The following is a 57,671-nucleotide window of genomic DNA, read 5'->3' on the forward strand; positions in this document are numbered from 1 at the left end:
TTTAACTTCATCGACTTTGGCATGTATTATTCCTGATGATATAAATACAGCATCTTCTTTCATACAACTATGAACATCTTTTGCTAATATTTTTATAATATCAGCTATAATATTAGCAACTACAACATCTGCTTTGTCACTTACTACATCTATCAAGTTTCCATGAAGAACTTGTACAGAATCTTGTACATGATTGTGAGCAACATTTTCTGCAGCTACTTTTACAGCTACTTCATCTAAGTCAACAGCTATAACATCTTTAGCTCCTAATTTTGCTGCTGCTATTGCAAGTATACCACTTCCACACCCTATATCGAATACCTTAGAATCTTCAGTTACATATTTTTCTAACTCTCTCATACACATTGTAGTAGTTTCATGAGTTCCAGTTCCAAATGCCATTCCTGGGTCTAGTTCTATTACTAAATCACCATATTGAACTTCATAATCTTCCCAAGTAGGTTTTACAACTAATTTTTCACCTATTTTAGTAGGCTTATAGTATTTTTTCCACTCATTAGCCCAGTCTTCCTCATTAACTTGTCCTAAAGATACACTACCCTCACCTATATCTATACCAAATCCAGTTAAAGCTGAAACTTTTTGCTTTATAGTTTCGACTAATTCCATTACATTTCTTTCTTCTGATATGTATGTTTTTATTAAAACACCTTCACTATTTCTCTTGTTAAAAACTTCTTCTTCAACATAATCCCAATCCAACTCATTTTTCTTTTGGAAGAAAAAGTCCTTAGGATCTTCAATCATAACTCCGCCCGTTCTAAGGTCATCTAGTATATTAGTTATAGCTTCAACAGCTTCCGTAGTAGTTTTTATAGTTACTTCAATCCATTTCATATGTACGTCCATCCTTTACTATTAATTTTCCTCTTTTTCCGTAAATTTTATTATATCATAATTATTATTATCTTTTATAACATTCTTTTATACTATTTCACATATTCTTTATTAATTTTTATATTTACAATATATTTTTATATCTAATAAATAAAAAATCTGTATCAAATCGATTTGATTAACTAAAAGCAGATGCATAAATATAAAATAACTTAAATCTGCAGTATACCTTAACTGCATAGAAGTTATTTTATATTTATATATTGCTCCCAGTTAAACAAATCACCTTTTGATACAGATTATTATTTTTTCTTAAACATATCTTCTATTTTTTGTCCGAATGTCCTCTTCTTTTCATGAACTTCATCTCCAGACTCTTTAGCTAACTCTCTTAATAATTCTTTTTGTCTATCAGTTAAATGTTTAGGTGTTTCAACTACTACCTTAACATATTGATCTCCTCTTGAATTACCTCTAAGTTTTTGTATACCTTTTTCTCTTAATCTGAATACTGTACCAGTTTGAGTTCCAGCTGGTACATTATAACTTACTTTACCATCTAAAGTAGGCACCTCTATTTCTCCACCTAAAGCAACCTGACTAAATGATACTGGCATTTCTAAGTATACATCATATCCTTCTCTTGTGAATAATGAATGCTTCTTAATATTTACAACTATATAAAGATCTCCTCTTGGACCACCTTTAGATCCAACTTCACCTTGACCAGAAAGCTTAATCATTTGACCATCATCTATACCTGCAGGTATATCTACTTCGATAGTTTTAACTTTTCTAGTACTTCCAGTTCCATGACATTTATTACATGGTGATTCTATTATTTCTCCTTCTCCATGGCATTCGCCACATGTTCTAGAACTTGCTATATTACCAAAAGGAGTTCTTTGAACAGTTCTAACTTCTCCGCTACCATTACATGTTGGACAAGTTTTCTTAGATGTACCTGGTTTTGCACCAGTTCCATGACATTCATTACACTCTTCACTTCTATTTATTTTTATTGAAACTTTCTTACCAAAAGCAGCTTCTTCAAAATCTATAGTTACATTTTGTCTTATATCAGCTCCACGCTCAGGACCTCTTCTTCTTTGACGGCTTGAGCCTCCAAATCCACCTCCGAACATATCTCCAAATATATCTCCGAATATGTCTTCGAATCCTCCAGCTCCACCTGAGAAGCCTCCGAATCCTTGACCACCAAATCCACCTTGTCCATTTACGCCTTCATGACCAAATTGATCATAAGTTCTTCTTTTATTTTCATCTGATAGAACTTCGTAAGCCTCATTTATCTCTTTGAACTTTTCTTCTGCTTCTTTATTATCAGGGTTTCTATCTGGATGGTATTTCATCGCTAATTTTCTATAAGCTTTTTTTATCTCTTTCTCATCCGCACTCTTACTTACACCCAGTACCTCATAGTAGTCTCTTTTAGTACTCAAGTTTGTCACCACCTTTATCTTACAAAATAATAGCTTGTAGAATATTAAAACTACAAGCTATTATTCTTTATATTTAACAGATTTAACATTCTATTTTATTATATAAAATTTCTCTGTTTTTGTAACCTATTTTTCGTCATTTACTTCTGTAAAGTCAGCATCTACAACATTATCATCTTGTGGTCCTTCTTGAGCTCCACCTTGAGCTTGTTGTTCTTGAGCTGCAGCTTGATACATCTGTTCAGATATTTTTTGGAATCTGTTCATTACTTCATCCATAGCTTTTCTTATTTCTTCAGCCGTAGCATCTTCTCTATCTTTTACAGATTTTAAATCAGCTATTGCAGCTTCAACGTTAGCTTTATCATCTGCACTTATTTTATCAGCAACTTCACCTAAAGTTTTTTCAGTTTGATATATAGTTGACTCAGCTTGATTTAATGCTTCTATTTTATCTTTCTTTTGCTTATCAGCTTCAGCATTCATTTCAGCTTCTTTTACTTTTCTTTCTATTTCTTCTTCACTTAAGTTAGTTCCTGAAGTTATAGTAACTTTTTGTTCTTTTCCAGTTCCTAAATCTTTAGCAGTAACGTGAACTATACCATTAGCATCTATATCGAAAGTAACTTCTATTTGAGGTATTCCTCTTTGAGCTGGTGGTATATCAGTTAATTGGAATCTACCTAAAGTAGTATTGTCGTAAGCCATACTTCTTTCACCTTGAAGAACATGTATATCAACAGCAGTTTGGTTATCTTGAGCAGTTGAGAATACTTGAGACTTCTTAGTTGGTATAGTTGTATTTCTTTCTATTATTTTAGTAAATACATTACCTAAAGTTTCTATACCTAATGATAATGGAGTTACGTCTAATAATAATAAATCGTTAACTTCACCAGTTAAAACACCTGCTTGTATAGCCGCTCCAGCAGCAACACATTCATCTGGATTTATACCTTTGTGAGGTTCTTTTCCTATGAACTTTTTAACAGCTTCTTGAACCGCTGGTATTCTTGTAGATCCACCTACTAATAATACATCATCTATATCAGATGTAGATAATCCTGCATCTTGTAAAGCTCTCTTAGTTGGTTCCATAGTTTTTTCAACTAAATGAGCAGTTAATTCATCAAATTTAGCTCTAGTTAAATCTATATTTAAGTGTTTTGGTCCTTCAGCAGTAGCTGTTATAAATGGTAAGTTTATATTCGAGCTCATTGTTGAAGATAATTCTTTTTTAGCTTTTTCAGCAGCTTCTTTTAATCTTTGAAGAGCCATTTTATCATTTCTTAAATCTACACCTTCAGCTTTTTTGAACTCATCAGCTAAATAATCTATTATAACTTGGTCAAAGTCATCTCCACCTAATCTGTTGTTACCAGCAGTAGCTAAAACTTCGAAAGTACCATCCCCTATTTCAAGTATAGATACGTCGAAAGTACCTCCACCTAAGTCGAATACTAATATTTTCTTTTCTTGATCTAATTTATCCATTCCATAAGCAAGAGCTGCAGCAGTTGGCTCATTTATTATTCTCTTAACATCAAGACCTGCTATTCTACCGGCATCTTTTGTTGCTTGTCTTTGAGCATCTGTAAAGTAAGCTGGAACTGTTATAACAGCTTCAGTTACAGATTGACCTAAATAACTCTCAGCGTCTGCTTTTAATTTTTGTAATATTATAGCTGATATTTCTTGTGGAGTGTATCCTTTACCATCTATATCAACTTTGTAATCTGTTCCCATATGAGTTTTTATTGATATTACAGTTTTATCTGCATTTGTAACTGCTTGTCTTTTAGCAGGTTCACCTACTATTCTTTCTCCATCCTTAGTGAAAGCTACTACTGATGGAGTAGTTCTCATACCTTCTGTATTTGCTATTATTTGTGGTTCTCCACCTTCTAAAACAGCAACACAAGAGTTAGTTGTTCCTAAATCTATTCCTATTACTTTTCCCATGATTCATATCCTCCTTGAGTAATTTATTATCATTTTATTATTTTAAATTTCATTTTTAGTTAATTTATTATTAGCAAGAAACTTTAACCATTGTTGGTCTTATTACTTTAGTTCCTAGCTTATATCCTTTTTGAAGTACCATTATTACTTTGTTAGCTTCAACGCCATCTACACTTTCTTGCATAACTGCTAAATGTAAGTTCGGATCAAAGTCAGCATTTTCAGCTTCGATTTCTTCTACGCCAAACTTGCTTAAAGTATCTTTAAGCTGTTTTTGAACAAGATTTATACCTTCGTATAGTTTATCTTCTTTGTTATCACAAGCCTCCACTGCTCTTTCCATACTATCAATAACTGGTATTAACTCAGTTATTATCTTCTCATTCGCAAATACTCCAATTGTTTCTTTTTCTTGATTAGTTCTTCTTATATAATTTGAGTATTCTGCTTGTAGTCTTTGATACTTATCTCTTTCTTGTGCTAATTCTTCTTTCATTTTTTCTTCCTCTAACCTCGAGTTTATGTCTATAACATTGTCATCTTGGTTAGTTTCAGTTGATTCTTCAAAATTAACTTCTTGAGATTCTATCTCTTCGTTAACTGAAGTATCTTTTTCATCTTGATGAATATTTTTTTCCAAGATACTGCACCCCTCAATTTTATTTTTTATTATTAATCAGTAAGTTTATATAACTTATTATAGAATATATTCTAGAATAGTCCATTCTAGTAGGTCCTATAAAGCTTATACGTCCTACTGAGTTTTCATCTACTTTGTATGTTGCTGTAACTACACTATACTCTTGAGCAGCTTTTACATCATTATCACTACCAATAATTATATTAGCATTATCCTTTAATATACCCTTTGACTTAGTCATCTTAGTTATATTTTCTTTTTCTTCTATCATATTAAAGAATGATCTAGCTTTTAATACATCATTAAATTCTGGATAACTAAATATATTGGTTGCTCCGCTTAAAGACATTGATAACTCTTCATTTGATAAGTTTGAATTTAGAGCATTTACAAGTTGATCTATTAAATTAGAATATTCTCCTATTTCATGCTTTATAAAAGCCACAAACTTATTATCTAAATGAGTTATAGTTTTACCACCAAGCTTTTTAGTTAGATTGTCAGATATAATATTTAGTTTAGCTTGTTCTAAATAAATCTTAGTAGGGATAGTTTCTTTTTTAATATCACCTTTATCAGTAACTACTATTAGCAAGATATTACTTTCATTCATACTTACTAGTTGAATATGCTTTATAGTACTGTAGTTCACTAAGTTTTTAGCGACTCCTACAGTTGTATAATTAGTCAGTTCTGATAATAACTTCGAAGTTTCATGAATAAGACTTTGAATATGATTAATGTTATTTTGAACACATTTTTCAATCATAATCTTATCTGACTCATTCAATTCACTGGTTGCCATAAGTGCATCTACATACAACTTATAACCTTTTTCTGTTGGTACCCTACCAGCAGATGTGTGAGGTTGAATTAAATATCCTAGTTCTTCTAGGTCAGCCATTTCATTTCTTATAGTCGCTGCACTTACACCTAAGTTATATTTCTTCGATATAGTTCTAGACCCTACAGCTTCTGCTGTATCTATGTAGTCTTTAATTACAGCTTTAAGGATATTGAGTTTCCTTTCATTTAATTCCATCTTGCACCTCCCTGCTGTTAGCACTCATTTTATACGAGTGCTAAAAAGATTATATTTATTTTATATCACTATAATTTTATTTTGTCAACACTTTTGCTATTAATTCATAAATTCTATAAAAACTGTATTTGATATTTCCCTTCCTTTTTGTGTTAATGCTATATTTTCTTCACTTATTCGAATTAAATGTTTATCACTTAAATCTTTTATTTGCTTATGATACCTTTCTAGAAAATCTATATTAAATTGTTTTTTAAAATCATCAAAATTTATTCCTTCATTCATTCTAAGTCCCATAAATATCTTTTCTTCTATTTTATCTTCAATATTAAGAATTTCTTTGTTATCTATTGGTCTTTCATTTTTCATAAGCAATTTATGATATTCATTTAAATCACATAAGTTTCCATATCGAGTATTCTTTATATAACCAGATGCCCCTGGTCCAATACCAATATAATGTCCACATTTCCAATAAAGTTTATTATGCTCACATTCAAAACCATCTTTTGAATAATTAGAAATTTCATATTGGTTATATCCTTTAGACTTTAAATACTTTATTGTATACTCATACATATCAATATCTGTATCTTCATCCATAAGCCTAAACTCTTTTCTTTCATACATATTATAAAGTTCTGTATCTTCTTCTAATATTAAAGAATACGCTGATATATGTGTTGGATTTAAATCCGTTATTTTTTCTAAACTTTCTTTCCAATCATCAAAACTTTGATTCGGAAGGCAATACATCAAATCAATATTAATATTATCAAACCCAACATTTAAAGCTTCTTTATAATTTTTCTCAAACTCTTCATAAGTATGTATTCTACCTATATATTCTAAGTGATTATTTTGGGTAGCTTGAAGCCCCATACTTAATCTATTAATACCTACATCCTTCATATCTTGTAATTTTTCTAATGTCAGTGTTCCGGGATTGCATTCAATAGTAATTTCCGCACCTTTTTTTATATTAAAATTATCATTTATACACTTAAATATGTACTTAATCTCATCTCCACTTAATATACTTGGAGTTCCTCCCCCTAAGAATATACTTGTTATTTCTTCATTATTACCAATTTCACTTTTATATAATTCCATTTCTTTTTTTAAGTCTTCTAAGTATGTTTTTTTTGAAATTATATCTAATTTGAAGGAGTTAAAATCACAATAATTACATTTTTTCACGCAAAAAGGAACGTGTATATATAACCCAAACATTAGCTCACCTACTTTCATATTTATTTTTATTGTTTTTAATCTTTTTATAAAATTCACTTTACTCTATAATTTACCATATTTTTTACAATTTTATTTCCCTCAATTAAAAAAAAGACTAAATTATAAGTATAAAAGTATTATATACAAAACTTATAACTTAGCCTTTTATTTATTTTACCCAAATAAATTAACTTTAATAGTAATTTAATTGTCATTCTTCTTAGACATGTAATTATATACAGGTAATCCTATTAGAGTTATTATTATACCTCCTAAGGCTATTACAGTAGCAGTTAACAATTGATTAACTATAACAAATAAGCCTCCAATTATAGCTACCAACGGAATAATAGGATATAATGGTACCTTGTATGGTCTATCTAAATTCGGATTATCTTTTCTAAGCTTCATTACACCTATAAATGTAAGTACATAGAATACCCATACCATAAATACAGTTAAGTCAGTTAACAAGTTAAATTGTCCAGATAATGCATATATGCATGCAAGTATGGCTACTAACCATGTTGCATTTGTAGGTGAGCCTCCTGCATTAACTTTTGATAAGGCATCACTACCAGGAATAATCTTTTGTTTAGCTAATGTGTAAGGAATTCTTGGTCCTGTTAAAAGATACCCATTTAAAGTTCCAAATACTGATATTAGTATACCGATAGTTATTATTTTACCTCCAACATCTCCAAACAATCTAGTAGCAACTAATGTTGCTGGAGACGTCACTAAAGCTAACTCTGAAGCACTTGCTACTCTTAAATAAGCTAAATTTATAATTATATATACTGCCATTACAGCTGATAACCCACCAACTATTGCCGTTGGCAAATCCTTACCCGGATTTTTCATTTCACCTGCTATTGCTCCAACATTTATCCATCCGTCATATGCAAATAATGTTGCAATTAATACATGACCTAATGCTGTACTTGCACTAACTCCTTGTCCCACAATCGGTGTAAATGTGCTCCCTCCACTTTTGCCTTTTATAAATCCAAATATTATTATTAAAATTAATGGTACCAATTTACCTATAGTAGCTATATTTTGTATCGCACCTCCAAAAGAAGAACCGATATTATTTAGTAAGGCTAGTAGTATTATTACACCTAATGCTATTGGAAGTACTATCGTCATATTAGTGGCTGTATAGCCAAAAAGCTCCGCACATTGCTGAGCAAAAATTACAGCTAATGCAGCTGTAGTACCTGGAAAAAATAATACAGTTTGCATCCAACCTGTTAAAAACCCTAGTTTCTTTCCATATATCTCCTCTATATATACCATCATACCACCAGTTCTAGGTATAGCTGCTGACACTTCTGCTGCTGTAAGTCCAGCCATAATAGTTATAAATCCACCTAAAATCCAAGCTATTATTCCTAATCCTGGAGCACCATTTGTTATTGTGTAGATAGCTTGTGGTTTAAAGAAAACTCCAGAACCAATTACTAAACCTATAACTGTAGAAAGAGCAGTTCCCAAACCTAGAGTTTTTTTAAGTTCATTACTCATAAGTTGCCTCCTTACTAAAATTAATAAAAATTATATATTTTTACATCTTTAGTATTACCAGATTTATCTTAATTATTAGACTTGACAGTTTAAACCTGTATAACTAAAAAAGATGTATAGAATTCAAAAGAATTCCATACATCTTTTTATTTATAATTAATCATCTAACTTTAACACAGACATAAATGCTTTTTGTGGAACTTCTACAGAGCCTATTTGTCTCATACGTTTCTTACCTTCTTTTTGTTTTTCAAGAAGTTTCTTCTTACGAGAAATATCTCCTCCATAACATTTAGCAAGAACGTCTTTTCTAAGAGCACTTATAGTTTCTCTAGCAACTACTTTATTTCCAACTGCAGCTTGTATTGGAACAGCAAATTGGTGCCTTGGTATTTCATTTTTTAACTTTTCACACATAGCTTTCCCTCTAGGATAAGCTCTACTTTCGTGAACAATAAAGCTAAGTGCATCTACCTGTTCTTTATTTATTAATATATCAAGTTTAACAAGATTAGAAGGTACATATCCTTTTATTTCATAGTCTAATGAACCATATCCTCTTGTTCTTGATTTTAGTGCATCAAAGAAATCATAAATTACTTCATTTAATGGAAGGTCATAGTGAAGCATAACTCTTTTTTCATCTATATACTCCATATTTAACATGTTTCCACGTCTTTCTTGACATAATTCCATGACAACACCTACATAGTCTTTAGGCACAATTATATCACCTTTAGCTATAGGCTCTTCTATCATTTTTATTTCTGATACTTCAGGTAAATTTGCAGGATTTTGAACCATTACAATCTCACCATCAGTTTTAGTAACTCTGTATATAACAGAAGGTGCCGTTGTAACTAAGTTAAGGTCAAACTCTCTTTCTAATCTCTCTTGAATTATTTCTAAATGAAGTAAACCTAAGAATCCACATCTAAAACCAAATCCTAAAGCAGCAGATGTCTCAGATTCAAACTCAAGAGCCGCATCATTTACTTGCATTTTTTCAAGAGCATCTCTTACATTTTCATATTTTTCACCTTCACCTGGATATATACCACAGTAAACCATAGGAGTAGCTTTTTTATACCCTGGTAATGGTTCTTCAGTAGGATTATTTGCATCAGTTATAGTATCACCTACGTGACAACTTCTTATATCTTTTATACTTGCAGCAATGTATCCAACATCTCCAGCAGCTAGTTCATCAAGTTCTCTCTGACCAGGAGCCATAACACCAACCTCTGTTACTTCAAAAGTTTTGTTAGTGTTCATCATTTTTATTGTCATACCCTTTTTTACAGTACCTTCATAAACTCTAACATAGGCTACAACACCTTTATATGCATCATAGTATGAATCGAATATTAATGCTTTTAAAGGTGCTTCTTTATCACCTTTAGGAGCCGGTATATTTTTAACTATAGCTTCTAATACATCTTCTATATTTAAACCACTTTTTGCAGAAATCAATGGTGCTTCACTGGCATCAAGACCAATTATATCCTCTATTTCTGCTTTTATTTCATCTGGTCTAGCACTTGGTAAGTCGATTTTATTTATTACAGGTAATATCTCTAAATCTTGATCTAATGCTAAATAAACATTAGCCAAAGTCTGAGCTTCAACACCTTGTGCTGCATCTACTACTAATAGTGCACCTTCACAAGCAGCTAAACTTCTTGACACCTCATAGTTAAAGTCTACGTGTCCTGGAGTATCTATAAGATTTAAGAAATACTCATTTCCATCCTTAGCTTTATAAACTAACCTTATATTTTGCAGCTTTATAGTGATTCCTCTTTCTCTTTCAAGATCCATATTATCTAATAACTGATCCTTCATTTCTCTATCACTAACAAGACCTGTTTTTTGTATTAATCTATCAGCTAAGGTAGACTTACCGTGATCTATATGCGCTATTATACTAAAATTTCTAGTTCTACTTTGTTTGTTGTCCACCTTTATTCCTCCTTATTATTAATATCATAGCTTTTATTTTATAATATATCCGCATTTATGTAAATAAAAGTTATCTTAATATAAAGTAAAATTTTATAATAAAATAAGACTTAGTATAATACTAAGTCTTATTTTATTACTTATTTATATTTTTATAATATATACTTAGCGAAGACTTTCGATTTTACCTTGTATGTACGGTTGTAATTCTTTTAATGATTTTGTAGTCTTTTCTATATAAGTTTCATTTCCTAACATAATATTCGCATTAGTATCAATAATTATCAGGCATATACTGACAGTTACAGACATTATTAGTATAAATATTATCCTATAAATAGATCTTCTTTTTCTTTTTTTATTTTTTCTTTCTATATGTTTTTCTAAACGACTCATTCTAAACTCCTAAATAGTTATATCTATTTAAAATATGAATCTAATATATCTGCTATATATTTCGTACTAGCACTAGCCTCTTCTATACTTACTGCGTTACTTCCAACTTCAATTAATATACCATTTTTAGCTACATATTGATTATATCTACCGTAACTTTTTTTAACTACAGGTTTAGCTATTCCAGGGTATTTTTCATTAGCTAAATTTGTAAGGTCTGTTGCTATTTTCATAACTTCATCTACATTTTGATTTTTCATTCCTACTACGAAACAAATTTGAGCTACCTTTTCTCCATTTATAGTTGTTGTATAATTTTTATTTGTTTCTTTTGTTACATTTGCTGATGCGTCTCTATGTAAATCTATAGCTATATCTACACTATTATAAGCAGATAGCATTGATTTTACCGTTTTTAAACTGTTAGAGTATGAGTTATTATATGATGGATTATCATGTATAGTAGTATTATGTACTACACCCCATCCTTTATTAGTTAATTGAGTTGTAAGTAAATTACCTATTTTTATTACTGAATTTTCCGGATCATTTGAGTGGTAATTCCCAGAAGGTGAATTAGAGTATGTTTCACAACTATGAGTATGATATATCAACATTCTTGGAGTTGCACTTGTTACTCTAACATTATCTTTATATTCAGCTAAAAGCGATGTCTCACTTTCATTTTTCTCTTTACTTTTACTACTATTATCATCTGAATTTAAAGTAGGTATATTTTCTTCACCTATGTGTACCTTTATATAATCATCATTATTATCATTGTTATCATTTTTTTCATCATCATTATTCTTTGTACTAGCTGACTCTTTCTCTTCATTTGTATTAGTTTCTGGATAAGAAGAATTTATTAGATATCTAAAAAAGTCTTCTTTATCCATAGCAAATGATGTTGTTGTAGGCAATATACAAATTAACACACAGGCTAATAATTTTGCCTTAATGCGTTTTTTTTCCATTGTTTTTCCTCCTTATTTTGTTATCCTTCCTGGATGCAATGCTCTATTTAACCCTTCGCTTATTATTATTGATAAGTTTTCTATGGTTTCATCTATGTCTTTAGGTGTAACGATTAAATTTTTATCATATGGATCTAGAGAATCTTTTATTAATTGATACTTCTCTCCTTCTTTCAGTTTTTTTAACATATTATAGAAGGTCTCTGATTCCTTGGATTCACTCATTAAGTTATCAATAGCCATATCTAAAACATCACTAGTTAAAGTTGCTGCATCTACAACAGTAGGAACTCCTATTGCTATAACATCTACTCCTAAATATTCCTTATTTAAGGCTTTCCTTTTGTTTCCAACTCCACCACCTGGAGATATACCAGCTGTTGAAATTTGTATAGTTGCATTTACTCTTTCCATCTTCCTTGATGCTAGAGCATCTATAGCAACTACTCTATCTGGTTTAATTATATCTACAATTGCTTTAACAGTTTCACTTGTCTCTATTCCTGTAATACCCATAACACCTGGGCTAAGTGCAGCTACTTCTGTAAAATCATCATCATAATCTTTGTTGTAATTTTTAAATATATGTCTAGTTACTAAAGTTTTAGATATGCTTTTTGGGCCTAATGCATCAGAAGTTATATTCCAGTTTCCCAACCCAATAATTAAAGTTTTTTTAGTTTTATCAGTTCCAAAAACTTCTACCAACTCATCTTTTAAGTATTTTATCATTTCTTCTCTTGATTCATCATCATCAAATTTCATCAAGTTGCTTTCTAATGTTATATAGGTTCCTATTCCTTTATTCATTATCATCGAACCTTGCTCATCCATAACTTCTACTTTCGTTACAATACAATTATCTAATTCCTTATTTTCAACCTTTACTCCAGGTAATTCACTAGTATTTTGCTCCTCTGCATACATCTCTTTAGCTTCTAATGCTAAGTCTGTTCTTATATTAATCATCTTAACCTCCAGTATTAATTGAATGATATTTATAAGTGTTAACAAATTTTAGTATTCTATAACAAAAATTATAATTTTGTAAATATTGAATAATTAAATTATATATTGTAAATTATTTTTATATAGGTTATAATCTTAAAAGTCAAAAATAACAGATATTATTAAAATAAGATTATGAATAAATTATCCTTGATTTTCAGATTTATTTCTGTTAATATATAATATGTTGACGACGAATATAATAAAAATGTACGAGGGGGTGAACTCACATGGCAAACATAAAATCAGCTAAGAAAAGAATAAAAGTTATCGAGAAGAAAACTGCTTTAAACAGAGCTAGAAAATCTCAATTAAAAACTGCTATAAGAAGATTCGAAGAAGCTGTTGTAGCTGGAAACAAAGAAGAAGCTACTCAAAGATTCCAATATGCTCAAAAGAGAATATCTCAAGTTGCATCTAAAGGAACTATACACAAGAATGCTGCAGCTAGAAAAATAGCTAAATTAGCTCAAAAATTAAACGGAATGAACGCTTAATTCTCTGTTTATAATCTTAATAGATGTAACCCTTGATTTTTTATCAAGGGTTTTTACATTTTTTATTCGCTTAACTAATAAAATTCTTTTTTACATAAAAATACCTTAGATTATAACTTTAATCTAAGGTATTTTTATTAACTAACTTCCTTTGACAATATTTACTAACTAAAATTTCTACGGCTAACGTATCTTTAATTAATCCATTTTTTATCTTATAATCACTTTCTAAAATATAATTCAACATATCTATTATAATCTCATCCGAGAAGTTAGATGCTTGTTTTAAGGCCTTCCCCACTACAAAAGAATGTAATTTTAACTTTTCTGCAATAACTTTACTTGTATATCCTTCTAACTGAAATTGTCTAACTTGCATAACAACTTTAAATTGTTTTGCAATCATAGAAAATATACCAAGTACTGATTCACCTTCTTGGATCATATCATTTAATATCCTAATTGCATTTGAAGAATTTTTCTCACCTATATAATCGATTAGTTTGAATATATCATTTTCTACTTTTTTTTGTGATAATTTATCTATTACCTCATTATTCACTTGATTTCCTTTGCCCACAAATGAACTTATTTTATTTATTTCATTATCTAAATCTGATAAAGTTTTTTCACTACTTTTATCCCTATATCCTTCAGAATCTATAAAATACATAATTTGAGCATTTTCTATTCTAACTTCTCTAGCTTCAAACTTCTTTTTTACCCACTTAAATAAATCCATATCAGATAGTTTATCACAATTACAAACTATTCCATTTTTACTTATCTTCTTTACTATATTTTTTCTTTTATCTATGTCTCCATAAACAACAAAAACTAAAATTGTACTTTCGGGTATATTATCTAAGTGATCTATTAAATATTTTTCATCACTATCAGTAAAATTCTTCTTCTTCCCTTTTAATAGTTCAAAATCTTTTATTATAACTATTTTTTTATCATCCATAAAAGGAAGTGTTTCTATAGAGCTTATAACTTGATCTAATATAATTTCCTTCCCATCTATAATATCTAAGTTAAAATCTAACATACTTTCATTCAAACTATTTTTAAAAGCATTTATAGAATTTTCAATAAGATAATATTCTCTACCATAAAAAAGATATATATTTTTGAAATCTCTATTATTAACACTTTTTATAATATCCTTGTAATTCATTTTCTTGCTCCTTCATAATCTTTAGTTCGTTATAAGTCATATACGAAAACAGTATTATGTAATATGTAATAACATAATACAATTTGGGATTATCTATTTCAATATAGGCGAAATTAAATATACTTATCTTATTTAATAAATAATATATTATATCTATAATATATTATATCTATAATATATTTATTAAAATAAGCTATTAACTTCGCTACCCATAGGTTTATTTTAAATATAATTATACTTGCAACACTTAAATATATTATAACTCCCATAAAAGGAACAATTATCATATTACTTACTATTGTGAATAATGGTATTCCTTTAAAATTATAATATATTAATGGCACCGTTAATATATTTGCAGATATAGTTAATGATACTAAACTAATCTTAAATATCTGATTTATATAACCATAGAAGTATATTATAGACAATGTAGCAAGAAAACTCAATTGAAAACTTATATTATATATAATATATGGATTATTTATTATAAAAAATATTCCTATCAATGATAAAGTTGATATACCATCTTTCTTTCTATCTAAGAATATAGATAAATATAGTACAATCACAAAGAATATCGAACGAATAATAGATGGAGAAGAACCTACCATTAAAGAATATATAATCATCAATATAGATAAAATAAATAACTTATAATATCTATTTATTCCTCCGATTATAAAAGCTATAATACCACAGAATAGTCCAGTATGAAGCCCAGATATAGCTATAATATGGCTAGTTCCACTTCTAGTGAACATCTCCTTTTCATCTTCACTTAGATATTCTTTTTCACCTAATATTATAGAATTTATAAAATCTGATTTGTCCTTGTATAAATATCTGAATGTATCCCTTATATATTTTTTTGTGTTACTTATAAATGAATACACACTATTATTATTTATAATTTCATATTTATCTATATATATTATACCTTCATACCCTGTACTTCTTATATATCTTCCATAATCGAAATCTTCAAACTTCATATTATCTAATGATTTGTAATTACCATTTATTTTTACGACTTTACCAACATCTAAATTTTTATTTTTACTATAGTCATTTACTAAAAATTTTCCTAATTTATATTGATCATACTTTTCTTTTTCAACTTTATCCTTTACAACACCTCTTACTACTACTATTTCATTTTCACTAAATTTATTATCTATAGGTTTAACCTTTGTATAAATAAGCGTTATAAATAATAAAATTATATACATTATGAGCAACGGCCTTCTCATTCACCCTCCAAATGTTTTTATTTTTTATTATCATCACCTTTAAATTTTTTAAACCATTTCTACCATATTCATTTAACCATAGTTTAAATATTTTTTAACTTACTTAAAATAAAAAAAGTGCCTTATGGCACTTTTATATATATTCATTTATATAATTATCTTTTTTAGAAAATATTGTACTTAAAAAACTTTTTACTTTTTTATTCTCATCTAAATTATTTAAAATAAATGCTTCCGATACATCTATGTATGAAAATGCTAATTGTGATATGGTATTAATATTAAACTCTACATCATATTCAAAATTACCCTTTTCTATTGTCAATTTTTTATCTTTTAAACTTATTCTAAAAACTCCATTATTATCTTCAATAAAATCATCTTTAATAGATATATTTATAGTTTCTTCTAGGTTACTTTCAATATCCAAATCTTTTAAGTATTTTTCTAAATTTATAACTCTCCCCATCATGAAAGGTTTTATTTTTATCGTAGAATTTCTAGGATTGTCCAAAATAAATCTTATTTTATCATTTATAGGTGTTGAAATTATTACAGATTTACATTGAGTATTATGATTGTATATGAACTTTAACATAGACTTTAATGAATCTATATTTTTGTAAAATAATTCTCTTACAAACATATTATCATCATTTAGGAAATATATTATATATCCATCTATTTCTCTATCTTGATGAATATATACATGTCCACCTTCACTTTTTACTTCTTCAAATAAATTTTTATAATATAATTCATCCCTTTTTATATTCCCATTTACATTATCTAAAAATGAATTATATATATCTACAAGGTAATCTAGATCCCTCAAAGTCGCTTTTTTCATTATACCGCTTGTTTTAAAATATTTTAGACTTTCTATATCAATACTATATTCAATTTGATCATAACAATGCTCATATCCATATTTTCTATATAGCCTATAGTCTATAGGCATTAGAATTGATATCAATTGATCTTTCTTATACAATTCTTCTAAAGTAAACTCCATTATATTTTTCATATAACCTTTACCTCTTACCTGAGGCAAAGTTGATACACCTACTACATAAGATGTATCATAGTATTTACCGTTTAAATTAATCTTATATTGATTTAGCTGCAAAGATGAAACAATCTCACCATTTTCATCAACTACAACCGTATTGCACTTATCATATCTATTTTCAAAATAATAGTCAGTAAATTTAGGACTATCATTAAAACAGTAGTCCCAAATTTCTCTTATATTATTTTTTTCATCTTCTTTAGCATATCTTATTTTCATAATTTATGCCTCCCTAACAGTATACTTTTCAACAAATCGAACTGGATGGTAAGAAAGTTTTGCTTTTCTAAGTCCAGGTATACCTAAGTCTTCTTCTCTATTTACAAATTCAACTTCACTAAATTCATTTACCAAGAATTGTTGATTTATAAAAGGATATAATCCTCTTATATCTGGATTTGCTTTTTCTATATGAATTAAGGCCATATTAGGATTTAAAAGTTCTCCAATAGTAAAGGCTTCTAATTTATTATCTATAAATATTCCACCTACCTTTACACAATCTTTTAAAATATCATAATTATTAAATATTTTTTTTATGCCTATAAGTTCTTCATCCATCCCCTCATCATATTCATTATTTTCTTCTTTATTATTCGCCCATTTCTTAACTAACTCTAAGCAAGAATTAAAATCTTCTTTATTTAACAATCTATATTCAAATCTATCTTCATACTCTTTTAAAAAGTAATTTATATGATTTCTTTTCTTTTGATTTTTTCTACCACCTAAAGTTCTCATGCTTTCTGCATCATATATATAATCAAATAAATCTCTTTCTTCTATATATTCAAATTTATCCTTATAATTCTCTTTTAGATAATCGACTATTTCCTGAGTTACACCTCTGAAATACAATTTTTTATTTACATTTTTAAAGTAATCAAATACAAAATCTATTACTTCAGGAAGTCTTTCCTTCTTAGCAAGTGGTAATATCGAAAATGTATCACCTTCATATTCACCTACAAGGACAGCAAATTCATCCCCTATATAATATCCTGTTTTATAAAGATGTTGCCACATATATAAAGTTGCAAAGCAATATTCACATGCTTCATAATTGACCATATCAAAATAAGGTTGTAATTTTTCTTTTGCACTTATATCTATATCTTTAAAGACTATAACCTCATCTTTTTCTTTAACACACATATCTATATTTCTTAATAACATAAAATCCTCCTAGTTTTAATGCATTCCTTAAAGTCTATATAAATAACCTATTTTTTGTTTTATCGTATTAATTTATACTTATTTGTTCAAAATGAAAATTGATAAACTTTTACATGTTTATATTACCCATATTATATTTTTATAAACATGTAAAGAATGGTGGTGGTATTTATATCCAAGTATTATAAATTTTTACTAATAATTATTATAATAGCACTTTTCTCTGGTTGTGACAAAAAAGAAATTTTATCTGTGCATATAATCGATGTTGGTCAAGGTGATAGTATACTAATAAAGACTCCTTCAGACAAAAAAATTTTAATTGATGGAGGAAATGAAGATAGTGAACATATAATTAAAAGTTATTTAAGAAAAGAAAAAGTAAAGTCTTTAGATATTATTATTGCAACACACCCTGATTCTGATCATATAGGCAGTTTAGATTATGTAGTTGATAAATTCGATGTCAAAAGTATTTACATGCCAGATCAAAATCCTAATAGCTCTTCTTACAAAAATCTTATTAAAGCTTGTAAAAATAAAAACTTAGATATTAATTATTTATTTAAAGGTGATACATTGAATGTAGATGAATATATAAATTTACTAGTTTTAAGTCCATCATATATTCAACAAGATAATAATTTAAACTCAATAGTATTCAACTTAAACTACAAAAATAAATCATTTTTGTTTACAGGAGATTGTGAAGAAACAAATGAAATCGATATAATAAATTCTTTTAATTTAAATGATGTTGATTTTTTAAAAGTTGCTCATCATGGTAGTAGTTCCTCTTCTACAGCAGAGTTTATAAATAAAACCAGTCCAGATGTAGCTGTGATATCTTGTGGGTATAAGAATCAATATGGACACCCTCATCAATCTACACTAGATACATTAGAAGAAAATAACGTACTAACATATAGAACTGATATTAATGGAGATATGGTATTCTACAGTGATGGGTCAACAATTACTACAAAACATAAATATAAGTAGTAAGCTACTTAATACTAATCAGTAAAAATCAAGTACTAATTAAAAACGGCTTAATTATAAGTTGTTCTTTGTATGAAAATATCACATACGAAAAGTAATTTATAATTAAGCCTAAAGCAAGAAATTATTTAATTAAATCATTTACAACTACAGATGCTATAATCAATCCACCTACAGATGGTACAAACGATATACTTCCTGGAGTCACTTTCTTACCATTCATTATTTTATGCTTTAATTCAATAGGTTGTTCTGTAGAATAAACTACCTTTAGTTTTTTTATTCTTCTATCTTTTAGCTCTTTTCTCATAACCTTTGCTAATGGACAAGTATGAGTTTTATGTATATCTGTAACTTCTATTTTAGTAGGATCTAATTTGTTCCCCATACCCATAGAACTTATAATATTAAATCCTTTTTCTTTACAAGTTTCTATTAACTTTATTTTAGATGTTACCATATCTATTGCATCAACTACATAATCATACTCTTCACAAAGAATCTCATCACTAGTTTCTGCATTATATAATTTTTTTACAGCTCTTAAATTTATATCTGGGTTTATATCTAGGATTCTATCCCTCATAACTTCAACTTTGCTCTTTCCTACAGTTGAATGAAGTGCCGGTAACTGTCTATTTATATTAGTTATATCTACTTCATCAAAATCGACTATTGTTAAATTTCCAACTCCGGCTCTTGCTATAGCTTCAGCAGCAAAACTACCAACTCCACCTACTCCAAAAACTATAACTTTCGATTTTTTTAATTTTTCAATTCCATCTTCACCTATAATAAGTGACGTTCTCATTGTAAAGTTCTTTTCCATATTATGACTACTCCTCTGCCTATTTATTTTTTATTAACAGAATATATTTTTCAATTAAATCCAAAACTATAAAAAAGGAGGGTTAATTTGAAAAATTTAATAATTCTGTTGTTGATGTCATTTTTCATAGCTATAGGTATTCAATTACCTAATAAATATAATTTCGATAAATATGTATCGATGGCTTATGATAATATTGTTAATTACAATAATGATAATTATACTTTAATAGTTAAGATTTTAAAAGATGCAAATAAAGATACACTTATACCTTACGCTAATTTAATAAACTTAAAAACTATTAAATGTATACCCAATAATACTTCAAATAAAATTGCTTATATATTATCTTTACCACAGCAATTCTCATTTATAGCAATTTATGATATTATAGATAGTTCCAATTATAATTTTCAAGGTATTATTGATAACTTATCTAATATTAAAAATTTTTATTTTTATAAAGATTTTATTGTAGTTGAACAATCCGATTCTAATCCATCAACAAACTTTACTCAAAGAGAATTTTTAGAAATTTTCTTTAATAAGAATAATACTTATATACCTGTTTTTAATAAAAATATATATATGGAAAAAATAACAAAAGATAGAGTTTCTAATAATAATGAAGTTACAAAAGAAATTGAAATCTCCTCAATTGATTATCTAGAAGGAGATTTACCTAGAGTACTTTGTATCAACACTATAACATCATACAAAGGTATATATGTAAATTTAACTAATTCTTATGAGTTTATAGAAGATAAAAAAACTACACAAAAAGAAATTTATGAATGGCATCCAGATATAGAGTGTTTTTCTATAAAAAAGAACTCTAAATAGAGTTCTTTTTTATTATTGGCGGGAATGCGTGGGAATCGAACCCACCCAAGAAGCTCTTAACTCCTCGTACTAGTTTTGAAGACTAGAGGGAACACCAGCACCCATCCATCCCCATATTATTCTTATAAAACTAATAATATCATTTTTTCCTATTTTTATCAATAAATTCATATTTTATGAATTTTTTATTAAAAAATGCCCAAATATAATTACTATTTGAGCATGACATTTTTCAATAATATAATTTAATTTACAATATATACATCTATAGTTTTTCTTCCCCAGTTATATACTGAAGATTCATCATTCATAAATATATCAATTTTATTTCCTTTTATAGCTCCTCCGCAATCTTCAGCTATAAATGTCTTGTTAAATTGAGGTATATAAACCTTAGTTCCATAAGGTATAACTTTAGGATCAACTGCTATAGTTCCCCATTTTGGCTTTTTCCCAGTTGAAGTTATTGAATGCCCAGTATAAGCTGTTGCCACTACTGACATATGCTTACCTTTACCATTAGTATTTGAAGAAACTTTTCTTGAGCTCTCTCCCCTTGATGACGCCACCTTAATTTCTTCAACTTTTGTTCCTTTTTTTATTATTTTATTAATTGGCTTTTCAGATACTATTTCTTCTACAAATGTCTTTTCTACTTGCTTTCCGTTATGATAAGTAATTTTATAAACCAATTGATTCTCTCCTGACTTACCTTCTTCTTCTACCTTAGTTTGTCCCTTTAATAAATCTTTATCCTCTATAACACTAACCTCAAAAGGAATACTTTTTATTTCTTTTATAACTTCTTCAGTGACATTAATTATCTCTATTTTCATACCATCATTTAATTTTTCATCTAAGTCTTTAGTTACTATATCATTCTTATCATATTTAATACCTTCCGCCACTAAAAGATCTTGAACATCAGACTTAAATGTAGATATTTGCCTTTCTTCTCCATTCACAATTAATGTTACTTCTTTATTTAATGCTGAATATCCCCCTAATATAGTTATTGATACCATACCGGTCAGAAACGCACTTTTAATCATCTTATTCTTTTTCAAATTCATAATTTTCTCCTCCTAAAAGTTTAATTCTATATTAAAATCATACATTTTACATTTTTATTTATTGCCTGAATCTTTTATATTTTCGTTTCTTATTCATGCCTTCGATAAATAAATTGTAACCATTTTGATACTTTTTGTCAACTTGACAAAAAAAACAAAATGTGCTTAACTAGTATTTTCAACTATTTAAGCACATTTTATCTTTGTAACCTTTTCGTTACTTTTTTATGAAATTTTGATATTATTTTGATTATTTTTTCATAGATTTTTTTATATATTCGCTATTTGCCAATCTATAGGTGTCTTACCTAGTTTTATTAAGATATCATTTATTTTTGAAAAATGCTTACAACCAAAAAATCCTCTACTAGCTGATAACGGACTTGGGTGTGGAGCTTCTAAAATAAAATGTCTATCTTCATCAATAAAAGTTTTCTTTTTTCTAGCATTTGCACCCCATAGAACAAATATTACAGGATCTTGTCTTTTATTAAGTATCTTAATTATCTCATCAGTAAAAATTTCCCAACCCTTATTTTTATGAGAATTCGCTTCATGAGCTCTAACTGTTAAAGCTGTATTTAGTAATAACACACCTTGATTAGCCCAAGGTATAAGATAACCATTATTAGGTATATAGCATCCCAAATCATCTCTCAGCTCTTTATATATATTTAGTAGTGATGGTGGAGTTTTCACTGTTGGTTGAACAGAAAAAGCTAAACCATGCGCTTGTCCCTCTCCATGATACGGATCTTGCCCTAAAATTAAAACCTTAGTATCTTTATAAGAAGTTTTCTTTAAAGCTTCGAATATATTTTCCTTATTTGGAAAAATTAAATTTGTCTTATATTCATTTTTAAGAAATTCTTTTAATTTAACATAATAGTCTTTTTCAAATTCTTTTTCTAATAAATCATCCCAATCATTATTTAGCCTTACCATATTAGCACCTACTTGTCTTAAATTCTTTTTATTCAGATATTACATCTTCTTTATTATCTATACTTTCTAATTTTTTTACTTTTATAACAACCTTATTAGGCATACATACGATTCTTTCGCTTATTTTACTTATAAATCCTGTATCTACACACACATTATCAGCGCAAGATGCATCTACCATTTCAACTCCGCCATCATGTATCTTTATGTGGTTATATTCAGATCCTGTCTCTATAATTAAATCTTCTTCATCATTGATTGATACAGTTTTGTATATTTCATTATTAACATATATCTCTATAGCTTCTGATTTTTCTTTATCAATATTATTATTCACTATAAAAAGAACTATAATCATAAATATAATACTACTAACTAATAAAATATCTTTTTTCTTCATTTATACCCCCCTGGAATATTATGCTATAATTAAATATAACATAAATTATCAGGGGGTCACATATGAAAAGAAAAAAAACTCTTCTTATATCTACTGCTATAGTCTTTGTTATAACTTTTTTATTATACAATTCCTCAAATACAAAAAATAAGTATAGCAGAGAATATTACTATCTAGGGACGATTAATGAAGTAACTATTTTAGGAATAAATAAATCAAAAAGTGAAAAATTACTAAATCACTGTGATGAAATTCTAAAAGATATAGAAAATAAAATGAGTGATACTATTCCAGGTAGTGATGTATCTAAAATTAATAATAACGCTGGAAGTAATTTCGTTAATGTATCTGATGATACTTTCTTTGTTATAAAGGAAGCAATTAGGTATTCAAATCTATCAGATGGTAATTTCGACATTACAATAGGCCCAATCTCTGATTTATGGGGAATAGGAACTAAAAATTCAAATGTACCATCGGTAGAAGAAATCCAAAATATATTAGATTTAGTAGATTACAAAAATATCATTTTAGATGAATCTAACAAATCCATAAAATTAAACAAAAGCAATATGAGAATAGATTTAGGAGCTATAGCTAAAGGATATGCTGCAGATATTATAGTTGATTACCTAAAAGCGAATAATGTAAAAAGCGCTATAGTTAATTTGGGTGGGAATATATATACTTTAGGAAGTAAAAATCACAAAGACCCTTTCACTGTAGGTATACAAGATCCCACCTTACCTAGAGGAAATTCTATTGGAAATATTAAGACTACCAATAAATCAGTTGTTACTTCCGGAATCTATGAGAGATATATTCAAAAAGGAAATAAAATTTATCATCATATTTTAAATCCATATTCTGGATATCCTTTTGAAAACGAGCTAAGCAGTGTAACAATTATATCAAATAAATCTATAATATGTGATGCTTTGTCAACTTCTGTATTTGGACTAGGATTAGAGAAAGGCTTCGATCTTATAGAGAGCTTGGATAATGTTGATGCTATTTTAATAACAAAGAATAAAGAAATATATTTAACTTCAAATATAAAAAACAAATTTAATCTTACAGATAATTCTTTTAAAATTATAAATAAAGATATTATTTTAAAATAAAAATAAGTAAAAATACTAGGATAAAATATAGATCACATTTTATCCTAGTATTTTCATAGTTATCTTACTTTAGCATCTTTATATACATCTGCTATTTCTACGGTTAATCGCTCTATATTAGATATATTTTCATAATTTTCAATGTAATTATGCTCTTCTTCTAATACATCAACATCCATAGTTATCGTAAACTTAGTTCCTACATTAAGCTTACTTTCAACACCAATAGTCCCTCCTATTAAGTTAACCATTGACTTTACCATGGATAGTCCTATACCACTACCATATACATTACCAATAAATCCTTTGTTAACATCATTAAATCTATCAAATATATGTTCTAATTTATCTTCTGGTATTCCGATTCCAGTATCTTCTATTATTATATTTATTTTATTATCTTCATATATAAGATTTACATATATACTACCACCTTCACCAGTAAACTTAATTGCATTAGATAAAATGTTAAGTATAATTCTTTCTATTGAATTAACATCTACAGACATAATTAAATCTTCTACATTTGTGTCAAATATAAGATTAATTCCATTATTATCAGCATAATTTGCAAAAGACATAACTATGTCTTCTATAAGAACGATAACATTTTTATTTTCTAATCTTAATTGATAAAAACCAGATTCCATTTTAGTAAAATCAATTAAATCATTTATTATCTTTATTAATCTATAACTATTTTGTATTGTTAAATCTACATGTTTTTTAATAATCCCATGATCATCAGATATTTTATTTTTATTATATAGATTTTCTATTAACTGAGTACTTGTAAATATAAGATTTAAAGGTGTCTTTAATTCATGAGACATATTTATAAAGAACTGCATTTTTATAAGATCTCTCTTTTCTCTTTCTATAATCTGTGTTTTCAATGACTCTAGCTTTATAATATCATTCATATCTTTTATTATAGTAAGTTTAAGTGTTTTCCTATTAACCTTAAAAGGTATACTCGCTACTTGAGTATCTATAATATCGTCATTTTTATCTAAATATTTTATCCTATAGTACTCACTAGTTTCACCAGATTTCACTTTATTAAAAGTATGTTTAGCTTCATTAACATAATCAGGATGAACTCTCATAAAATCTAATCTACAAGTTCCAGGATACTCTTTTAATCCAGACTCTAAACCAAATATATCCTTAAATTTTTTATTTATATAAACATATTTATTGGTTTCTATATCTTCTAAATATATTCCTTCTGGAATTCTATCTAATAAAGCTTTATACATATCCTCACTTTTTTTAATCATATATCTGTTATTCATATAATAAGTAATATTACTATAACTTATTATAGTATACTTTTTATCACCTTCATAATAAATTGTTGTTTTTGATTCTAGCCAGATTATATTTCCTTTTTTATCTATTACTCTGTATCTAAACAATCCATCATTGTAAAGTTCATTATTGTTTAGTGCTTTTACATTTATATTACTAGACAGTTGATATAAATCTAAATCCTCTTCATATATATCAAATTCAGAAAAAATTTCTTTATATGATTCACTGAATAAAACTGTTTTGTTATCTTCATCCAAAATAATTATCGGACTCTTTATATTAGTTATCAGATCTTCATATTCTTGTTTTAATTCTATTAAGTTATTTAACATCTTTTTTTCATTAGATATATCTAATAGAATACATACTATTTCATCCGAAGTTTCATATTTAGAAAACATGCACTTATAGTACTCTTCAGTAATTGTTATCACTTCGCACTCTATCGAATCTGTTCCAATACCTAACAAATCTAAATAGCGAATAAATTCATCATAGTTAATTATCGTATTTTTAAGAGCTAATTGAATATCATCATATTCCTCATATGAACATATTTTTTTTAATGTATCATTAAAATATTTTATATTTTTATTTTTATCAAATACTATCCATCCATTAGGTGTAAATGATAACAATCTATATAGGAAATCATCCTTATATTCCATCTCTTTTTTCATTTCGCCTTGTACTTTAATGTTCCTCTGTAATACATTACTTACTTGTTGATGCTTTAATGACTGTTCTTTTATAATCTTATTAATCTTTAATTTTCTTATATATGGATTCATTAAATTAGATTCAACAGTTATTTTATATATAAAGTAAGTTTCTAAAATACTTATAGCTTCTATAAATGTATAAACTACATTTGCATGTGTATCTTTATTCGCTATATAGAATAATCCTATAAAATATAGCATTTTTAACAAGATAACTCTATTTATTAACTTGAGTTTTTTGTTTTCTAAAAAGGATTCTTTCTGCTTAATATAAGCTAAACTTCTTATCATAGTTATCATTAATAAAATCATACTTATTAATAATATAATTTCAAATCCATTAAATTTCATTTCATTAAAATTAGCTATATTTTTGTTATGCGTTATATTAAAATACATAACTAATATAAAAGTACAATATATAAAATAAATTAATATTGAATTTTCTCTAGTTTTACATTTTATTGTTTTTTTATAGAAACTATCAATAATAAAAAAAATAGTTGCTGATTCTAAAATATTTTTTATTAATATCGATTCTGATAAATATCTCATATTTGAAAATAACAGTATACTACAAATATACATTACATTAGACAAAATATAAACAATACCTATTAGATTCACATAATCGAATCTAAAACTACCTATACCTAATGTAAATGTTATTATCAATATACTCAATGTTAACCTTGATATAATGACCGATACGGAGTATAGCTGCTTATTTGCATAACTTAAATAAATAAGTAAAATAAAAATTACTACATTGAAAACATTTAACAGAATAGACGACTTTTTTTCTATATTATCCAACCTGTTCATATCTGATCTCCCCATCTATCCTAATAATATATATCTGAAAATTCTATATTTATTTTTTCTTCAGTATCATAAATCGATTTATTTTTCTGAGTTTCTAAATTTTCAAATTCTAACTTATTTAGAGTTATTATAAATTCTGTTTCCTTATTTTCTTCACTTTGCACATTTATTGTTCCGTTATGAAGTTCAACTAATTTTTTAACTAAAGATAAACCGATACCACTGCCCTCTGTATTCCTCGAAAGAGTTTTATCAACTTGAGAAAATTCATCAAATATTATATTTAGCTTGTCCTTCGGAATACCTACCCCTGTATTTTTAACACTTATTAAAATACTCTTATCTTTATCATATATATTTACACATATTTCCCCATTGTCAGGAGTAAATTTAATACAGTTCGATAGTAAATTTAACATAATTCTTTCAATTTCTGCTTCATCTATAAACATATTTATTTCTTCTGATTCTGTATCAAATATTAAACTTATATTCTTCTTTTTCGCGTATTTTTCAATCTTCATAAATAAATCTTCAACCAGAGCTACAATATTACTTTTAGATAAGTTTAACTTATAATACCCAGACTCTAACTTTGTTAAATCTATAATATTATTTATTAGTCTTTGAAGCCTATAAGAATTATTCTTTACTAAAGCTATATGATTATTGACATTTTCATTGTAATCATTAATTTTTTTATTTTTATAAAATGATTCTAATAATTGATTAGAACTAAAAATTACATTTAAAGGCGTTTTTAACTCGTGAGACATATTTGTAAAAAATTCAGTTTTTATCTTATCTATTTCTAATCTTTCAGATAATTCCTTTTCTACTAATTCAGTTGTTTTTTTATCAGTTAAATCTTTAATTATCAACATAACATACTTACTGTCGCTACCCATTGAAAATGGCAGTGCATTTATTTCTACATCTATACATTCATTATTTTTTGATATAACTTGCTTATTCAATAAGATTATGTACTGATTATTATTAATAACTTTCTTTAAATTTTTTAAGAAAGATACCTCTTCATCTGTACTTAATTTAATTATATTCCTAATACTGAAATTATTAGACTCTTTCCATTCGTCTACATTTATAATGTTCAATAAAGACTTATTTAAATATTTAATATCTAAATTTCTATCTAATAAACAAATACCATCTGGCAATATATCTATAAGCTTTGAATAAGACTCTTCTGATTCTCTTAGTCTCTTTTGAGCTAACTTTCTTTCGGTTATATCTCTTATAACAATGCTTTTCTTATTTTTATTATATGTTGAGTAAATCATATCTACATACATTTCTCTACCATTTATAATATAAACATCTTCTTTATATTCTTGATTTTCTTCTATAAATAAGTCAATTTGTGATAAATCACCATCAAACATATTTATGCACTCATTATTTGCATATAGTATGTTATAACCGTCTAAGAGAATAATTCCATCTGTAACACTTTCTAGAAAATTCTCATAACATAAATTTGTAGATACAATTTCTTTCTCAAACTTCATTTCTTTTGTTTTGTCTATAAAAATACATAAACAGCACTCACTTTGTCCATTTATCTCAAAAGGAGTTAGCATAACTTGATAATACCTAAAATCATTACTTTCTATAGTGAGTCTTACTTCTTGATTATTTTTAATGACATAATCTATACTTATTAATATATCCTCGTATTTTTTAAATTTAAATTTTAACATTTGAGATATATTACAATTTTCATACAAACTAAATTGCGTTATAAAAGATTTATTTTTGTATATTATATCTTTTTTATCCGAAAAAATAATGGTTGGATTCATTGCGCTATTAATAGTAGCTTTTAATTTCTCATTCTTCATTCTAAGAGAATCTTTAATCATCTGAGTTCTCTTAACTTCTTGTATTAATCTTTCATTATTATAATTTAAAATATTTGCTTTTTCTTTTAATACCTTGTTAATATTATTCAATTCTTGATAAGGCTTTTTTATATTTATATACACAATATACTTATATAAATAATAAATGGATATATTCATAATACACCTACTAATAAAATATGCGTTAATTATATCATCTAATATAAATAACGTTAACATAATGATTCTAGAAAAAATAAATAAAAAAGTAATCCTGGCTATGAAATATCTCTCAATACTATATTTATCCATGTTACTTATCTTTATAAATACTACACTACATACTATTAAAGTCAAAATTGTTATACTATTTTCTAAAACTACACTTAAACTTATCTCCCTTATACCTAGCTTGAATATATATGTTATTGCAATGGAGCATAGCAAAGATATTGCTGCTATTTTTACAAAAGACAAAAATATATTCTCTTTCTTTGTAGTATCCATTCTTATACATAAACTAAAATAAATTCCTAGAAGTTGAAGTATTTCTATAAGCATGTAAAAAAACATACTTACAGAATTAAAAATAAAATAATTAGTTCCTAAATTAGTTAAAATAAATCCAGTTTCTAAACTCCCTGTTACTGTAAAAATAAGTCCTAAAAAAATTGTGCCTCTATTTGGATTAAATTTTATAGTTTTTATTATAATAATACCTACTGCAGTTAATAGTGCTGCATACAAACTCTGTATGAACATTATATACTGTACCTTATCTTTTACAACTATAGATAACGCTATAAGTATTATAAAGACAATTAGAGTAACCTTTTCATCTTTTTCATTATTTGTATTTATATACATACCTTTTTATAAATCCCCCTAAATTTAATACTACCTCAATTATACTATATATTTTGCTTAAATTTTATTTTTTACACTAAAAAATGTCAAATATATACATTTTTTATGTATAATTTGACATTTTTATAGATTTTATTCTATTAAAACATTACTCTTTTATCTTCTATTCTTTTAGTCACTCTACTTCTATCAAAATGTTCTAAAATAATCAAACAATTTTTTCTACTTGAGTTTATCGAATTTCTATACTCCGCTAATGTTATACTATTATTCTCTTTTATATAATTAATCAAAGTATATTTTGCAATTTCATAATTATCTTTATCTATAATATGTTTTTCATCTAATAATTCTATCTCATACCCAATCATAGATTCTAGTACTTCTTTATAATTATTATTAACACAAAGATCATCAACAGTTAATATCGAAGATAGACCCGCTTGTCTAAGTTTTTTTTGAATATCTAGTTTTATAGCTTTTTGATTATCATTCAAAACAACATTAAAGTCATACGATGATATTAACTTATTAATAATATTTACTTTTTTTTCATTTTCCATCTTTAAAATAACTACATCTAGATCCCTAATTTTTAAATCAGGACAAACTTTACTTCTTATTTCTTCTTTTGACATACCCTTTTTCAATCTATTTTTCTTATGATAGCAGCTCAATAAATCCAATATATTCTCTTCTAAATTCTTATATGAATCAATATGAATATAGTGGTTATTAAGTTCAATCACTCTATCATCCTCTATTAGTATTCTCATGTTTTCTTCTATTACACTTTCATACAATCCAGTGTAAGACATTAACTCTTTTATAGTTAGGTATCTTTCTTTATTTTGCTTTAAATACTCTTCTATAATATCCTTTGGCTTGCCTAGTTCTTTTAATCTTAAACTCTCAATAACTTTAGAGTTAAACTTTTTATGTTTTTTTACAGAAGTATCAATTATTACACCTCCACCAATAGTTTCCATAGGTGAATAAGTTCTAATTACAAACCTATCTCCCTTTTTAGCAACTATTCCTTCTTCTAAACGTAGCTGTACATAAGCACTTTCATTATTTTTTATATAATCTTTATCTAAAGGAACTGCTCTGCACAAAATTTCCTTAGTTCCATGATATAATTTCAGTCTATCCCAATGTTTCAATTCTTTATTTGTATGCTTTACTAAAGATATTTTCACATCTAGCATTTTAGATTCTTCTAAAGAATTTATATCTGCTAAAACATCTCCTCTTTCTATTTCTTCAACCTTTACATTAGAAATATTTATAGCTGTTCTTTGACCTGCATAAGCAACTTCTACATTTTCACCATGTACTTGTATTCCTCTAATTTTGGCTTTTATGCCTTTCGGATATATTTGTAATTCATCATCAATTTTAATTTTACCTTCTAATAATGTTCCTGTAATAACTGTTCCAAATCCTTTTACCGAAAATACTCTATCTATATTAAGCCTAGATGGAGAATCTTCTTTTTTACTTCCAATAACATTACTAATATCATCTATTTTATTTATAAGTTTATCTATTCCGTAACCAGAAATAGAATCAACCTCTATCATATCTACATTTTCAAGGAAGCTACCGTCAAGCTTTTCTCTTATATCTTCTTTCACTAATTCCTTAAAATCTTCATCTGCATTTTGGCACTTTGTAAGAACTATTATTCCATTTTTTATATCTAAAAAATTTAATATATCTAAATGCTCAATGGTTTGAGGCATAACACCTTCATCACATGCTATTACTAATAATACAATATCTATACCAGATGAACCTGCCAGCATATTTTTTATAAATTTTTCATGACCTGGAACATCTACTATTCCTGCTCTTTTATTACTCGGTAAGTCAAAGTATGTAAATCCTAGATTTATCGAAATCCCTCTTTGTTTTTCTTCCTTCAAAGTATCTGTATCTCTCCCAGTAAGAGCTTTTATAAGAGTAGTTTTACCATGATCTATATGTCCAGCTGTTCCTATTATTATATTTTTCATGTTTACCCCCCTATTAAAATGTTTAATTCTTTTGCTATTATTTCAAACTCATCTTCAAATATAGTTCTAATGTCTAGTATATATTTATTTCCATAAATTCTTCCTATTATATTAGAGCTGCTTAATCTTAGCTTTCTTTCTAAAGATGATACACTCATTTTATTTGGGATTATTGATATTACATAAGTATTTAATTTTTCAATTGGCATAGATCCTCCCCCAACTTGAGAAAAATCATCCTCTACACTTATCTTAGCATCTAAATTTAAGTTATTTAACAAATCAAATAACACCTTAACTTTCTTATATAGTTCTTCCATTGTATAAGTAAGCATTCTCAATGTAGGTATATCTTTTATAGCCTTTTTCTCATCCAGATATATTCTTAGGGTTGCTTCAAGCGCACATATTGTAATTTTATCAACCCTTAATGCTCTAGTAAGTTGATTTTTCTTCATCTTTTGTATATACTTTTTTTTCCCTACAATAATACCTGCTTGTGGTCCACCGAGCATTTTATCTCCACTAAATGTAACTATATCAGCCCCTTTATTTATAGAATCTAGTACTGTAGGCTCATAGGATAATCCATACTTTGATAAATCTATAAATACTCCACTACCTAAATCTTCTATAAGAGGTATACTATATTTTTTACTTATCAATGATAAGTCATCTATTTCTAAATTTTCCGTAAATCCTATAATTTTATAATTACTAGTATGTACCTTCATTAATACTTTAGTATTTTCTGATATAACTTCTTCATAATCACTTATATGAGTCTTATTAGTCGCTCCAACCTCTACTAATTTTGCTCCACTTAAAGACATAATACTTGGTATCCTGAAGGATCCTCCAACCTCTACCAATTCACCTCTTGATACTATAACTTCACCATCTTTTGCTAAAGTATTTAAAGCAAGAAGAACAGCAGCTGCATTATTATTTACAACTAAAACATCTTCTGCTCCTGTTAATCTTTTTATAATATCTACTAAATGCACATATCTAGAACCTCTTTCACCTGTATCAATATTATATTCTAGATTCGAGTATCTAGATGCAGATTCCCATAATTCATCCTTTATACTTTCACTTAACAAAGATCTACCTAGATTAGTATGTAGAATAACTCCTGTTCCATTTATAACTTTTTTTAGAGACAAATGATAATTTAATTTTATTTTAGTTATGGAATCTTCAATTATATCTTCAAATTTTATTTTTATTTCTTTTTCACTATCATCTAAATTTATAATTAGTTTTCTTTTTGCATCTATAGCTTCTCTTATAGATTCTAATACTAAGGTTCTCGGATATTCTTCTAATATTTTCTTTACTTTCTCATTTCCTAACACTTCATCTACGGAAGGCAGCATAGCAAATAATTTTTTTTTATCCAAAATAATCACTCTTTCTTATATTCAGTTAGATACCTTATCTTACAGTAATATACTTTTCGCCCTTCGATTTTACGTATCCTATTATTTTCGCTTCTATAGAACCATTTAATTTCATATCTTTTACTAATTCTTCTGCATATTCTGCTTTGACAGATACTAATAATCCTCCTGATGTTTGAGGATCATATAGTATATCTCTTACAGCTGTATCTACATCTTGCATATCAACATCTTTTTCAATATATTGCTTGTTCCTATACATCCCAGCAGGTATAATCCCCATATTAGCCATATCTATAGCTTCATCTAATAAAGGAACCTCTTTCGAATTTATATGTATACTAACTTCTGATGCTTTTGCCATCTCTAAAGCATGACCTAATAGTCCAAACCCCGTTATATCTGTTACTGAGTTTACCTGTATTTTATCAAAACTCATAGCTGCATATTTATTTAAGTGAGTCATAACTTCAATCACTTTATTTTCTGTTTCTTTTCTTATTAAATCAGCCTTCATAGCTGTATTTAATATACCTGTACCTAAAGGTTTTGTAAGTATTAATACATCACCTATTTTAGAAGTTGCATTTGATAGTATTTTATTAGGATGTGCTATCCCAGAAACAGAGAGACCATATTTAGGTTCTTTATCATCAACAGTATGGCCTCCTACTAAAAGTGCACCACTTTCTCTTACTTTGTCAAATCCACCTTTCATAATTTCAGCTAAAACATCCATATCATGACATGCGGGGAAACAAACAATATTCATTGCAACTATAGGTTTTCCTCCCATTGCATAGACATCTGATAGTGAATTAGCCGCCGCAATTTGTCCAAATACATAAGGGTCATCTATCATTGGCGTAAAAAAATCTAAAGTTTGTATTAATGCTATTTCATCATTTAATTTATATACTGCAGCATCATCAGCTGTATCTAGTCCTACTAATAAATTTCCTATTTTATTGTTATCATTTTTAGGAAGTTGACTTAAAACCGAAGCCAGAACCTCTGGCCCTATTTTAGCCGCTCAGCCTCCTGAAGTTGTCATTTCTGTAAGTCTCTTATATTTTTCCATAAAAAGACCTCCTTTCCTTCTTGTCAATACATATAATAACATATTTTTTATATATTATTATATACCTCTATATTATTGTATCAATTTATACTTATTAAGTCCTTTAAATCTTCATATTTTTTATCCCCTATTCCATTTACATTTTTAATTTCTTCTATGGATTTGAATTTTCCATTTTCATCCCTATGTCTTACTATCTTGTTTGCAGTAGCTTCTCCGACTCCTGGTAAATCTTCTAGCTCTTTTATCGTAGCTGAATTTATGTTAATCTTATTACTATCAGTTTCATTGCCAACTTCTCTGGTATTATTCATTGATAAACTTTCATCTGAAATTTCTTCTCCTATTTTAGGTATTATATAATGCTCTTCATCCTTTATTTTTAGTGCCATATTTATTCTATTTAAGTCAGCATCTTCTGTAGTACCGCCCAAAAGTTCTATAGCATCAGCTAGTCTTTTATCACTTTCTAAGGTTACCACTCCAGGATTATTAACTTGACCACTTATGTATACTGTTATCATTTCTGAATTCATTTCATCATTTATACTATCTTTTTTTATATTATTTACGCCCTCAAAATTTTCATATATACCCTCACTATTATCTAATATAATTTCTTTATTATTTAACTCTTCTTTACTTACTACATAAATATCATCTTGAAAATAAAGTTTATCTTTAATAATTATTGTTGTTACACATATAAAAGTAATAAATAAAAAGATCACACTTTTTTTATTTTTTTTCACTTTATTCACTCCTTTTTTTTTATTATTAACTAAAATATGATATACTAAAATATAAGTTTAAAATTTGGAGGTTATAGATGAAAAAATTTCTTTCTTTATTGGTAACATATATTATAATTTTCTCTACATTTTTAAACTCGGCGAACGCATCATATGCTGGCAGTGATGAACCTTCTATCCCTGCAGAAGCAGCAATCCTTATGGACTATGAAACTGGAAAGGTTTTATTTAACAAAAACGGAGATAAAAAAGTTTATCCAGCATCAACAACAAAAGCTTGGACGGCTTACCTTGTTTTAAAATATAAACCTAATTTAAATGAAAAAGTACAAATTACTAAAGATCCTAATGTAGAGGGATCTAGTATGTATTTAAAAGTCGGAGAATCTTTTTCGGTAAAAGAATTACTTGAAGGATTATTAGTTCATTCTTCTAATGATGCAGCTGTAGTTTTAGCAGAGTATGTAAGCGGTTCTATCAAAGAATTCGCTAATTTAATGAATGATGAAGCAAAATCTATTGGTGCTAAAAATACTCATTTTACTAATCCTCATGGTTTGCCAGACAAAGAACATGTTACAACTGCAAACGATATGGCACTTATGGCTAGAGAGGCTATGAGTAATAGCATCTTCAGAGATATTGTTAAAACTAAATCTATTTCTTTTCCTGCAACTGAGGCGTATCCTTACGAAAGATATTTCGTAAATACAAATAAGTTTTTAACTTCAAACGAAAAAATAAATTATAATGGAAAAGATATAGATATAAAATACGATATAGTTGATGGAATAAAAACTGGTTATACTGATGATGCGGGTAGATGTCTTTTATCTAGTGCTGTAAAAAATGGAAGAAGACTTATTTCTGCAGTATTTAAATCTACTGGTAATGATCTGTATTTAGCATCTAGAACTTTACTAGATTACGGTTTTAATAATTTTCATAACGAAACAATAGTAGCAAAAAACAAGTATACTGGAAATGAAAGAGTTTTATTCTCTAAGCAAAAAGAACTTATATATGAGCCAGAGTTTACGTATAAAGTCTTATTAAAAAATGGAACTCCTACAAGTTCTTATAGTGTAAAAACTAAGTTAGATAAGATACACCTTCCTATAAAGAAAGGTGATAAGGTAGGTACTTTAGAAGTTTATAATTCAAACAAACTTGAAACTAAAATAAACTTAGTTGCTACAAATGACCTTAATAGCATCTTTGGACCATTAGTAGAGAATAAAATAATTTCTATGGTACTTAAAGTTACTTTAATTTTCATTGTATCTATTTTCGTTATACTTCTTTTCATAAGAAGAAAAAATAAAAAGAAATATAGAAAAAATATATTCAATGGTAAAGGTAAAAGAAGATAAAAAAATGGCTTTCTCATCTATATTGAGATAAGCCTTTTTTCTCTTGTATCATATGTTACAGAATTTTACTTTTTTATATTGTATAATAGTATTTATAAAATGAATTAATATAGGAGGAATACATATGAGTTGTGGATGTGGTAGTATTGATAAAAATGATGGAAAGAATGTAGTTGATTTAATAAGAAGTAAAGGCAAAGATAATTTCCCTTTAAGAAATTTTCATGATATAGAATGTGTCAATTGTAAAGAAACTTTTACTATGAAAACACACGTTGATAAATGCCCTACTTGTAATATGGTTTATGGTGTTACTCCATGTAGTTCTCATGATAAAAATAACATAAAAACTGCTGATATAAACTATTAGATCTCAAATATACTAAAAAACCTCAATATTAGTTTATTAAAACTATCATTGAGGTTTTTTATTTTAATCATTTATAGCTTTTAAGCAAGTTAATTCATATAATGCCTTTGCAACTCCATCTTCGCTATTTTTTAAGGTAATATAATCTGCCCTTGATTTCACAAATTCATCTGCATTACCCATAGCAACCCCTATACCTGCAAATTCCAACATACTAATATCATTATAATTATCTCCAAAAGCTATAATATTATCTTTATCTATATCTAAATGTTCAGCTAATTTTTTAACTGCATTTCCCTTATCAGATCCTGTTGCCATAATCTCTATATTATTAAACCAAGATTTAGTTATTTCTAATCCTTCTATTTTATTCAATTCTTTTGTAATCTTCTCTAAAATAGATAAATTTTCATCTTCAACTACAATCACCTTTAATATATCATTATTTATGATATGTTCAGTAAGATCAGATAGAAAAACTAAATCTACTCCACTGCTCATTAGTTTTTTTATCTTTATAAGATTTTTATTATCTTTATCTATCTTTTTACACATTAATAAGTCTTCTGAGTAATATTGATAATACACTTTATATTTTTCTAAGATCCTTAATATTTTTAATGATTTTTCTCTATCTATATAATTTGAATATATTATTTTATTTGTAATAGAATCTTTTATCAATGCACCATTACATGCTATTATCGGTATTGTAGAGTTTAAAAAGCTAATATGTGATTTAGCTGAACTATACATTCTCCCCGTAGCTACAGTAACATAAATCCCTTTATCTAACGCTTCTTTTAATGCCTTTTTATTTTCCTCAGTAACTTCATGGTCACTCCCCAATAATGTTCCATCCATATCAGCAACAATTAATTTATAATCCATACTCCACTCCATAATCCAAAATTTATATTATTCCCTATCACCCTTTATAAATTATATCATATTTTATAATTTTTATAGTAGCTATACCTCATTAAGATTGTTTTAATTTATATTACTTATATAATTTAATTATAGTGAAAATATAAAAAGGTTAGCAAGATATCTATTTTATTAAAGATATCAAACTAACCTTTTATTTTAATATATTTCTATATTTATTATCCAAATATTTTATCGCTTAAAGCACATCCAGTACAAGTTGCAGCAACTCCACCTAAAGCAGTTTCTCTTAACTCTGGTGGTAAATTTTTACCAACTTTATACATAGCTTCTACAGTTTCATCAAATGGTATTATATTTAATATTCCAGCTAAACATAATTCAGCAGATATTAAAGCATTCGCAACACCTATAGCATTTCTTCCTTGACATGGAGCTTCAACAAGTCCAGCTATTGGATCACATACAAGTCCCATTACATTCTGTAAACAGTGAGATGCAGCATGTATAGCTTGTTCTGGAGTTCCACCCATCATTTCAACTACACCTGCAGCAGCCATCGCAGCAGCAGCTCCAGTTTCAGCTTGACATCCACCTTCTGCACCAGCAACTGTTGCATTTCTAGTGATTATTGCACCTATAGCAGAAGCTGCAAATAATGCATCTAACATTTGTTCATCAGTCATGTCATATTCTTTTCCTATAGTAACTACGGCACCTGGAAGTATTCCACAAGAACCTGCAGTCGGAGCAGCAACTATAAGTCCCATTGAAGCATTAACTTCCATAGTTCCCATTGCAGCAACTAACGCTTTATTCATTAATGGCCCACAAACCGATTTACTATTATTTCTAAATATAGTTAATTTTTTAGCTTCTCCGCCTATAAGACCACCCACTGATTTTATATCTTCCTCAACAGCTTTTTCAGTTGCTGATTTCATTATATTTAAACTATGTTGCATTTTTGATCTTATTTCTTCTTTAGATAATCCAGAAAGCTCAACTTCTCTTTCTAAACATATTTCATGTATTGACATGTTGTATTCGTTACACATTTCTAATAATTCTTTTCCGCTTGTGAAATTATATTTCATTGTCTCTCTCTCCTTACTGTCTAGAATTTATCTAAAACTACAGCCTTAGCTACAACTTCAAATTTACCTATTTGATCTAATATCTCTTGTTCTAATGTTTCGTCTGTTTCTATAGTTACAAATGTAAACTTAGACCCCGCTGGTCTATTCGTAGACATTGTAGCTATATTCTTATTATTATGAGCAAGAAGTCCAGTTACAAAAGATACTGCTCCTGGTATATCTTTTATTTCTAATATTACAGCTGGTTTTGAACCATTAAAATCTAAAGTTAAACCATCCATTTCAGTAAGTTTTATATTACCTCCACCGATAGAAGCACCTTTTACTACACTTTTAGTTCCATCTTCTAATAACATTTCCATCTTAACAGTATTAGGATGTTCATTTTCTCCTAAATCAGTTTTTATAAATTCAAACTTAACACCGTTATCTTGTGCTATATCAAAAGAGTTTCTTATTCTAGCATCTTCTGGATCAAATCCTAATATTCCTCCAACTAATGCTTTATCCGTTCCATGACCTTTGTATGTCTCTGCAAATGAACCATGTAGATAGAATTTTACTTCCTTTACAGGTTTTCCTGCTATTTTAGAAGCAGTTTTCCCAAGTCTTGCAGCTCCTGCAGTATGGGAACTAGATGGACCTATCATATTTGGTCCTACAACGTCAAATACACTATAATCTTTAGCCATTGATTTACCTCTCTCTTCTTAAATGTCAAATTAGGTTAACTGTGAAACCATTTTCTTAAATAGTAATATTATTAACTATGATTTTAATTAAAAAACTAATAACTTTATAAAATATTATTTAATAACATTAACTATATATCTTAATATTAATTTATATTAATATTATTTATTTTTAAAAAACATATATACTTTTTTCAAGTTTTTTTATTGTTCTATTTATATTATATATAAAATTTTATTTTTATGGAATATCTTTTTTCTTATTTTCTTATTTTCTAACTATTTTTTTTTGTATATAAATCCTATTTTTACCTTTTTATGAAGAATATTTTAATTTAAAGTAAAAATGACCAGTTACTACTGGTCACTTTATATGTTGATTAGCCCTTATTATAATACAGCTATAACTTCTATTTCAACTTTAACGTCTTTTGGTAATCTAGCAACTTCTACGCAAGCTCTTGCTGGTTTATTTTCACCGAAAAATTCAGCATAAACTTCATTTATTTGTGCAAACTCATTCATATCTTTTATGAAAACTGTAGATTTTACTACATCTGAAAAATCTGCTCCAGCTTCTTTTAATATAGCTTGTACATTCTTTAAAGATTGAGTAGCTTGAGCTTTAACGTCTCCTTCAACTATTTCCATAGTTTCTGGTACAAATGGAACTTGTCCAGATACAAATAATAAGTTTCCAGCTTTTATTGCTTGAGAGTATGGTCCTATAGCTGCTGGTGCATTGTCAGTATGAATTACTTGATGTTTCATTTTTCATTCCTCCTAAAAATTATATATGTTTACAACATTTGCTTCTATATTATACTATATCTTAAATAATCTTGTTATACATATTTTTATAAATCTTTTATTTCAAATCCTGCAGCTTCTATATCAGATTTTATTTTTTGTATATGATCATGATCAAATGTTTCTAATACAAATTCTGCATTTTGCTTTCCTATATAAGCTCCAGATGATAATCTAGATTGATTTGCATTTAATATATTTGCATTATTTTCGCTTATTATTTTAGTTAATTCAGAGAATCCACCTGGCTTATCAATCATAGTTACGCTAAACGAATATCTTCTTCCTTCTTTAGCAAGACCACTTCCTATGATTCTATATAGATTATTAACATCTACATTTCCACCAGATATTATACATACAACGTTTTCATTTTCATTCGGAGCATATTTGCCACTTAACAATGCAGCAGTTGTTACAGCCCCTGAACCTTCAGCTACAACCTTTAAGTTTTCCATTAAATAAACTATACCTTGAGCTATTTCTTCCTCTTCTACTAGAACTACTTCATCTACTAGTTCTTTTATTATTTCAAAAGTCATATCTCCAGGAGTTTTAACAGCTATACCATCTGCTATTGTAGTAGATTTAAATGCACTACTAACTTTCCCATTTTTCATAGATTCATGCATAGAAGGTATATTTGCAGTTTGTACACCTATAACTTTAACATTTGGATTTAATGCTTTTGCCGCTACCGCAACACCAGCGATTAATCCCCCACCACCAATTGGGCATAAGATTGTATCTACTTTATCATTTAACTGTTCAAATATTTCTAATCCTATAGTTCCTTGTCCTGCTATAACATGCTTATCATTGAACGGATGTAAGAATGTTGCTCCTGTTTCTTTTTGTATTTCAACAGCTTTTGAATAAGCATCATCATATACTAAACCATTTAAAACCACTTCTGCTCCATAACCTTTTGTCGCAGAAACCTTTAATAATGGTGCTGTTGCTGGCATTACTATTGTAGATTTTATTCCACTCATTTTTGCTCCTAAAGCAACACCTTGAGCATGATTACCTGCACTTGACGCTATGACACCGTTTGCTTTTTCTTCATCAGTTAAATTAGCAATTTTATTGCACGCTCCTCTTACTTTGAAAGACCCTGTTCTTTGCAGATTTTCACATTTATAAAAAACGTTTGCCTTTGTCTTATTACTAAGACTAGCACACTCTAACATATCAGTTTTCTTTACTATATCTTTTATAGTTTCCTTTGCTTCTTTTATATCTTGTAATGTAACTTGTAACATAATATTACCCCCTACAACTTTATTAAATTTATCGACATTTTTTAACATTTTGTGTGTTATTTTTTCTACAAACTAATTATATTATTAACTATTAGGATTCGTCAACATTTTTTTTGAAATTGTTTTCTTATTAAATAACAAAATACCACTCAACACTTGTTAAGTAGCCTTTTTAAAGCAAATTAAAATAAATTTTACATTTGAATTTTAAATTATTTTTTCTTCATATTTTTCCTTGTATCAATATAAATGGCTTCAATTATAATAATACCTGTTATTATACCTCCTATACTACCCACTCTAGCTACTTCTAAAGATTCTGCTAATCCATAAAATAAAAAAATACCGCCTAAAATAAATTTTAGGCAGTATTTTTATTTCATATATTATTTAACAACTATGTTAACTAATTTTTTAGGAACGGCAACTACTTTTACTATAGTTTTTCCTTCTACTAAAGCTTTTATCTTTTCATCAGCCATAGCTAATTCTTGCATTTCATCTCTTGATACATTAGCCCCAACTGTTAATTTCCCTCTTACTTTACCATTAACTTGAACTACAACTTCAACTTCATCTTTAACTAATGCAGTTTCATCATATTTTGGCCAGCTTATATCAAATACGCTACCTTCTTTACCTATCATAGTCCATAATTCTTCACCTATATGAGGAGTGAATGGCGCAAGTATAGTTACTATAGTTTCTATACCTTCTTTTATAATAGCATTATTTTTGCTATCTAATTCTTTGTACTTGTACATTTCGTTTATTAATTCCATTAAAGCAGATATAGCTGTGTTGAATCCAAACTTTTCACTTAAATCTTCTGTAACTTTCTTAAGTGTTGCATGTATTGTGTATCTCATAGCTTTATCTTCTTTAGTTAATTCACCCATATTAGTATCACTCTTAGCAACTTCTGCTAATTCATCAACTAATCTATAAACTCTGTTTAAGAATCTATAACATCCTTCAACACCTTGCTCAGACCAATCTAGATCTCTTTCTGGTGGTGCTGCGAATAATACGAATAATCTTGCAGTATCTGCACCAAACTCTTCTATTATTTCAAGAGGTGAAACTACGTTTCCTTTTGACTTACTCATCTTGCTACCTTCTTTAAGAACCATACCTTGAGTTAATAAGTTCTTAAATGGCTCTTTAAAATCAACAAGTCCCATATCATTAAATGCTTTTACAAAGAATCTTGAGTAAAGTAAGTGCATTATAGCATGCTCTACCCCACCTATATATTGGTCAACTGGCATCCACTTATTTACTACTTCTGAATCAAATATGTTTTCAGTATTCTTAGGATCTATGTATCTTAAGAAGTACCAAGAAGAATCAACAAATGTATCCATTGTATCAACTTCTCTTCTAGCTTCTTTTCCACAACATGGACAAGCTGTTGTCATAAACTCTTTTGAAGTAGTAAGTGGAGATTCACCTTTTCCAGTAAATTCAACATCAGTTGGTAATAATACTGGTAGGTTTTCTTTTTTCTCTGGAACTACACCACAAGTATCACAATAAACAACCGGTATTGGACATCCCCAATATCTTTGTCTAGAAAGTAACCAGTCTCTTAATCTATAGTTGACTGTTTTCTTTCCTCTGTTCATCTCTTCTATTTTTTCTATTATTTTACCAAATGCTTCAGATGCTTCCATTCCATTGAATTCACCTGAGTTTATCATTTTATTATCTTCATCTATTACAGGTATTATTTCTAAATTATATTTCTCAGCAAATTCTCTATCTCTTTCATCATGGGCTGGAACTGCCATTATAGCACCTGTACCATAGTCAGCTAGTACATAATTTGCTATCCATATTGGAGCTTTTTCTCCAGTTAATGGATTTATTACATATCTACCTATAAACATACCTTCTTTTTCTACATCTGTAGAAGTTCTTTCTATTTCAGTCATAGTATGCATTTTTGCAACAAATGCATCAGCATCAGATTCATACTCTGTACCAGCAACTAATTCTTTAACTAAATCATGCTCTGGAGCAAGAACCATATATGTAACACCATGAACAGTATCTGGTCTAGTTGTAAATACAGTCATAGATTTGTCAGTTCCATCTATATCAAATACTATTTCTGCACCTGTACTTTTTCCTATCCAGTTCTTTTGCATTAACTTAACTTTTTCTGGCCATCCATCTAAAGTATCTAAATCTTGAAGTAACTCTTCAGCATATTGAGTAGTTTTGAAGTACCATTGTTCTAAGTCCTTCTTTATAACCACAGAATCACATCTTTCACATTGTCCTTGAACAACTTGCTCATTTGCAAGAACAGTTTCACAAGATGGGCACCAGTTAACAAAAGATTTTTTCTTATATGCTAGTCCATGTTCTAAGAACTTTAAGAATATCTCTTGAGTAAACTTATAGTATTCTGGAGTAGAAGTTGCAACTTCTCTATCCCAGTCGTAACTAAGACCTAATAATTTTAATTGACCTTTCATATCTTCTATATTTTCCATAGTCCATTTATGTGGATGTATCCCATGCTTTATAGCTGCATTTTCAGCTGGAAGACCAAATGAGTCCCATCCCATTGGATGTAGAACATTGTATCCTTCCATTTTCTTAAATCTAGCAACAACGTCACCTATAGAGTAATTTCTAACGTGACCCATATGTATTTTCCCTGATGGATATGGGAACATTTCTAAAGTGTAATAATTTGGCTTAGAAGTATCAAGTGTATCAGTTTTATATTGATCATTTTCAGCCCAAGTTTTTTGCCATTTCGACTCAACGTTTTTATGATTGTAAACGCTCATTACTTTTCCTCCTTATATCTTTTATTATTAATTAGTCTATAAAAGTTATTTTATCCATATTTCGATAAATTTAACTTCTTAAACAATAAAAAAATCCTCAGTCTCTAAACAAAAATTGTTTAGGGACGAGGATTATATCTTCGCGGTACCACCCTAATTAGTCTAAAAATAGACTCTCTTAGATAGTTTTTATGCCAACTACGGCCAAATAGTTATATTCTAGCAAGTTCAAAGGTCAAATTTACTAGTTCACAGCAACCACTAGCTCTCTGATAAAATCTTTACTTTTACTACTCTAGCCTATTCGATAAATTTATTTAATATTATAATTACCTATATTAGCATTATTATGCTAAAGTGTCAACATCTACATATGGAGCATCTTTCCATAACTTTTCTAAATTGTAGAATCCTCTTTGCTCTTCATTGAATATGTGAACTATTACATCACCATAATCAAGAAGTACCCAAGTTTGAGTTTCGTATCCTTCTTTTCCTCTTGGCTCTATTCCTAGTTTTGTTAATTCATCTTCTACGTTATCAGCTATAGCTTTAACTTGTCTTTGAGAACTAGCTGTAGCTATAACAAAGTAATCACATAAACTTGAAACTGCACCAATATTTATTATAGATATATCTTGACCAATTTTATCGTCTATTGCATCATATATTACTTTTGTCATTTCATTTACTGTCATATTTATTCCTCACTTTCCTAAATTTAAGCATGTTTTATTATTATACCATAAATAGTCTACACTAACTATTTTATTTTTTATATGATTATTATCTGTTATTGTTCCATATAATATATAAAATTATAAATTTCTCATAATATAATTTCTTGCACTTACTGTCCTAGGATGTATTAACTGTTTGTTACCGATTACAAACTTTATAGTATTATCAAAAGAAATTAGTAATGCTTCATCTAATTTTCCACTATAACTTAAATTTCTTAATAAATCTACATTTGGGAAGTTTCTACTTTCTTCTATCAAGTCTGCCATATAAATTATTTTTTCTAGCAAACTCATATTTTCCTTTCCTGTCGTATGATATCTTATTGCATCTATTATTTCTATATCATTTATTTTAAATTCATACTGTGCTATGTATGATCCTATAATACTATGCGAAAGCGCTAAGTTATTCATTTCATACTCATCTAAATTTATATTGTATTTCTTTACATAGTAATCAACTTGATCATTGTTTAAGTATTTAGCGCAGTCATGAGTTATTCCAGCTATATATGCCTTTTCTTTGTCACAATCATATATATCACATAATTTAACTGCACAATTTGCTACATTTAAAGAATGCTGCATCCTTCTTTCTGGCAACATTTCTACTAACTTTTCATTAATCTCTGTTAATGTCATTTATTCCACTCCCATTTTATATAACTTCTTATTGTGTATATACTTTTCTACATTTTCAGGAAGCAAATACCTTACAGATTTCCTAGCTTTTAATTGTTGTCTTATATATGTAGATGATATATCCAATGATGGAACATATACACTTATAATATTAGCATTATATTTTTCTTTAAGTTTTTCTATTTTTTCTTGAGCTTCTAATAAACTTATCCCCGGTCTTGTTGCAGCTATAAAATTAGCCAACTTGAAATTCTCTTCTACTTCCTTCCACGTTTCAATGTCACATATTGCATCTGCACCAGTTATAAAATACATTTCACAGTTGCTATATGATTCTTTTAAAGATCTTAAAGTATCTACAGTATAAGTTCTTGTTTCACTTTTTATCTCTGTATCTAAAACTAAAAAATCATCGTTATTCTCAGTTGATACTAAAACCATGTTATATCTGTCATACTTATTAGTTACATTAAGTAATTTATGAGGAGGATTTCCTGTAGGTATAAAAATTATCTTATCTAGTTGGTATTTGTCCCTAATAAATTCTGCCGTAGCCAAATGAGCATAATGTATCGGATCAAAAGTCCCTCCCATTATACCTATTCTCATTTTAGAATTATTTTTTTTAAATCGCTCTAGCTTAATAGTATTTATATTTTTTGCATTTTTAACTAGATCATCAACCCTCATATTTTGTCTCCTTTTTATAAATATATTATTATTGTATCATTATTTCAATTTTATAAGGTAATAAATCGCACATTTTAGTATATAATCATATCTATAAGGTACTTATATTTTTTAGTATAATTTTATATTAACTATTTGATATTTTACCTTAAATTTCCTAAAATACAAGACGTAAAATACATATAATTAACATTTTAATAATTTAAAATTATTAATTATAATAGTACACCAAAGGAGTTTTATACATGGCTATAATTACTAAAATAGAACAACAAAAAAAGAACGAGGATAGGGTTAACATTTATGTTAATGATGAGTTTTTTACAGCAATCTTTAAAGAATTAGTTTTTACTTTTAACCTAAAAAAAGGTGATGAAATTGATGAGGAATACTTAAAATCAATATTAAGTGATGAAATGTATCTTAAAGCTAAAAATAAGGCTTTAAATATACTCTCTAAAGCAGATCAAGCAGAGAAAAAAATCAGAGAAAAATTATCTAATGATTTCGAAGAAGATACTATAAATAGAGTAATCGAATTTTTGAAAAAAAATAATTTTATAAACGATAATCTACTAGCTCAAAAAATAGTAAACACTAATCTTAATTTAAATAAATGTGGTAAAAATAGAATTAAACAAAATCTTTATAATAAAGGTTTAGATGCATCTGCTATTAATGAAGCTATGTCAGATATAGATAATGACGCTGAGTTTGAAAATGCTATGTATTTAGCAAAAAAAAGATATGAACGTTTAAAGAATGAAGACAAAAGAAAAATTCATCAAAAACTATCTCAACATTTAGCATATAAAGGTTTTAATTATGATATTATAAAGAGGACATTAAATAAGTTATTAAGCTACGATGAGTATGATATATAATTTACTTTAACTTTGGAGGTTATTTTATGAAAATAGCAGTAGGTATCTTTAGTTTTTTACTAGGATTATATAATCTAAAACAACTTTATAAACTTGATAGTTAAATTTAAAGGGCTGTACTAAGCTAAATATTTTATATATTAGCTTTTATACATGTCCTTTAAATTTTATATTCTATAAGATATTATTACTTCAGGTATTTTTTTAACACCTTTGCAACTGGTACTCCGATTATAAGTCCAATCACTATTTGAGTAATATTTCCTGGTATAGATAAAAGTGCCTTTGTATGATTTCCATATAATATCATTTCAGTTATATAGTAACCAAATATCATCCAAACACCGGATATTGCTATTCCAGCTATATTAGTTATCATATTATTTCCTTTTTTATTATCTGACCAAGCAATACTTCCTATTATATATCCCATAACTCCCCTTACTACAAAAGTAAATGGTGCCCATATTGCCCACTCTGATAATAGGTCAAATAATCCCATTCCAAAAGCACCTGCTACTGCTCCTTTTTTCTTTCCAAATACTATTGCAGATATAAATAGCATTGTATTCCCTAGATGCACAAGCCCTCCAGTTGATGCTAATGGTAATCTTATATTAATAAATCTAGTAGCTATAAATACTAAGGCAATTAATAATCCACTTACAGCCAAATCCCTTGCTGTGACCTTACTATTTTTGACTTCTAGCTTTTCTATAGTTTCTCTTAATTGTATAACATCTACTTCTTTCATCACTACTCCCCCTAATAACTATTTTGTTATTAATTTAACCTCACTATAGTACTTATTGAATAGATCTACCAATCTATCTTTACCTTCAAATCCTAATCTTCTTAGAGCTTCATCTATAAAATTTAAAACAGGAATTATCTTTTCAAGTTTTGCATTTTCCCCCATATGACCTATTCTTATTACCTTATCTGAATATTCATCTAAAGATGTAGCTAAAACTAAATTATAATGCCTTAATAAGTAGTCTGTTAAATTCTTAGCTCCAATATAGCCTGGAATTTCTACAACTGTAACTGTGTTAGAATATCCTTTTTCTAAATATAGATCTAATCCATATTCCTTAATAGATTTTCTAGTTGCCTTAGCTATCTTTTCATGTCTATTCAGTACTCTCTCTATTCCTTCTTCTAATATATTATCTATTGCTTTGTCTAAGCCCATAATATCACTAATAGGCATGGTATATGGAAACCATTTATTATTGTAGTAATTTTCCCATATACTTAGATTACAATAAAATCCAGTAACTTGAGTTTTTCTTGATTTCATAGCGTATTCAATGTCCTCACTTACACTTACTATAGTAAGACCCGCTGGTGCAGATAGAGCCTTTTGAGACCCACCTAAAGCAATATCCACTTTCCATTCATCAACTTTTAGTTCTTCTCCAAACATAGATGCAACTGAATCTACAATTGTTAATATTCCATATTTTTTAAGCAAAGGACAAAGTTTACTTAAATCATTTAGAACACCTGTAGGCGTATCACAGTGTACTAATGTTGCATATTTAAAGTTATTATCTTTTTCCAAAAAAGCTTCTAAATCTACTTCATTAATGTCTTTTGTATATTCCTTTGAAAAATATACAACTTCACCTCCATACATTTTTACAAAATCAGCAAATCCTCTCCCAAATATACCATTATCAATTACAAGAACTCTATCACCTTTTTCAGTAAGGGATGCACATGCTGCTTCTAATCCTAAAATTCCTTCTCCATTTAATATATAGACATTATTTTTAGTTTTTATTATTTCCCCTATCTTTTCACAAGTACTTTTATAAAACTCACAAAACATAGTGTCTATATCTGGATTAGTCGTTGATATAGCTCTTGCTAACCTTACATTTTCTCTTACCTCCGTCGGTCCTGGCGTATAAACTAATTTATTATTCATATCTGGTATTCCTCCCCTTTTATTTTATATAAAATATTATATATTATTATTTTTTATATAGGACAATTTATCGAATATTTTATAATTGTATTAGTACATTTATAATGCATATACATAGATGTATATTAATCAACTCACCAAAAATTCCCTGTCATTTTTTAGACATACTATGTACTTTACCAGAATACTAACATATCATACTTAAGTTATTATTTTTAATGACTTCTTTAATTAAATCTGATGTTTTTATTCCAAATAAAACATGCTTATCCCTTAGAAATTCCTATTTTGCGTAATTTATTAAATTATGAGTGGCTTATATACCTTCCGTACCTACTCCTCAACAAAAAAAGAGTTAATCCATACAGATTTAACTCTTTCTAACCAAATACAAAAACTGCATATAAAATTATATGATATACACACAAACATATATATATTACATTTGAGATAAATATAATTAATCTCGTTATTTTGGATATATTATCCTCCATTTTATCTATAAGCACAATTATTAAAATAGTTGGTAAAATAACTTTAATTATCAAGAATAATAATGGACTTAAATTATATACTATACTCAAAAACTTGTTTAATTCTATATAAAATCCATATTTAAGTCCAATAAATGTGGCCATACCATCAAATGCATTCAAAAATACAATAGATACCATCCCATAATAACTTCTTCTTTTCTTAAGTGTTTCTTCCATAAAAATACCCCTATACAATTAATTATATCCTTTATAATTAATTATATTTTTTACAATTAATTATATGACTTACAATTAATTGTATAGAGTTTTAATATCATGCCAATAAATCTATCGTATAGTTTCACTACTTACTATATCTACTAATAATATTTAAAACTTTAATTATTAAGTGTGTCAAATTTTCTATTAAAATCTTTATTTATATGATTTTATTTTTCGCATTTATAGCATAATATATCTTATAGCTAGTAACACGCTATTTATAAGCTATATTTAAATTTAATAAGTAAAATATAAGGAGAAAATTATGATAGATTTAATTTTACTGGGATGTGGTGGCAATATGCCTATGCCTAATCGTTTCTTATCTTCTCTTTTTATAAATTATCAAGGAAGAAAAATTCTTGTTGATTGTGGCGAAGGTACCCAAGTTTCCATGAAGATGAAAAATTGTGGTTTTAAAAATATAGATTTAATATGTATAACCCACTTACATGGTGATCATACTATAGGTCTTATTGGATTATTATCTACAATTGGTAATAGTTCTAGAACTGAAGATTTAACAATTGTTGGTCCTATCGGAATAATAGATGCTATGAAGGCCGTTAGGGTATTAGTTGAATATCTACCTTATAAAGTAAATGTTATCGAAAATCCTGAAGGTAGCTTTGCTCTACTTAATAATTATTTAAAAGATTTAGAAATATCAACTTTAAATTTGGAGCATTCTACAGAGTGTTTAGGATATAGTTTTTACTTCAAAAGAAAAGCTAAGTTCAATGTAGAAAAAGCAACTAAAAATAAAGTTCCTAAAATATTATGGCAAAAACTACAAGACGGCAAAGATATAGAATTTGATGGTAATGTATATACTCCAAATATGGTTCTAGGAGATGATAGAAAAGGTATAAAAATAAGCCTTATAACAGATTCTCGACCTATATACCCTATTCCAAAATTTATAGAAGATAGTGATTTATTTGTTTGTGAAGCTATGTATGGTGATGATTTAGATATCTCTAAAGCCGTAAAAAATAAACACATGACTTTTAGAGAAGCTGCTAATTTAGCTTTCCTTGGAAATGTAAAACAATTACTTCTAACTCACTTTAGTCCATCTTTAGAAGACCCTCATTTTTATAAGGAAAATGCCACTTCTATTTTCAAAAACACTATTATTGGAGAAGATAGACTTGAGTTACATTTAAACTTTAATGATTCTGATAAAGAAATAGATCGTAATAAAAAGAATCAATTATAAAATAAATACATAATAAATATAAAAGGAATATCTCAAAACAGAGATATTCCTTTTATATTTATTATAATTATTAATTAAATTTTACTTATTTATTTACTAACATTTCCTGCAACATTAAGTACATCCCATGTTCTTGCAAAAGGTGGTGCATAACATAAATCTAACATACCTAATTGGCTCGTAGTCATTTTACCAAATATAGCTGCTGCTATAACATTTGCTCTTTGTACCGAATCTTTAAATCCAGCAACTTGACCTCCTAGAATTACTTTAGTATCTGCATCATATACTAACTTTACATATATTTTGTCTCTGCCTGGATAGTAATTAGTTTGATTAAAATCGCTTATAAACTTAGCTTTATAGTTTAATCCTAAATTCTTAGCTTTTTCTTCTGTTAACCCAGTAGCTGCTGCTTCCATACTCATAACCTTTATACAACTAGAACCTAATGAACCTTGGAATGCATTATTAGCTCCTGCTAAATTTTCACCAACTATTCTTCCTAATTTGTTAGCACCAGTTGCTAAAGGAACATATATATTTTCATTAGTTACTATGTTCTTTATGGTAGCACAATCCCCTGCTGAGTATATATCTTCTACAGATGTTCTTCCATATTGATCAACTATTATAGCTCCATTACCTAACATATCTATACCTGTGTCTTTTAAAAAGGCTGTATTAGGTCTTACACCTGTAGCAATTATAACTAAATCAGCTTCTATTTCACCCTTATTAGTTACAACCTTTTCTACTTTTGTTTCTCCTATAAATTCAGTTGCCAGTTCATTTAAGCGTAAGTTTACCCCATGAGATTTTATTTCTTCTTCTAACACATCAGTTATCTCTTTATCAAATACTTGATTTAATACTCTATCAGTTGATTGTATAACAGTTACCTCTTTTCCTAATTTTTTAGCCGCTTCTACAGCTTCTAAACCTATAAATCCAGCACCTATTATAACAACATTATTTATTTCTTTTTTATTTAATAGCTCTTTTACCTTTATACCATCTTCCATAGTTTTTAAAGTTGATACATTTTCAAGCTTAACATTTTTTATTGGAGGTATTATACTACTTGCTCCTGTTGCTATCATTAACTTATCATAAGAATCTTCAAAAGTTTCACCAGTTTTAATATCTTTAACTGTTAATTTTTTAGAATCTATATTAACAGCTACAACTTCTTTAAATATATTTAAATCTATACCAGATTCTCTGAACTTTTCTGGACTTCTTGCTATCATATTATTTGCGTCATCAAAAAATCCACCTACAAAGTATGGTAACCCACATGCACCAAATGATACTACATCAGTTTTTTCGTATACTACAACCTCATATTCAGGTTTCATTCTTTTTAATTTTGCTGCTGCAGACATACCAGCTGCAACTGCACCTACTATAATAACTCTCATCTTACGTCCTCCTTAATTATCTTATCTATATCTATAAGTTACTTTACTAATTTAATCTACCTAGTTATTATATTAACATTTTTATACATAAAAATCCATTTTATATACTTTATTTTTATTATTTATACCCTGAAATTAAATTTAAAATCTCTATTATTAATATTTATACAAACTAATAGGATGGGTCATATTACTATTTTACTTTTTAATTTATACATACTTAATTATGCAAAAAAGGATATAGAATAAATAGTTGCTTACTATTATTCTATATCCCTTATATTCTGTAAATATTATTTTACTACCTTCTTGCAGCTCTCTTAGTTATTTTACCTTTTTTAGTTACAGTATTATCCTTTACTTTAGCCTTAGCTTGTTCTTGCCCTGGGAAAAGTATCTTTGGATCATCATTGTTTCTTCTATATAAAGTAAATTTAGAACCTATAGCTTGAACAAATTCTGCTCTTAAAGCTTGGCATATAGCATTTGCAACTTCTTTTGAATCAAGTCCTGCAGTTTCAAGAATAGTAACTTTTACTATTTCTCTACTTGTTAACATACCATCTAATTGTTCTAAAAAGCTTTCTGTTACACCTTCCTTACCTATTTGAGTTATAGGCTTTAGAGTGTTAGCTATTGATCTTAAGTAAGCTCTTTGCTTTCCTTTTAACATATTGTCACCTCTTTATTTATCCTAGTTGTAGAATTCAAATTCAATTTCATAAATCTTAACTGTATCTCCATCTTCAATACCCATTTCTCTAAGTTTGTCAAATACACCCTCAGATTCCATAGCTTTTTGGAAATACTGGATAGATTCCATATCTTCAAAGTTAACAGAGTACATGATTCTTCTTAAAGATTTACCTTTAACAACATATATTCCGTCTTCTATTTCAACAGTTAATCCTTCATCTTCATTAGACTCATCTAATTCTGGTCTATACATTTCTTCTTCTGTTACTAGTTCTACATCTTCAACTTCTTTTAATAATTGAGATACATAAGCTATAACATCATCTATTCCTTGACGAGTAGCTGCAGACATTTTAAACACTTTATATCCTCTACCCTCAAGCTCTTCTTTAAACTCTTCATATACACTTTCATCTTCTAAAATGTCCATCTTATTAGCTACAACTACTTGTGGTCTATGAGCAAGCCTTTCATTATATAATTCTAATTCACTATTTATCTTATCAAAATCTTCTAAAGCATTTCTACCTTCGTGTCCAGTTATGTCAACGATATGTATTAATACTTTAGTTCTTTCTACATGTCTTAAGAAGTCATGTCCAAGGCCAACACCTTCTGCGGCACCTTCTATAAGACCTGGTATATCAGCTAATACAAAACTATCACCAAATTTAGTTTGAACCACACCTAAATTTGGAGTTAATGTTGTAAAGTGATAATTAGCTATCTTTGGTTTTGCTTTAGTTACAACTGATAAGAATGTAGATTTACCAACATTAGGGAATCCTAATAATCCTACATCAGCTATCATTTTAAGCTCTAATATTATCCATCTTTCTTCTCCGTCTGTACCAGATTTTGCGAAAGCCGGAGCTTGTCTTACTGCATTGGCAAAGTGTTGATTTCCTTTTCCACCTCTACCACCTTTTACAACTATAGCTCTATCGCCCTCTTCTTTTAAGTCGGCTATAATAAGACCTGTAGCTTCATCTCTTATTATTGTACCTGCAGGAACTTTAAGAACTAAGTCTTCTCCATTTTTACCTGCTTTTTTCTTTTTGCTTCCGTCCCCACCAGACTCAGCAGTGTATTTTCTTTGATATTTGAAGTCCATTAAAGTTCTAAGACCTAGATCAACTTCGAATATTATACTAGCTCCTCTTCCGCCGTCTCCTCCATCTGGTCCACCAGCTGGAACATATTTTTCTTTTCTAAATGCAACCGATCCATTTCCACCATTTCCGGCTTTAACAAAAATTCTTGCTTTATCTATAAACAAATTAATCACCTACTTGATTAAGACTTTTTTATTTATTTTCTCCAAAGTACTATTATATATATATATAATTTAAATAAATCATCTATTTACAACAAAAAGGAGTGTAAGAACACTCCTTTTCTCATATATATTATTCAGCAATAGATACTGGATATACGCTTACTTTTTTTCTTTTCTTGTCTTTTCTTTCGAACTTAACAGTACCATCTATTAATGCGAATAAAGTGTCATCGCCACCTTTACCTACATTAGTACCTGGATGTATCTTAGTTCCTCTTTGTCTTACTATTATACTACCAGCAGTAACTACTTGTCCGTCATATCTCTTAACACCTAATCTCTTAGCTATAGAATCTCTACCGTTTTTAGAAGATCCTACCCCTTTCTTAGATGCAAGTAATTGTAAGTTCATGTTTAACATATTGGAGTCACCCCCTACTTTTTTAAGATTTTTATATTTTTTGGGTATTCCCGTTTAATTTCTTGAATAGCCAATTGAAAATGATTTAATAGTAATTGAGATTTATCTAGATATGTATCCTTAACGATACATTCTATATGACCTTCTTTAGCTTCTATTTTTTCAAATTCAACTTTTTGTAATTTGTCTAAAGAGTTTATAACTGCAACTGCATTAGATGTAACTGCAGAACAAACTATATCATAACCTATTTCGGCATAATCAGCATGTCCCTTTAAACAAAAACCTTGAAGTAAGAAATCGTCATTATAATAATAATTAACTTTTATCATTACTCAACCTATTTACTAAGCGTTTATTTTTTCTATAACTATCTTAGTGTATGGTTGACGATGTCCTTGCTTTCTTCTGTAGTCTTTCTTAGCTTTGTACTTGAAAACTACAACTTTCTTAGCTTTACCTTGTTCAACAACTTTTGCTTGAACAGAAGCACCTTCAACAACTGGAGAACCAACAACTAACTCTCCGTCTTTAGTGCAAGCTAAAACTTCGTTTAAAGTTACAACATCACCAGCGTTAGCTTCTAACTTTTCAACGAATAATACATCACCTTCAGCAACTTTATATTGCTTTCCACCTGTTTTTACTATAGCGTACATTAAATACACCTCCTCGGTCCAAAACTCGCCATCAAGGTAATTTCAAAAGAAATTTTACAACCTTTTCTGTGCGGCATTACATTTATTAATAATACTATGTTTTTTTGCTTTTGTCAACTAAGTATTATAAATAATATTTATTTTTTCATAACTTATACAGTTACTACATGTCGGCTCTATAATAATATCATATTTTTGTCTTATTGTGTCCAAAATATTTTTCCATTTTTGATTTATTTCTTTATAAACTTCCTTATTTAATTCTAAAGTTACTTTTTTATAATATGTATGTTCACTTATTCTCATAATTTCTTTTTCTATATTATCTATAATAAAATTTACTGATTTTACATATGAATTTTCTTTACATATCGGACAATTTCCTAGGTAATAACTATCGACAGAGTTTTTATCTCTTCTTCTTGCAACTTCAACCAAACCAAGCCTAGTCATACCCAGTACCTCAGACTTTCGTTTATCTTTCTTTAGTTCTATATCTAAAGTTTTTAATAATTCTTCTTTATATTGTTTTTTATGCATATCTATAAAATCAATTATTATTATTCCTCCGATATCTCTTAACCTTAATTGTCTTGCAATTTCATTAGCAGCCTCTAAATTAGTTTTATATACAGTTTCCTCCAATTTTATACTTCCAGTAAATTTACCTGTGTTTACATCTATAACAGTCATTGCTTCAGTTTTTTCTATTATTAAATAACCTCCACTTTTTAACCATACCTTTTTATTTAAAAATTTTTCTATTTGACTTTGAACTTTATATAAATCAAATACATCTTTATTTTTTTCTAATACTAATTTATTTATGTATTCTTTATTTATACTCTTTAATATTAATTTTAATTCGTCATACTTATCTTCATTATTGACAATTATTTGATCTACATATTCATTTACATTATCTTTTATATATTTTGATGCAAAATCTAATTCTTTATGTAAAAGCTTGGGCCCTATACCTAACTTAAATTCCTTACAAATAACCTCATATTTAACTTTAAGCTCTTCTAAGTCCCTTTTAAGTTCTTCTAGAGTACATCCCTGAGCTTCTGTTCTTACTATCAATCCCAAATTTTCCTTATTTATAGTATTTATTATTTTCTTCAATCTAAATCTTTCTTTTTCTTCTGTTATTTTATTAGACATGGTTGCTCTATCATTAGATGGTATATAAACTAAATATCTCCCTGCTAAGCTAATTTCTAAATTAAGTTTTGGTCCCTTAGTTCCAATTCCCTCTTTATTTATTTGCACCATTATATCTTGCCCAGCTTTGATATCTTTATTTTTTCCAAGTGGTAAGTATGCAAGCTTTTCTAGACCTATGTCTACAAATCCAGCTTCAATTCCCGGCTTTATATTTTTTACTACACCTCTATATATATTAGATACTATTTTTTCATTTGTATTATCTTCTATAAGTAATTCAACTAATTTATCATCTTCTACTATTGCTGTTTTTTGAGATAGTACTAGCGATTCTATAACTATTCTTTTCATTTTTTAATTCCTTTCATATAATGCTACATGCTCTATATTCATATTTTAGTATAAACTAATTTAATATTTTTTTATATAAATATGTAAAGATGTATTAACAAAAATTCTCTCCACTCATGTAACTAACAACCGCGTCCGTTGATCAAGTTTGGTAGTTAGGATTA

Annotated in this window: 52 protein-coding genes, 1 tRNA gene and 1 other annotated feature (1 of these 54 only partly in view); of the genes, 8 read left to right on the plus strand and 45 right to left on the minus strand. The window is 27.8% G+C overall.

The window, feature by feature from the left end; translation table 11 throughout:
• The 11 genes from prmA to gpr form a co-directional block, all read right to left on the minus strand.
• A protein-coding gene (prmA, locus tag H8923_RS02510) for a 50S ribosomal protein L11 methyltransferase (protein ID WP_153925605.1) crosses the window boundary here: on the minus strand, window positions 1-858 show its 5' portion. Its footprint begins 84 nt before the window's first position; 858 of the gene's 942 nt are visible here — the first part of the coding sequence; the start codon lies at window positions 856-858; its stop codon lies beyond the left edge, outside the window.
• A gap of 302 nt (window positions 859-1,160) precedes the next feature.
• On the minus strand, window positions 1,161-2,321 hold the full coding sequence (gene dnaJ / locus H8923_RS02515) for a molecular chaperone DnaJ (RefSeq protein WP_153925607.1): 1,161 nt from the start codon (window positions 2,319-2,321) through the stop codon (window positions 1,161-1,163).
• A gap of 126 nt (window positions 2,322-2,447) precedes the next feature.
• Window positions 2,448-4,283 carry a molecular chaperone DnaK gene (dnaK, locus tag H8923_RS02520; RefSeq protein ID WP_153925609.1) on the minus strand — a complete coding sequence of 612 codons (1,836 nt, stop codon included), beginning with the start codon at window positions 4,281-4,283 and terminating at the stop codon, window positions 2,448-2,450.
• Between the two features lie 70 nt (window positions 4,284-4,353).
• Window positions 4,354-4,926: a nucleotide exchange factor GrpE gene (grpE, locus tag H8923_RS02525; protein WP_408639057.1), complete on the minus strand. Its 573-nt coding sequence runs from the start codon at window positions 4,924-4,926 to the stop codon at window positions 4,354-4,356.
• A 16-nt stretch (window positions 4,927-4,942) separates the two neighbouring features.
• Window positions 4,943-5,965 (minus strand): heat-inducible transcriptional repressor HrcA, encoded by a 1,023-nt coding sequence (gene hrcA / locus H8923_RS02530; protein ID WP_153925613.1) that lies wholly within the window; start codon window positions 5,963-5,965, stop codon window positions 4,943-4,945.
• Between the two features lie 99 nt (window positions 5,966-6,064).
• The gene (hemW, locus tag H8923_RS02535; protein ID WP_153925615.1) at window positions 6,065-7,198 is read right to left on the minus strand and encodes a radical SAM family heme chaperone HemW; all 1,134 of its coding nucleotides are present in this window, start codon (window positions 7,196-7,198) and stop codon (window positions 6,065-6,067) included.
• Window positions 7,199-7,402: 204 nt separating this feature from the next.
• Complete coding sequence (locus H8923_RS02540) at window positions 7,403-8,728, minus strand: APC family permease (protein ID WP_153925617.1); 1,326 nt, start codon at window positions 8,726-8,728, stop codon at window positions 7,403-7,405.
• Window positions 8,729-8,884: 156 nt separating this feature from the next.
• Window positions 8,885-10,690: a translation elongation factor 4 gene (gene lepA / locus H8923_RS02545; protein ID WP_187127811.1), complete on the minus strand. Its 1,806-nt coding sequence runs from the start codon at window positions 10,688-10,690 to the stop codon at window positions 8,885-8,887.
• 165 nt (window positions 10,691-10,855) lie between these two features.
• Window positions 10,856-11,086 carry a hypothetical protein gene (locus H8923_RS02550; RefSeq protein ID WP_153925619.1) on the minus strand — a complete coding sequence of 77 codons (231 nt, stop codon included), beginning with the start codon at window positions 11,084-11,086 and terminating at the stop codon, window positions 10,856-10,858.
• A 23-nt stretch (window positions 11,087-11,109) separates the two neighbouring features.
• Window positions 11,110-12,063 (minus strand): stage II sporulation protein P, encoded by a 954-nt coding sequence (gene spoIIP / locus H8923_RS02555; protein WP_153925621.1) that lies wholly within the window; start codon window positions 12,061-12,063, stop codon window positions 11,110-11,112.
• Window positions 12,064-12,075: 12 nt separating this feature from the next.
• Window positions 12,076-13,032, minus strand: a complete 957-nt coding sequence (gene gpr, locus H8923_RS02560) for a GPR endopeptidase (protein WP_153925623.1) — start codon at window positions 13,030-13,032, stop codon at window positions 12,076-12,078.
• 269 nt (window positions 13,033-13,301) lie between these two features.
• On the opposite strand from gpr, the gene rpsT reads away from it, so the two are divergent.
• Entirely contained in the window at window positions 13,302-13,568 is a 267-nt protein-coding gene (gene rpsT / locus H8923_RS02565) for a 30S ribosomal protein S20 (RefSeq protein ID WP_147539740.1), read from the plus strand.
• A 118-nt stretch (window positions 13,569-13,686) separates the two neighbouring features.
• On the opposite strand, the gene holA is transcribed toward rpsT, so the two are convergent.
• The 4 genes from holA to H8923_RS02585 all read right to left on the minus strand — a co-directional run bounded on the left by holA (window position 13,687) and on the right by H8923_RS02585 (window position 18,201).
• Entirely contained in the window at window positions 13,687-14,748 is a 1,062-nt protein-coding gene (holA, locus tag H8923_RS02570) for a DNA polymerase III subunit delta (protein ID WP_153925625.1), read from the minus strand.
• Window positions 14,749-14,876: 128 nt separating this feature from the next.
• On the minus strand, window positions 14,877-16,001 hold the full coding sequence (locus H8923_RS02575; protein WP_243239215.1) for a ComEC/Rec2 family competence protein: 1,125 nt from the start codon (window positions 15,999-16,001) through the stop codon (window positions 14,877-14,879).
• A gap of 133 nt (window positions 16,002-16,134) precedes the next feature.
• Window positions 16,135-17,292, minus strand: a complete 1,158-nt coding sequence (locus H8923_RS02580; RefSeq protein WP_153925627.1) for a GNAT family N-acetyltransferase — start codon at window positions 17,290-17,292, stop codon at window positions 16,135-16,137.
• Window positions 17,293-17,295: 3 nt separating this feature from the next.
• On the minus strand, window positions 17,296-18,201 hold the full coding sequence (locus H8923_RS02585; protein ID WP_187127836.1) for a DUF2156 domain-containing protein: 906 nt from the start codon (window positions 18,199-18,201) through the stop codon (window positions 17,296-17,298).
• Between the two features lie 300 nt (window positions 18,202-18,501).
• Between H8923_RS02585 and H8923_RS02590 the strand changes: the two genes are divergently transcribed.
• Window positions 18,502-19,251, plus strand: coding sequence for a ComEC/Rec2 family competence protein (locus H8923_RS02590; protein ID WP_317982800.1), 750 nt, complete (start codon window positions 18,502-18,504; stop codon window positions 19,249-19,251).
• Window positions 19,252-19,375: 124 nt separating this feature from the next.
• On the opposite strand, the gene H8923_RS02595 is transcribed toward H8923_RS02590, so the two are convergent.
• A complete protein-coding gene (locus tag H8923_RS02595; protein ID WP_153925631.1) occupies window positions 19,376-20,080 on the minus strand; it encodes a tRNA threonylcarbamoyladenosine dehydratase in 705 nt (234 codons plus the stop codon).
• 87 nt (window positions 20,081-20,167) lie between these two features.
• On the opposite strand from H8923_RS02595, the gene H8923_RS02600 reads away from it, so the two are divergent.
• Window positions 20,168-20,923 (plus strand): hypothetical protein, encoded by a 756-nt coding sequence (locus H8923_RS02600; RefSeq protein WP_153925633.1) that lies wholly within the window; start codon window positions 20,168-20,170, stop codon window positions 20,921-20,923.
• Window positions 20,924-20,939: 16 nt separating this feature from the next.
• On the opposite strand, the gene H8923_RS02605 is transcribed toward H8923_RS02600, so the two are convergent.
• The 4 genes from H8923_RS02605 to H8923_RS02620 form a co-directional block, all read right to left on the minus strand.
• Window positions 20,940-21,036: transfer RNA gene (locus tag H8923_RS02605), tRNA-Sec, on the minus strand.
• A gap of 132 nt (window positions 21,037-21,168) precedes the next feature.
• Window positions 21,169-21,996: a 3D domain-containing protein gene (locus H8923_RS02610; protein ID WP_153925634.1), complete on the minus strand. Its 828-nt coding sequence runs from the start codon at window positions 21,994-21,996 to the stop codon at window positions 21,169-21,171.
• A 270-nt stretch (window positions 21,997-22,266) separates the two neighbouring features.
• On the minus strand, window positions 22,267-22,941 hold the full coding sequence (locus tag H8923_RS02615) for a uracil-DNA glycosylase (RefSeq protein WP_153925636.1): 675 nt from the start codon (window positions 22,939-22,941) through the stop codon (window positions 22,267-22,269).
• 28 nt (window positions 22,942-22,969) lie between these two features.
• Window positions 22,970-23,341 carry a NusG domain II-containing protein gene (locus tag H8923_RS02620; protein WP_153925638.1) on the minus strand — a complete coding sequence of 124 codons (372 nt, stop codon included), beginning with the start codon at window positions 23,339-23,341 and terminating at the stop codon, window positions 22,970-22,972.
• A gap of 62 nt (window positions 23,342-23,403) precedes the next feature.
• Between H8923_RS02620 and H8923_RS02625 the strand changes: the two genes are divergently transcribed.
• A complete protein-coding gene (locus tag H8923_RS02625) occupies window positions 23,404-24,465 on the plus strand; it encodes an FAD:protein FMN transferase (RefSeq protein WP_153925640.1) in 1,062 nt (353 codons plus the stop codon).
• Between the two features lie 59 nt (window positions 24,466-24,524).
• Here the strand turns inward: H8923_RS02625 and H8923_RS02630 are convergent, their stop codons facing one another.
• From H8923_RS02630 to H8923_RS02655, 6 genes are all read right to left on the minus strand, one after another.
• A complete protein-coding gene (locus tag H8923_RS02630; RefSeq protein WP_172976695.1) occupies window positions 24,525-27,329 on the minus strand; it encodes a PAS domain-containing sensor histidine kinase in 2,805 nt (934 codons plus the stop codon).
• 20 nt (window positions 27,330-27,349) lie between these two features.
• Window positions 27,350-30,061, minus strand: coding sequence for an ATP-binding protein (locus H8923_RS02635; RefSeq protein ID WP_153925644.1), 2,712 nt, complete (start codon window positions 30,059-30,061; stop codon window positions 27,350-27,352).
• A gap of 140 nt (window positions 30,062-30,201) precedes the next feature.
• Window positions 30,202-32,082, minus strand: a complete 1,881-nt coding sequence (gene selB / locus H8923_RS02640) for a selenocysteine-specific translation elongation factor (RefSeq protein ID WP_153925646.1) — start codon at window positions 32,080-32,082, stop codon at window positions 30,202-30,204.
• Window positions 32,083-32,084: 2 nt separating this feature from the next.
• Window positions 32,085-33,464: an L-seryl-tRNA(Sec) selenium transferase gene (selA, locus tag H8923_RS02645; protein ID WP_243139907.1), complete on the minus strand. Its 1,380-nt coding sequence runs from the start codon at window positions 33,462-33,464 to the stop codon at window positions 32,085-32,087.
• A gap of 58 nt (window positions 33,465-33,522) precedes the next feature.
• Window positions 33,523-34,569, minus strand: a complete 1,047-nt coding sequence (selD, locus tag H8923_RS02650; RefSeq protein ID WP_153925650.1) for a selenide, water dikinase SelD — start codon at window positions 34,567-34,569, stop codon at window positions 33,523-33,525.
• A gap of 80 nt (window positions 34,570-34,649) precedes the next feature.
• Window positions 34,650-35,321, minus strand: a complete 672-nt coding sequence (locus H8923_RS02655) for a helix-hairpin-helix domain-containing protein (RefSeq protein WP_187127813.1) — start codon at window positions 35,319-35,321, stop codon at window positions 34,650-34,652.
• Window positions 35,322-35,398: 77 nt separating this feature from the next.
• Between H8923_RS02655 and H8923_RS02660 the strand changes: the two genes are divergently transcribed.
• Window positions 35,399-36,694: a D-alanyl-D-alanine carboxypeptidase family protein gene (locus H8923_RS02660; protein ID WP_153925652.1), complete on the plus strand. Its 1,296-nt coding sequence runs from the start codon at window positions 35,399-35,401 to the stop codon at window positions 36,692-36,694.
• Window positions 36,695-36,818: 124 nt separating this feature from the next.
• Window positions 36,819-37,064 (plus strand): hypothetical protein, encoded by a 246-nt coding sequence (locus H8923_RS02665; protein ID WP_153925654.1) that lies wholly within the window; start codon window positions 36,819-36,821, stop codon window positions 37,062-37,064.
• Between the two features lie 63 nt (window positions 37,065-37,127).
• Here the strand turns inward: H8923_RS02665 and H8923_RS02670 are convergent, their stop codons facing one another.
• The 9 genes from H8923_RS02670 to nadD all read right to left on the minus strand — a co-directional run bounded on the left by H8923_RS02670 (window position 37,128) and on the right by nadD (window position 46,707).
• Window positions 37,128-37,958, minus strand: a complete 831-nt coding sequence (locus tag H8923_RS02670) for a Cof-type HAD-IIB family hydrolase (RefSeq protein ID WP_153925656.1) — start codon at window positions 37,956-37,958, stop codon at window positions 37,128-37,130.
• Window positions 37,959-38,176: 218 nt separating this feature from the next.
• The gene (sdaAA, locus tag H8923_RS02675) at window positions 38,177-39,055 is read right to left on the minus strand and encodes an L-serine ammonia-lyase, iron-sulfur-dependent, subunit alpha (RefSeq protein ID WP_153925658.1); all 879 of its coding nucleotides are present in this window, start codon (window positions 39,053-39,055) and stop codon (window positions 38,177-38,179) included.
• Between the two features lie 20 nt (window positions 39,056-39,075).
• On the minus strand, window positions 39,076-39,750 hold the full coding sequence (gene sdaAB, locus H8923_RS02680; RefSeq protein WP_153925660.1) for an L-serine ammonia-lyase, iron-sulfur-dependent subunit beta: 675 nt from the start codon (window positions 39,748-39,750) through the stop codon (window positions 39,076-39,078).
• 390 nt (window positions 39,751-40,140) lie between these two features.
• Window positions 40,141-40,521, minus strand: coding sequence for a RidA family protein (locus H8923_RS02685; RefSeq protein WP_147539762.1), 381 nt, complete (start codon window positions 40,519-40,521; stop codon window positions 40,141-40,143).
• 86 nt (window positions 40,522-40,607) lie between these two features.
• Window positions 40,608-41,825 (minus strand): threonine ammonia-lyase, encoded by a 1,218-nt coding sequence (gene ilvA / locus H8923_RS02690; RefSeq protein ID WP_153925662.1) that lies wholly within the window; start codon window positions 41,823-41,825, stop codon window positions 40,608-40,610.
• A gap of 386 nt (window positions 41,826-42,211) precedes the next feature.
• The gene (gene leuS / locus H8923_RS02695; protein ID WP_153925664.1) at window positions 42,212-44,632 is read right to left on the minus strand and encodes a leucine--tRNA ligase; all 2,421 of its coding nucleotides are present in this window, start codon (window positions 44,630-44,632) and stop codon (window positions 42,212-42,214) included.
• A 118-nt stretch (window positions 44,633-44,750) separates the two neighbouring features.
• Window positions 44,751-44,949: a binding site (T-box leader), on the minus strand.
• Between the two features lie 30 nt (window positions 44,950-44,979).
• Window positions 44,980-45,330, minus strand: coding sequence for a ribosome silencing factor (gene rsfS / locus H8923_RS02700; protein ID WP_153925666.1), 351 nt, complete (start codon window positions 45,328-45,330; stop codon window positions 44,980-44,982).
• Between the two features lie 120 nt (window positions 45,331-45,450).
• Window positions 45,451-46,017 carry a bis(5'-nucleosyl)-tetraphosphatase (symmetrical) YqeK gene (gene yqeK / locus H8923_RS02705; protein ID WP_153925668.1) on the minus strand — a complete coding sequence of 189 codons (567 nt, stop codon included), beginning with the start codon at window positions 46,015-46,017 and terminating at the stop codon, window positions 45,451-45,453.
• Window positions 46,018-46,707: a nicotinate-nucleotide adenylyltransferase gene (gene nadD, locus H8923_RS02710; RefSeq protein ID WP_153925670.1), complete on the minus strand. Its 690-nt coding sequence runs from the start codon at window positions 46,705-46,707 to the stop codon at window positions 46,018-46,020.
• Window positions 46,708-46,952: 245 nt separating this feature from the next.
• Between nadD and recX the strand changes: the two genes are divergently transcribed.
• Window positions 46,953-47,591: a recombination regulator RecX gene (gene recX / locus H8923_RS02715; RefSeq protein ID WP_153925672.1), complete on the plus strand. Its 639-nt coding sequence runs from the start codon at window positions 46,953-46,955 to the stop codon at window positions 47,589-47,591.
• Between the two features lie 187 nt (window positions 47,592-47,778).
• On the opposite strand, the gene H8923_RS02720 is transcribed toward recX, so the two are convergent.
• The 3 genes from H8923_RS02720 to H8923_RS02730 all read right to left on the minus strand — a co-directional run bounded on the left by H8923_RS02720 (window position 47,779) and on the right by H8923_RS02730 (window position 50,240).
• A complete protein-coding gene (locus H8923_RS02720; protein WP_153925674.1) occupies window positions 47,779-48,345 on the minus strand; it encodes an ECF transporter S component in 567 nt (188 codons plus the stop codon).
• Window positions 48,346-48,363: 18 nt separating this feature from the next.
• Window positions 48,364-49,527, minus strand: coding sequence for a pyridoxal-phosphate-dependent aminotransferase family protein (locus tag H8923_RS02725; RefSeq protein WP_153925676.1), 1,164 nt, complete (start codon window positions 49,525-49,527; stop codon window positions 48,364-48,366).
• 380 nt (window positions 49,528-49,907) lie between these two features.
• Complete coding sequence (locus H8923_RS02730; protein ID WP_153925678.1) at window positions 49,908-50,240, minus strand: DUF5658 family protein; 333 nt, start codon at window positions 50,238-50,240, stop codon at window positions 49,908-49,910.
• Window positions 50,241-50,550: 310 nt separating this feature from the next.
• Here H8923_RS02730 and H8923_RS02735 point away from each other — a divergent pair, with 310 nt between their 5' ends.
• A complete protein-coding gene (locus tag H8923_RS02735) occupies window positions 50,551-51,507 on the plus strand; it encodes a ribonuclease Z (RefSeq protein ID WP_153925680.1) in 957 nt (318 codons plus the stop codon).
• Between the two features lie 89 nt (window positions 51,508-51,596).
• Here H8923_RS02735 and H8923_RS02740 read toward each other — a convergent pair whose 3' ends face one another.
• From H8923_RS02740 to H8923_RS02770, 7 genes are all read right to left on the minus strand, one after another.
• A complete protein-coding gene (locus tag H8923_RS02740) occupies window positions 51,597-52,931 on the minus strand; it encodes a CoA-disulfide reductase (RefSeq protein ID WP_153925682.1) in 1,335 nt (444 codons plus the stop codon).
• Window positions 52,932-53,232: 301 nt separating this feature from the next.
• Window positions 53,233-53,604: a YhbY family RNA-binding protein gene (locus H8923_RS02745; protein ID WP_153925688.1), complete on the minus strand. Its 372-nt coding sequence runs from the start codon at window positions 53,602-53,604 to the stop codon at window positions 53,233-53,235.
• Window positions 53,605-53,625: 21 nt separating this feature from the next.
• Window positions 53,626-54,906 carry a GTPase ObgE gene (gene obgE / locus H8923_RS02750; protein WP_153925690.1) on the minus strand — a complete coding sequence of 427 codons (1,281 nt, stop codon included), beginning with the start codon at window positions 54,904-54,906 and terminating at the stop codon, window positions 53,626-53,628.
• Window positions 54,907-55,036: 130 nt separating this feature from the next.
• On the minus strand, window positions 55,037-55,327 hold the full coding sequence (gene rpmA, locus H8923_RS02755; protein WP_153925691.1) for a 50S ribosomal protein L27: 291 nt from the start codon (window positions 55,325-55,327) through the stop codon (window positions 55,037-55,039).
• A 14-nt stretch (window positions 55,328-55,341) separates the two neighbouring features.
• Window positions 55,342-55,659, minus strand: a complete 318-nt coding sequence (locus tag H8923_RS02760) for a ribosomal-processing cysteine protease Prp (RefSeq protein WP_153925694.1) — start codon at window positions 55,657-55,659, stop codon at window positions 55,342-55,344.
• A gap of 15 nt (window positions 55,660-55,674) precedes the next feature.
• Window positions 55,675-55,986 (minus strand): 50S ribosomal protein L21, encoded by a 312-nt coding sequence (rplU, locus tag H8923_RS02765; protein WP_153925695.1) that lies wholly within the window; start codon window positions 55,984-55,986, stop codon window positions 55,675-55,677.
• A gap of 117 nt (window positions 55,987-56,103) precedes the next feature.
• Window positions 56,104-57,507 (minus strand): Rne/Rng family ribonuclease, encoded by a 1,404-nt coding sequence (locus tag H8923_RS02770; protein ID WP_153925697.1) that lies wholly within the window; start codon window positions 57,505-57,507, stop codon window positions 56,104-56,106.
• Window positions 57,508-57,671: the final 164 nt, after the last annotated feature.

The organism is Romboutsia faecis (genome assembly GCF_014323405.1).
In the GTDB taxonomy this organism is placed as follows: Bacteria; Bacillota; Clostridia; order Peptostreptococcales; family Peptostreptococcaceae; genus Romboutsia_E; species Romboutsia_E faecis.

What these genes read in the sequence shown, in the direction of transcription:
- dnaK (WP_153925609.1), bottom strand. Translation starts at nt 4,283, where the DNA reads ATGGGAAAAGTAATAGGAATAGATTTAGGAACAACTAACTCTTGTGTT.
- hrcA (WP_153925613.1), bottom strand. Translation starts at nt 5,965, where the DNA reads ATGGAATTAAATGAAAGGAAACTCAATATCCTTAAAGCTGTAATTAAA.
- hemW (WP_153925615.1), bottom strand. Translation starts at nt 7,198, where the DNA reads ATGTTTGGGTTATATATACACGTTCCTTTTTGCGTGAAAAAATGTAAT.
- H8923_RS02540 (WP_153925617.1), bottom strand. Translation starts at nt 8,728, where the DNA reads ATGAGTAATGAACTTAAAAAAACTCTAGGTTTGGGAACTGCTCTTTCT.
- H8923_RS02550 (WP_153925619.1), bottom strand. Translation starts at nt 11,086, where the DNA reads ATGAGTCGTTTAGAAAAACATATAGAAAGAAAAAATAAAAAAAGAAAA.
- spoIIP (WP_153925621.1), bottom strand. Translation starts at nt 12,063, where the DNA reads ATGGAAAAAAAACGCATTAAGGCAAAATTATTAGCCTGTGTGTTAATT.
- gpr (WP_153925623.1), bottom strand. Translation starts at nt 13,032, where the DNA reads ATGATTAATATAAGAACAGACTTAGCATTAGAAGCTAAAGAGATGTAT.
- rpsT (WP_147539740.1), top strand. Translation starts at nt 13,302, where the DNA reads ATGGCAAACATAAAATCAGCTAAGAAAAGAATAAAAGTTATCGAGAAG.
- holA (WP_153925625.1), bottom strand. Translation starts at nt 14,748, where the DNA reads ATGAATTACAAGGATATTATAAAAAGTGTTAATAATAGAGATTTCAAA.
- H8923_RS02575 (WP_243239215.1), bottom strand. Translation starts at nt 16,001, where the DNA reads ATGAGAAGGCCGTTGCTCATAATGTATATAATTTTATTATTTATAACG.
- H8923_RS02580 (WP_153925627.1), bottom strand. Translation starts at nt 17,292, where the DNA reads ATGAAAATAAGATATGCTAAAGAAGATGAAAAAAATAATATAAGAGAA.
- H8923_RS02595 (WP_153925631.1), bottom strand. Translation starts at nt 20,080, where the DNA reads ATGGAAAAGAACTTTACAATGAGAACGTCACTTATTATAGGTGAAGAT.
- H8923_RS02610 (WP_153925634.1), bottom strand. Translation starts at nt 21,996, where the DNA reads ATGAATTTGAAAAAGAATAAGATGATTAAAAGTGCGTTTCTGACCGGT.
- H8923_RS02615 (WP_153925636.1), bottom strand. Translation starts at nt 22,941, where the DNA reads ATGGTAAGGCTAAATAATGATTGGGATGATTTATTAGAAAAAGAATTT.
- H8923_RS02620 (WP_153925638.1), bottom strand. Translation starts at nt 23,341, where the DNA reads ATGAAGAAAAAAGATATTTTATTAGTTAGTAGTATTATATTTATGATT.
- H8923_RS02625 (WP_153925640.1), top strand. Translation starts at nt 23,404, where the DNA reads ATGAAAAGAAAAAAAACTCTTCTTATATCTACTGCTATAGTCTTTGTT.
- H8923_RS02630 (WP_172976695.1), bottom strand. Translation starts at nt 27,329, where the DNA reads ATGAACAGGTTGGATAATATAGAAAAAAAGTCGTCTATTCTGTTAAAT.
- H8923_RS02635 (WP_153925644.1), bottom strand. Translation starts at nt 30,061, where the DNA reads ATGTATATAAATACAAATAATGAAAAAGATGAAAAGGTTACTCTAATT.
- selB (WP_153925646.1), bottom strand. Translation starts at nt 32,082, where the DNA reads ATGAAAAATATAATAATAGGAACAGCTGGACATATAGATCATGGTAAA.
- selA (WP_243139907.1), bottom strand. Translation starts at nt 33,464, where the DNA reads ATGCTGCCTTCCGTAGATGAAGTGTTAGGAAATGAGAAAGTAAAGAAA.
- H8923_RS02660 (WP_153925652.1), top strand. Translation starts at nt 35,399, where the DNA reads ATGAAAAAATTTCTTTCTTTATTGGTAACATATATTATAATTTTCTCT.
- H8923_RS02665 (WP_153925654.1), top strand. Translation starts at nt 36,819, where the DNA reads ATGAGTTGTGGATGTGGTAGTATTGATAAAAATGATGGAAAGAATGTA.
- H8923_RS02670 (WP_153925656.1), bottom strand. Translation starts at nt 37,958, where the DNA reads ATGGATTATAAATTAATTGTTGCTGATATGGATGGAACATTATTGGGG.
- sdaAA (WP_153925658.1), bottom strand. Translation starts at nt 39,055, where the DNA reads ATGAAATATAATTTCACAAGCGGAAAAGAATTATTAGAAATGTGTAAC.
- sdaAB (WP_153925660.1), bottom strand. Translation starts at nt 39,750, where the DNA reads ATGGCTAAAGATTATAGTGTATTTGACGTTGTAGGACCAAATATGATA.
- H8923_RS02685 (WP_147539762.1), bottom strand. Translation starts at nt 40,521, where the DNA reads ATGAAACATCAAGTAATTCATACTGACAATGCACCAGCAGCTATAGGA.
- ilvA (WP_153925662.1), bottom strand. Translation starts at nt 41,825, where the DNA reads ATGTTACAAGTTACATTACAAGATATAAAAGAAGCAAAGGAAACTATA.
- leuS (WP_153925664.1), bottom strand. Translation starts at nt 44,632, where the DNA reads ATGAGCGTTTACAATCATAAAAACGTTGAGTCGAAATGGCAAAAAACT.
- rsfS (WP_153925666.1), bottom strand. Translation starts at nt 45,330, where the DNA reads ATGACAGTAAATGAAATGACAAAAGTAATATATGATGCAATAGACGAT.
- yqeK (WP_153925668.1), bottom strand. Translation starts at nt 46,017, where the DNA reads ATGACATTAACAGAGATTAATGAAAAGTTAGTAGAAATGTTGCCAGAA.
- nadD (WP_153925670.1), bottom strand. Translation starts at nt 46,707, where the DNA reads ATGAGGGTTGATGATCTAGTTAAAAATGCAAAAAATATAAATACTATT.
- recX (WP_153925672.1), top strand. Translation starts at nt 46,953, where the DNA reads ATGGCTATAATTACTAAAATAGAACAACAAAAAAAGAACGAGGATAGG.
- H8923_RS02720 (WP_153925674.1), bottom strand. Translation starts at nt 48,345, where the DNA reads ATGAAAGAAGTAGATGTTATACAATTAAGAGAAACTATAGAAAAGCTA.
- H8923_RS02725 (WP_153925676.1), bottom strand. Translation starts at nt 49,527, where the DNA reads ATGAATAATAAATTAGTTTATACGCCAGGACCGACGGAGGTAAGAGAA.
- H8923_RS02730 (WP_153925678.1), bottom strand. Translation starts at nt 50,240, where the DNA reads ATGGAAGAAACACTTAAGAAAAGAAGAAGTTATTATGGGATGGTATCT.
- H8923_RS02735 (WP_153925680.1), top strand. Translation starts at nt 50,551, where the DNA reads ATGATAGATTTAATTTTACTGGGATGTGGTGGCAATATGCCTATGCCT.
- H8923_RS02740 (WP_153925682.1), bottom strand. Translation starts at nt 52,931, where the DNA reads ATGAGAGTTATTATAGTAGGTGCAGTTGCAGCTGGTATGTCTGCAGCA.
- H8923_RS02745 (WP_153925688.1), bottom strand. Translation starts at nt 53,604, where the DNA reads ATGTTAAAAGGAAAGCAAAGAGCTTACTTAAGATCAATAGCTAACACT.
- rpmA (WP_153925691.1), bottom strand. Translation starts at nt 55,327, where the DNA reads ATGTTAAACATGAACTTACAATTACTTGCATCTAAGAAAGGGGTAGGA.
- H8923_RS02760 (WP_153925694.1), bottom strand. Translation starts at nt 55,659, where the DNA reads ATGATAAAAGTTAATTATTATTATAATGACGATTTCTTACTTCAAGGT.
- rplU (WP_153925695.1), bottom strand. Translation starts at nt 55,986, where the DNA reads ATGTACGCTATAGTAAAAACAGGTGGAAAGCAATATAAAGTTGCTGAA.
- H8923_RS02770 (WP_153925697.1), bottom strand. Translation starts at nt 57,507, where the DNA reads ATGAAAAGAATAGTTATAGAATCGCTAGTACTATCTCAAAAAACAGCA.